This is a genomic window from Escherichia sp. E3659 (assembly GCF_005781135.1).
In the GTDB taxonomy this organism is placed as follows: Bacteria; Pseudomonadota; Gammaproteobacteria; order Enterobacterales; family Enterobacteriaceae; genus Escherichia.
The window spans coordinates 1-57,671 of record NZ_VATQ01000019.1 but is presented as its reverse complement, the minus strand read 5'-3'; the positions used below and the strand labels follow the sequence as shown (position 1 = coordinate 57,671).

The following is a 57,671-nucleotide window of genomic DNA, read 5'->3' as shown; positions in this document are numbered from 1 at the left end:
TTTCCGATGCCCATAGAAATGATTGTCATGTCCGGCGTAAATTCCGCCGCTTTTTACACCGCTGACTCGTGCGCACATAGCAGCCCAGCGCTCCGGTTCGATAACGTGATAGAGCCATAATCCCTGCCGTTGCTCCGGGCCAAAAGGTTCGCAAATACGCATGTGACGCAGAGGGACGCCCGCCTGATACATTAGGTTATACAGTGGGTTGCAGAGACTTTGATGATTTGCATACCAGGTCCAGATATCAGCCACTTTCCAATCGTAGATGGGGTAAATGTACCAGCTATGACCGCCTGGTGCGGCCGTAGTCCAGGGTTTATCGTCGGCAAAACGCTGTTTATTCGAACTGGCGATAGCAACGAAACGGTTATAGGACTCATCCGCACGGATACCGATCATCATCGCCGCAGGACGTTTTTGCGAAAACCATTCGGCAAATTCACGCACGAAATGTTCAAAAGTCATGCCTGGCTGGTAAAACGGGAAATAAGCGGGATCGGTTATTGCATCTTCCGGGGGCTGGCGTACCCATTCAACATCAGGTTCCCAGCATTGCCATTCGGGTTGATACTGAGAAAGAGAGTTTTGCGTCGTAAGAGGCAGCGCTACCCAATAAAATTCTTCAATGACATCTGCATACTGCTCTCGTAGGGACTGAATATAGTGAATAGTTAAAGAAAACTGTGCTTCCCAGTCGATAAACAGAACGTATATTTTTTTGCCCATTTTTCTGGCCAGATTCGCGGTTAGATGAAGCATTAAGCCTGAATCTTTACCGCCAGAAAATGAGACACAAACGCGGGGGAGGGTGTTGAGTGTCCAGGTAATACGCTCTTGTGCAGCTTCCAGAATATTGAGCGGAAGAGGAATTTTATAAATAGACATCTAAAGATGCTCTCTGAACCTGACAGGTAGATAATGCGATAGTTTTTTAATTATAAAGTAAATAAATTCAAATAAGATATATTATTTTATGTATTTACATTGTGAATTTTTCATTGAAAAACATTTTGCCAACGGATAGATGTTTATTATAAATTGTCATTCAAACGATCAATGAATCGTGAGAACGCAAGGTTATTTAATGATGATTTATTATAGGACATATAAAGTGTGTTTGAAGGCAACGGGTGTTCAAGTTTTATTTGTTTTAGCTGAAGTATTTTATGATAACTGCGGTATAATTCGTAAGGCACAATACCAATTAAATCGGTAACTGCAATTGTATTAATAATGGTAAACAGAGAGGAACTACGAAACGATATTTTACGGTTTGCCATGAGTGCTTCTATTTCCATCTGGAAATCTTCTAATCCAGGGATTTTAGATATCAGAAAGGTAAATTCTTCATCAAGAATTTGTGCATGGGTGCTCCGTTCATTTATTCTCGGATGGGTAGTACTACAGATGAGTGTATTACGAATTGACTGAAAAGGGATGCAGCTCACAGAACGGCTGATAACTGGTGCCAATGTCACTACGAGATCCGCTTTGCGGTAAGCCAGTAAATCTTCGGCGCTTTCTACGGCCATCATAATGTCATGATGTTCAATGTCGATAACCGCATCCTGGCGCAGACTATTGATCAAAAGGCTGCTGTTTGTCGCAGAGATGAATTGTGGACCATAAATTATAAATTTTTTCTTTAATTCAGATTTATTGACGATATTGATTGTTTGTTCCAGGTTTCTAAGGTTTTTCTCAAGATGATGATGAAGATTTAACCCAGTAGTCGTTGGCGTAATACCTTTTCCGGCACGAGTAAACAAAGGATCATTAAATTGCGTACGTAAGCGCTGCAGGGACTGACTAACCGCAGAGGGCGTTATATATAGCGATTCTGCAGCCTTACTAATGCTGAGATGTTGGTAAATGCACTCGAAGATTACCAGTAAATTCAAGTCAAATTTTTTTAAGTCGTAAAGATTGGCCATGATGTACTCCATTCATATCATTGCACTCATCATGATATTCATTAAATCTATAATATGAATTAATATATTTGTATTTATTATGTTCTTTTACTTAATTCATGATTAAGTTTTTCTAAAATAGCATAGTCGATTTATTGTTTGTGATCAATTCTTGCGGTTTTCAGGATAACTGAAAAGCCGTATATATTCCAGTTATCCATGATTTAATATTATTTATTTCCCATGATGATATTTAAGGTCTTTTGATCCGGTAATCCGACCGCCTGTTGCAATGTATTTTCCGGGCTCATGTAGTAGATAGCAGGCGTGACGTTTGCGCCAAGTTCATCCATCAGTTTTTCATTGGCACTTAAGATTTTCATTTGCTCTGCACCAACGGTGGCCGGGATGTTTAGCTTTAGCTTCTTGTCTGATGCTTCATACTCTTGCCATGCTTTAGCCGGATCTTTAGCCGCGAGGATCGCCGCTGCGGTCGCTGGGCTTTCCGGTTTGATTACGCCAACCAGTAGTGTGCGAAGCTGAACTTTACCAGCCTCAACCCACGGGCGCGTCTGCTGCCAGAACTGTTTACAATACGGACAAAATGGATCGGCAAAGACATAAACCACAACAGGCGCATCTTTTTTGCCGTCGAGGATCCAGTGGGATTGCTCCATCCGTTGCCACATTTCTCGACCGACTGGCGCATAAATCTCTTTTTCAATAAGCGTGTTACTCAGGTTTTCACCTTTTTCGTTGTACATATAACCTGAGATGGCGTGCTTGCCGTCTGGTGTCAGGTAGATAGTAACTCCCATATCCTGATACTTTCCGAGATAACCTTTCATTCCCCCGGGGGCATCAAAAGATTTGAGGATAGTAATGCCCTGTTTTTCAATGGCTTTTACTGGGGCTGGAAGTTCCTCTGCGAAGGCGACTGCAGGAAGCAGAGCCAATAAAAGTATCTTTTTTAACATTAATTTGTCCTTTTCAGTCAGTGCAAAATTTGAGTAAAAGGCATAACCTATCACTGTCATAGGTAAGAGCTTAGAACAGGTGATTGCCCTTTGTTTATGAGGGTGTTGTAATCCATGTCGTTGTTGCATTTGTAAGGGCAACACCGCAGCCTGCTGAACAGGCGCTGAAGATACCAAAGGGTAGTTCAGATTACACGGTCACCTGGAAAGGGGGCCCATTTTACTTTTTATCGCCGCTGGCGGTGCAAAGTTCACAAAGTTGTCTTACGAAGGTTGTAAGGTAAAACTTATCGATTTGATAATGGAAACGCATTAGCCGAATCGGCAAAAATTGGTTACCTTACATCTCATCGAAAACACGGAGGAAGTATAGATGTCCTTGATTAACACCAAAATTAAACCTTTTAAAAACCAGGCATTCAAAAACGGCGAATTCATTGAAGTAACCGAGAAAGATACCGAAGGCCGCTGGAGCGTCTTCTTCTTCTACCCGGCTGACTTTACTTTCGTATGCCCGACCGAACTGGGCGACGTTGCAGACCATTACGAAGAACTGCAGAAACTGGGCGTAGATGTATACGCAGTATCTACCGATACTCACTTCACCCACAAAGCATGGCACAGCAGCTCTGAAACCATCGCGAAAATCAAATACGCAATGATCGGCGACCCGACTGGCGCCCTGACCCGTAACTTCGACAACATGCGTGAAGACGAAGGTCTGGCTGACCGCGCGACCTTCGTTGTTGACCCGCAGGGTATCATCCAGGCAATCGAAGTTACCGCTGAAGGCATTGGCCGTGACGCGTCTGACCTGCTGCGTAAAATCAAAGCTGCTCAGTATGTAGCTTCTCACCCAGGTGAAGTTTGCCCGGCTAAATGGAAAGAAGGTGAAGCAACTCTGGCTCCATCCCTGGACCTGGTTGGTAAAATCTAAATTTCCTTCGTCTTTCACGTCATAGCGGCGTTGGCGTCGCCCGCTCACCCCGGTCACTTACTTGTGTAAGCTCCCGGGGATTCACAGGCTAGCCGCCTTGCCCTGACGCGAAATACTTCGGAAATTCACCTAATTCTTCGGGTGCTGCGGCACCCGATTTTGTTCCCCGCACCATGATGCAAGCTGCATCCAGGTAGCCGCAGAGGCCGCTTGCATGATGATGTTTAAAGCCCAGGAGATAAACATGCTCGACACAAATATGAAAACTCAACTCAAGGCTTATCTTGAAAAATTGACCAAGCCTGTTGAGTTAATTGCCACGCTGGATGACAGCGCTAAATCGGCAGAAATCAAGGAACTGTTGGCTGAAATCGCAGAACTGTCAGACAAAGTCACCTTTAAAGAAGATAACAGCTTGCCGGTGCGTAAGCCGTCTTTCCTGATCACCAACCCAGGTTCCAACCAGGGGCCGCGTTTTGCAGGCTCCCCGCTGGGTCATGAGTTCACCTCGCTGGTACTGGCGTTGCTGTGGACCGGTGGTCATCCGTCGAAAGAAGCACAGTCTCTGCTGGAGCAGATTCGCCATATTGACGGTGATTTTGAATTCGAAACTTATTATTCGCTCTCTTGCCACAACTGCCCGGACGTGGTGCAGGCGCTGAATCTGATGAGCGTACTGAACCCGCGTATTAAGCACACAGCAATTGATGGCGGCACCTTCCAGAACGAGATCACCGATCGTAACGTGATGGGCGTTCCGGCAGTGTTCGTAAACGGGAAAGAGTTTGGTCAGGGCCGCATGACGTTGACTGAAATCGTCGCCAAAATTGATACTGGCGCGGAAAAACGTGCGGCAGAAGAGCTGAACAAGCGTGATGCTTATGATGTATTAATCGTCGGTTCCGGCCCGGCGGGTGCGGCGGCAGCAATTTACTCCGCACGTAAAGGTATTCGTACCGGTCTGATGGGCGAACGTTTTGGTGGTCAGATCCTCGATACCGTTGATATCGAAAACTACATTTCTGTACCGAAGACCGAAGGCCAGAAACTGGCAGGGGCACTGAAAGTTCACGTTGATGAATACGACGTTGATGTGATCGACAGCCAGAGCGCGAGCAAACTGATCCCGGCAGCGGTTGAAGGCGGCCTGCATCAGATTGAAACGGCTTCCGGCGCAGTACTGAAAGCTCGCAGCATTATCGTGGCGACCGGTGCAAAATGGCGCAACATGAACGTTCCGGGCGAAGATCAGTATCGCACCAAAGGCGTGACCTACTGCCCGCACTGCGACGGCCCACTGTTTAAAGGCAAACGCGTAGCGGTTATCGGCGGCGGTAACTCCGGTGTGGAAGCGGCAATCGACTTGGCAGGGATTGTTGAACACGTAACGCTGCTGGAATTTGCCCCAGAAATGAAAGCTGACCAGGTTCTGCAGGATAAACTGCGCAGCCTGAAAAACGTCGACATCATTCTGAATGCGCAAACCACGGAAGTGAAAGGCGACGGCAGCAAAGTCGTTGGTCTGGAATATCGTGATCGTGTCAGCGGCGATGTTCACAACATCGAACTGGCAGGTATTTTCGTCCAGATTGGTCTGCTGCCGAACACCAACTGGCTGGAAGGCGCAGTAGAACGTAATCGTATGGGTGAGATAATCATTGATGCGAAATGCGAAACCAATGTCAAAGGTGTGTTCGCTGCCGGTGACTGTACGACGGTTCCGTACAAGCAGATCATCATCGCTACTGGCGAAGGTGCTAAAGCCTCTCTGAGTGCTTTTGATTACCTGATTCGCACCAAAACTGCATAAGAAGAAGTAAGATTCACCTGCAATTGCTTAGCCGCCGGGGTCAAACCTGGCGGCTTTTTTTATAAAAAACGCCCTGCCGGGATTGCTCAGGGCAGGGCGTCATAAATGCGTTAATTTGTTAACGAACGACTAATACCGGCAGATTGGCGTGGCGGATCACGTTGGAAGCGTTGGAACCTAACAGATGGGTTGAAATCGATGGATTTCGCGAACCGATAACCACAACATCCGCATCCAGTTCTTTAGCTAACTCGTTCACTTCATCTCGCACGTTACCAAAACGGACATGTGGTTTGATACGGGATGGATCAATATTGAAATGGCCGACCATTGTCTGTAAGCGTTCTTCGGCTTCATGTTGCAAATGTTCTTCGAAACGACGCACATCAGCAGCAAAACGGTGCAGACTAAGGCTTGCGGCGCCCGGTAATACATGGAGTAAATGAATTACGCCATCATCCTGGGCGAGAAATTCAGCGTGACGAACGGCTTTGTCGCTCAATTCCATTTCAAATACGTCTACTGGCATAATGATTGTTTTGTACATAAGCATTCCCTCCTTGCTATTGCATGAACATATAACAGCATATTATTGATTATGATTCTATGATTTGCGAAGTTGATTTGATCTGGGATAGCAATTGATCTGGAAAATGGATTAAGTCAGCTACTACCAGCGCTGCTCAAGATATAGCACTGCCACAACAAGAATTGCTGCAATGAATATATAAAACGCAGTAATACCGAGAGCTTCGCTCATAGGGGGATCCGCTGGTGGAGAACTTGTTCAGATTAGAACGCAGCGGTGAAGAGCAAAATGATAAATCTGGTTGATATTTGAGCGGAAAGAGGATGCAGAAGCATCCTCCGGGCAAAGCGAATAGCGCTTGTGCAGATGGGATTAAAGCAGGTAGTCGCCAGCGGCTTCAGGCTGGTATTCGAGTTCCAGCACTTCAAGGTGGGTAGCAACGCCGCCCGGAAGTTCCCAGTGGATGGTATCGCCAACGCGCAGCCCCAGCAGTGCGGCACCAACCGGAGCCATAACGGAAAGTTGAGTATTGCTGTCGGTCATCTTTGCCGGATACACCAGTGTACGCACACGGACTTCGCCATCGCTAAGATTGCGGAATTTAACCCGGCTGTTCATCGTCACCACATCGTGTGGCATCTCTTCTGGCGAACACATTTGGGCGCGATCCAACTCTGCGTTTAACGCGTCGGCGATTGGCAAACCGGCATAGGCTGGTTGCTCCAGCAGAATATCGATGCGTTCGGCATCCAGGTCGTTAATGATGATTGTTGGTCTGGACATTTTTACTCCATGTCGTCGGTACTGCGAGTGTCGCAGATAAACATACCCAAAAGAAAACCCTCACCGTCAGGCGGCGAGGGTTTAGCTCATATGATGATACTGACTGTTGCTCACTCTTTGAAGTGATTTACATCACATTCAGGTAATTCCTTAATGCTGAGCGATTTGTATAAATCTTAATCGAAAAACAGCGTAAGGGATAAATTTTCGTGATGGATTAACTTCCGCTGCGCTGGATCTCAATAACCTGCTTTATCAATCACAAAGGTTTTGCCACAGTTGCCTGGGTGTGGTTGTGGCAAGAATGAGTTTGCAGAAAGCGGAGCGTTGATGGCGTCAGCTTTGATTGAAATCTGGATTTCAGTCAAATATGCCGGATTACCCTGGCAGGTTAACTTGACTGCTTTGACGTTCTCTTTCCCCCAGCTTTTGGCAAAGGCGGCGTCAAAGTCACTGCGGCTCACGGTTTTACCGTAGTTATCCGCAAGGAATTTTCCGGCTGTGCTTTCTTTGATCTCTTGATTCAGACGTACCATCGTACCGAAGTAAGCGTCCGGATCAAAACCAAAGCAGGCGCCGTGTTTGGCATATTCGTAGCGTTCCAGGCAGGAACGTCCGCCAGCTCCTGGCATGACTTCACTTAGTTTAGCGGCCGTTTCCAGTGATAATCCGGTTTCCGGCGATGAACACATCCGGCTGGCGCGAGCTTCCGGCAGGTTTGGGACTGGGCGAGTGGCGCAGCCGAAGCGCATCCAGCGACGTTCATCAACGCCACGCGCAGCAACTGATTTAGGCAATCCTGGCCACAGACCATGAACGGTCAGAAAATCGGCCTTGTTGTTCGTTTCGGTTTGCAGTCGACACTCATCGCGTTCGTTACGATTTCGATCGTGCTGACTCTGGCAAAACCCGGTTTGCCAGGAAAGAGCTAAAACGTAACGATCAAAATCGCCATACTGTTTTGCCTGTAATGCAGCGGCGTTGACAGAAGATAAGGGGAGCAGAGAAGCCGCCAGTAAAGCGGCGTTACGCCAGAATGTTTTCATAGTGGGTGTGGAACTCATACATGCACTGAATACTATCTATTAAATCATAAAAAAGCCCGCCAGGTTGGCTAACCTGGCGGGCGCGGTGATTTATTCAGCGTTTGGCGAACGTATTAGTTCCACATGGCGAGAATCGGCCAGCCTACCAGAAGCAGCATGGCAATATAAATCACCCCGAAGATAGCCCCAAGACGCCAGTAATCTTTTGATTTCACATAGCCGCAGCCGTAAATAATCACACCAGGGCCAGTAGCATATGGGGTCAGACAGCCCATGATACCGATAGACAGCACCAGCAGGATACACAGTTGTTCCATTGGTACGCCCGGAATACCTTTACCGACGGCCAGAATAACCGGCAGCATGGTTGCGGTGTGCGCAGACAGGCTGGCAAACAGGTAGTGTGCAAAGTAGAACACCAGAACCAGTACAATCACCGTTGCGTTTGGTGAGAATCCTTCCAGGTGCGTACTCATGGTACCGGCGAACCAGTCAATAAAACCAGAACGAGTCAGGCCGTTAGCCATCACAACCAGCGTTGCCAGGTTAACCAGCGTGTTCCATGCGCTGTTATAGCGGGTAATGTCTTTCCACGGCACAACGTGCAGCGCCAGCATCAGCGAAACTGCCAGCAGACCAACCGCAGTGGCGTTAATCATTTCGCTGCCAAATACCCATAAACCTAAGCTGAGTAATACAAGGCCAATCAGCGTCCACTCTCTGCGTGTCAGCGCCCCCATAGTTTTTAGTTCATCACCCGCCCAGGTTGCCACTTCTTCACTGTGTGTGATTTCCGGTTTGTACAGCACGTAGGAAAGCCACGGCGCAATGATAAGCAAGATAACCCCAACCGGCAGGAAGCAGAGGAACCACTGTAACCAGCTAATCTGGATACCGGCAATTTTGCTGACGAACTCCAGACCCAGCACGTTTGGTGCTGCACCAGTGACAAACATGGAAGAACTCAGACTGGTACTAATGACCATCATCCACATCAAATAGCCGCCAATACGACGCGCGGACGGATCGTTCGGGAATGATTTAAATAGCGGCGGCAGGTTTTTAATGACCGGGAAAACCGTACCCCCGGTACGCGCGGTGTTGGACGGTGTAAACGGTGCCAGCAGAATGTCGATAATGACAATCGCATAACCCAACGTCAGCGTGCGTTTGCCCATGAATTTCACCAGGAAAAGGGCAATGCGACGACCTAACCCGGAAACTTCATACCCTAATGCAAAAATAAATGCGCCAAATACCAGCCAGACTGTGGTACTGGAAAAACCAGCCAGCCCCCATTTCAGCGCCTGTTTTTGCGCATTAAACGCTGGGTCAGCTAATTCTTTGGCATCAAAGAGCAGGTAATTACTGCCAATAACGCAAATAGTAACCGCAATAAAACTGATCGCTGTTGCCGGGATTGGCTCGAGGATCATTCCGACAATCATTGCCACAAACACAGCGAAGTAATGCCATGCCTGCGGCGGCATACCGTCGGGGACAGGGATAAGAAACATGACACCCATCACCACCAGTGGGGCCAATAGTTTCCATATATTATCTTTTGCTAAAGACATACGGGCTCTCCGAAAATTAATATTTCCAAATTTATCAAGTGCTTAAATAATTAAATCTGTGCTAAAAACCAGGTAAGGATCAGCAGGTCGGCACTGCCGCCTGGACTGAGATTTCGTTCGATACACTCCCTGTCGAACTGCCGGAGATAATCGAGATCGGCGGGGGTTCGGATGCCCCCTTTTTGCAATAATGTTTGCGCCTCGCGCTGTAGCCAGCGCAGGCCCCCCTCTCCACCGCGCGATGCAACGTTGGTATCGCCGTTGGTAGCCATCAGTAGGAGCAAGGTATCGAGCAATGCCAGTTCAGGATCTAACCCCTGATCCAGCAGAGTGAGGTAATGCGGAAGTGCGTGGTTGATCACCAGTGGATAACCTGCTTCGGCTTCACCGCGCGCGCCGGTAAGGCCTAGTTGCTGGTACAACCGTTGACCTGCGGTCAGTTGTTGATTATTGGTACGCAGTTCGCGATCGGTCAGACCACGGCAGAAACTTGCCGCCGTAGAACAAACGGTTGCGGGCGTTACCGGCTGGTTGAGCTGAAGCAAACGGCCAATCGCCGCGCACAGTAGCCCTAAAGAAAAAATGCTGCCTTTATGCGTGTTTACGCCCGCAGTGGCACGGAACATATCGCCTTCACAGGCCATACCAATTGGGCGTAATCCGTGGAGTACTGCTTCGGGGGCCATTTCTGCACTACAGGCACCAAATTCGATAAAACGGGGTAACCAGGCCTGGATCGCCAGTGCGCTACGGTGGAAATCTTCCAGCGCCATATCTTTGTGCGCACCGCAGTTAATGCGATCCACGAGGCCTGGTTTCGGTGACAGATTGACTTCAGTCAGCATGGCGCGCCAGCCCAGCAGGGCGTACTCATCGATTAATGACGCCGCAAGCTTTGTGGTTTTAGTTGACGTTGCAGGCATCGACATCGTTCAGCAGCGCCTCCATGCGGTCGAGTAAATCGGTCAGTTGGTGGGTTTTTCCACGCGCGCAGACGGCTGCGCTTTGCTCGCACAATAGGCAGCGGCGAGGCGGCAGCGAATAATCGCGGCGGGAGAGAATTTCGCCTTCGGGCGTCAGGACATCGATATCCCATAAACGCCCGAGAGGATGGCTATGTTCAAGCTCAATGGTGGCGAGCTTGAGGTCGCGAGCTGGAGCGGCAATGCTCAACATGCCCTCCGGCCCGCTGGCGGAAACCAGTGCAGCCTGCTCCTGAATTTGCCAGCCCTGTTTTGCGGCTAAGGCACGCAAGGCTGTCACGCCATGATTAAAAATTCGGCGTGTGACCTCGCTGTCTTTAATCGGACCCGGCGCAACCACGGTAAAGGAGACCAGTGGAACAGGATGGCGCTTGAGCCAGGCGTGTTGCCGTGCTTGCCTTTCATCCCGGCTGACGAGCAGCTCGGGAATTGACACCGCATGGTGGCTGGCGAGTTCAGGAAGCAGGTGCATGGCTTATTCCTTCACCTGATGCACAACGTCAATCACCGAGCCATCACGGTAGCGCACGACGGCAACGACGCGGTCGGTGAATTCAATCGGCTGTGGTTCACCGGTCAGCAGACGCGCACGTTCGCGCAGCCACTCAATGGAAACCACTTTAATGCCTGCTTCCTGCAGACGTTCTGCCAGTTCCGGACGTGCCGGGTTAACAGCGATGCCGTGGTCGGTGACCAGAATATCGACGCTGGACCCTGGGGTAATGCAGGTCAGCACGTTATCCACCAGAGTCGGAATACGACCGCGCACCAGCGGCGCAACAATGATGGAAAGCGCAGAGGCAATTGCGGTATCGCAGTGACCGCCGGAAGCGCCACGCAGCACGCCATCAGAGCCGGTCAGCACGTTGACGTTGAACTGGGTATCAATTTCCAGCGCGCTCAGTACCACCACGTCGAGACGATCAACCGATGCGCCTTTAGAGCCCCAGTTAGCGTACTGGTTGGCACTGATTTCGATGTGATTGGGGTTACGGGCCAGCGATTGCGCAGCGTGGCTGTCAAAGCTCTGCACATCCAGCAGTTTGCGGATCAGACCTTTTTCGTGCAGATCAACCATCGTTGCGGTAATGCCACCGAGGGCGAAGTCGGCGCGAATATCGCGGCTACGCATTTTGTCTTCCAGGAAACGGGTTACCGCAAGCGAAGCGCCGCCGGTGCCGGTCTGCAGGGAGAAACCTTCTTTGAAGTAGCCAGAGTTGACAATCACATCCGCAGCGCTGCGGGCAATCAGCAGTTCGCGCGGGTTAGTGGTCATACGGGTTGCGCCAGCGCCGATTTTCGCGGCATCGCCGACACGATCAACTTTGACGATCAGATCAACCTGATCCTGTTCAATGCTCGCCGGGTTATGCGGATAAGGCAGCAGTTCTTCGGTGAGCATCACCACCTGTTTTGCGTTGTCGGCATCAACCATTGCATAACCGAGAGAACCGCAGCAGGCTTTGCCGGTGTAGCCGTTGGCATTACCGAATTCATCACAGGACGGGACGCCGAGGAAAGCGACGTCGATGTTCAGTTCGCCGCTCTGTACCAGATGCACGCGACCGCCGTGAGAGTGGATTTGCACCGGTTCCGCCAGCAGACCACGGGAGATTTCTTCTGCCAGTGGGCCGCGTAAACCGGAGGTATAAATGCGGGTGACCACGCCCTGACGAATATGTTCTACCAGCGGCGCATGGCAATCACTCAGGGAACTGGACGCCAGGGTCAGGTTTTTAAAGCCCATCTTCGCGATGACGTCCATCACCATATTGACGGTCAGGTCACCACCACGGAAAGCGTGATGGAAGGAAACAGTCATGCCGTCCTGTAAACCAGAGCGACGAATGGCTTCTTCCAGGTTGGCGCACAGTTTGCGATCGCGCGCTTTTTCAGCCTGATAGGTTTGTTTCGGCGAGTTCTGGAAAGCGGCAAGATCGCATTCAGCGTGACGATTCCAGGCTGCTACCCGTTCTTGTCGTTGAGATTGTTCAATTTTCTGCGTCATTTTGATTGCCTTATTCTTCGCGGATGCCGGAAAGTTCTGCACGGGAGAGCACCAGACGGGCGCGATCGATAACCGGACCGTCAACCATCTTGCCGTTCAGGGAAACGACGCCAAGGCCTTCGCGAGCGGCGGCTTCAGCGGCTTCTACGACGCGGCGTGCGTGATCCACTTCTTTCTGGGTTGGAGCGTAGAGGTTGTGCAGCAGATCAATCTGACGCGGGTTGATCAGCGATTTGCCGTCAAAGCCCAGCTGTTTGATGTGGGCGGCTTCTTGCAGGAATCCGGCTTCGTTGTTGGCGTCGGAATAGACGGTATCGAACGCCTGAATACCCGCAGAACGTGCGGCCTGCAAAATAGAGCAGCGAGCGAACAGCAGTTCAGTTCCTTCCGGGGAGCGTTCTGTACGCAGGTTGCGCACGTAGTCTTCTGCACCGAGGGCGATACCGATCAAACGCTCGGAAGCGTGAGCGATTTCCACCGCGCGGGTAATGCCCAGCGGAGATTCAATCGCCGCCAGCAGCCCCGTGCTGCCGGGTTCGCGACCGCAGGCTTTTTCAATACGCAGGATCTCTTTTTCGATATCCAGAACGTCCTGAGCGGTATCGGTTTTCGGCAGACGCACAACGTCTGCGCCACCGCGAACGACGGCTTCCAGGTCGTTAACGCCCCATTCAGAATCCAGCGCGTTAACACGTACGATGGTTTCAATATCGCGATACAGCGGATGTTGCAGCGCGTGGTAGACCATACGACGTGCGGTGTCTTTTTCACGCAGCGCCACGGAGTCTTCGAGGTCGAACATCAGAGCATCAGCTGGGTAGATGAAGGAGTTGCTGACCATCGCGGCATTGGCACCAGGCACAAACAGCATGCTGCGGCGGGTGCGAGTTTTACGTTGTTGCAGCGAAGCGGAAATCATTGGCAATCCTCCCATGGCAGCGCCGGGATACCGCTGGCGCGCGCCAGCAAGGCTTCCAGTCGTGCACGTAAAATGCAGTCCAGTGCGCCTTTGTCATCGACATTCAGCTGTACGCCGCGCACGTTATAGCGGGCGAGAACGTCCAGAATGGTGGTGCGAATCGCATCGCCAAACTGTTTCTCAACGCTGCTGTTGATTTGCAGGTCGATATCCTGCGTATCGAGTGGGGCGATGCGTATCATCACATCCCCAGACTCAAGGGTGCCTGCAACGGCGGGCTGGTTTATTTTCATTTTTCACCTGTTTCTTATGCGGGGGTCTTTTGACGAACTGCCGCGTCCTGGCGGGCGTGTTCAAGCAGATTCTGCAAGTAATGCAGAGTGGGTGCCGGGACCAGTGGCGCGATAGCCGTGAGATCGTTTTTCACCAGCAGTTGACGTACCCGGGAAGCGGATATCGGCAGTTCCTGGTAACGCAGTCGCTCAATTTCAACCAGTTCGATGGGCGGTGCGGAGATGGTCGGTGTTTCCAGCCAGTAGCGCATATCCTGGTTGTACTGGGCGGTCACGCGACAAATGGGTTCAGTACCAACAAAGCGGTGAGTAACGCCCAGCGCGGGCGCGAGGTACTGACGGAAAATTTTCAGGTCAATTTCGGTGTAACAATGGTTGATGACGCTCTGTTCTTTAATGAAGTAGCAGGGGAACGTGGCGCGGGAGATGATGTACTCGGAGCCGCGATGCACGGTCAGACGCGGAATATCGGCGGTGCCTTTTAACACCAGATCTAACCGGTCGTCATAGGGAAAGCGTGAAGAATCTTCTTTGACTAAAAATAGATGCAGCCAGTCGCACTGTGCCGCAGCTTGTTGAATCAGATAACGGTGGCCGTTAGTAAAGGGATTGGCGTTCATGACGATACAGCCAATCTTCTTCCCTTCATGACGGAATTTCTTCAGCGATTCGGCATAGCGTTTCAGACGTGTGGCGCTATTTTCCATCAACACCATCACGCCAGGTACGCTGGTTAACGTGTAGAAACCGCACTGACGGAACAGCGCCTCGTATTCGGTTTTGGTATAAATAAACAGATGCGTGCTGTGCCGTTCATAGGCGAGGTTTATCAGTTCGGTGGCTAATGTCAGCGCCAGTCCTTCACCGCGAACTGATTCACTAATAGCGACGCACTTAATGATATTTCCGGCAATTCCGCCGCAGGCAATAAGGCGGTCGTTACGGGTTACGGTAATAAATACCTCGACCGTGGTGTCAACACTCAAATCATTTTCATGCAGAAAGTGGGTAATTTCCGCCATCTTTTTATTTTCTGAACGTTTTACCCGGGTGAAAATATCATTGCCGAACATAATAAATAGTATCCTGAAGGTGCATGTTGTTATCGGGTTGCAACAAATGTTGTTCGATGTAGCAAATTGATAACCTTTTATTTTCAGTTGAGAGAAAGGGCTGTGAGTGAGGTATTTCTGTTTCTCCTTTCGCCATACATCCTAAGGAGTATTGCATCGTGAAATTTTGATTTATTTCACATAGAGTTAGTGGTTTTTTATTTATTTAATGGTTTTAAGTTTTTTAATTAATGTAATTACGAATTGACCCATAGGTTTAATTGATTTAATTGATTTAATGAATGAAATTTGTCACGATCATATTTGATATTTATAAATCGAGATTCAACATTTTAATTACATCCGCCAAAAAACAGGGCTTACCCCGCAAGGAAAACAATGTTGCAGCTTAATGAGAATAAACAGTTTGCTTTTTTCCAACGACTGGCGTTCCCGCTGCGTATTTTTTTGCTGATTTTGGTGTTCTCGATATTTGTCATCGCTGCGCTGGCGCAATATTTTACCGCCAGCTTTGAGGACTATTTAACGCTTCATGTTCGTGATATGGCAATGAATCAAGCGAAAATTATTGCCTCCAATGACAGTATCATCACCGCAGTGAAAACGCGTGACTACAAACGACTGGCTACTATTGCCAACAAATTGCAAAGAGATACCGACTTCGATTATGTGGTGATTGGTGACCGGGATTCGATCCGCCTTTACCATCCTAATCCGGAAAAGATTGGCTACCCCATGCAGTTTACCAAGCCGGGAGCGCTGGAAAGAGGGGAGAGTTACTTCATCACCGGCAAAGGGTCGATAGGTATGGCAATGCGCGCCAAAACGCCGATCTTTGATGACGATGGCAAAGTCATCGGCGTGGTGTCGGTGGGGTATCTGGTGAGTAAAATCGATAGCTGGCGGGCTGAGTTTTTATTACCGATGGTGGGTGTGTTTGTCGTGCTGTTAGGCATTCTGATGCTGCTGTCGTGGTTCTTAGCTGCGCATATCCGCCGCCAGATGATGGGCATGGAACCAAAGCAGATTGCGCGCGTGGTCCGCCAGCAAGAGGCGCTTTTTAGTTCGGTTTATGAAGGGCTGATTGCAGTGGACCCGTATGGGCATATTACTGCCATCAACCGCAATGCAAGAAAAATGTTGGGGCTGAGTTCCCCCGGACGGCAGTGGCTGGGCAGACCTATTGCAGAGGTTGTTAGACCGGCTGATTTTTTTACCGAACAAATTGATGAAAAACGTCAGGATGTGGTGGCGAATTTTAATGGTCTGAGCGTTATTGCTAACCGCGAAGCTATTCGTTCTGGTGATGATTTGCTAGGTGCAATTATTAGTTTTCGTAGTAAAGACGAAATATCTACCCTTAATGCGCAACTGACGCAAATTAAACAATATGTTGAAAGTCTGCGCACACTACGTCATGAACATCTCAATTGGATGTCTACGCTCAATGGTCTGTTGCAGATGAAAGAGTATGATCGTGTGCTGGCGATGGTTCAGGGGGAGTCCCAGGCTCAGCAGCAACTTATTGATAGTCTGCGTGAAGCATTTGCCGATCGCCAGGTGGCGGGGCTTCTTTTTGGTAAAGTGCAGCGCGCCCGGGAGCTGGGGCTAAAAATGACGATTGTTCCAGGCAGCCAACTTTCACAACTGCCGCAAGGGCTGGACAGCACTGAATTTGCGGCGATAGTGGGCAACTTACTCGATAATGCCTTCGAAGCCAGTCTGCATAGTGATAAAGGGAATAAGACAGTCGAATTATACCTGAGCGATGAAGGCGACGACGTGGTAATCGAAGTGGCCGATCAGGGCTGCGGCATTCCAGAGTCTCTTCGCGACAAAATATTTGAGCAGGGCGTCAGTACGCGTGCTGATGAACCCGGTGAGCATGGCATTGGGTTGTATCTTATTGCCAGCTATGTAACGCGCTGCGGTGGAGTTATCACTCTCGAAGAGAATGATCCCTGCGGTACTTTATTTTCAATCTATATTCCGAAAGTGAAACCTGATGACAGCTCCATTAACCCTATTGATCGTTGAGGACGAAACACCGTTGGCAGAAATGCATGCGGAATATATTCGTCACATTCCCGGCTTCAGTCAGATATTGCTGGCGGGAAACCTGGCGCAGGCCCGAATGATGATTGAGCGTTTTAAGCCGGGGCTTATCTTGCTGGATAACTATCTTCCTGATGGTAGGGGCATTAATTTGTTGCATGAGTTGGTGCAGACGCATTACCCCGGCGATGTGGTGTTTACCACTGCCGCCAGCGATATGGAAACGGTATCTGAGGCTGTGCGCTGCGGTGTGTTTGATTATTTAATCAAACCAATCGCTTATGAGCGTCTGGGGCAGACATTAACTCGTTATCGCCAGCGTAGACACATGCTGGAAAGTATTGATAGCGCCAGTCAGAAGCAAATTGATGAGATGTTCAACGCTTACGCTCGCGGTGAACCAAAGGATGAGCTGCCAACTGGCATTGACGCGTTGACGTTAAACGCAGTGAGAAAACTGTTCAAGGAGCCAGGTGTGCAACATACGGCTGAGACAGTAGCGCAGGCTTTGACCATAAGCCGCACCACCGCGAGACGTTATCTTGAATATTGCGCCAGCCGACATCTGATCATCGCCGAGATTGTTCACGGCAAAGTCGGCCGGCCGCAGCGCATTTACCACAGCGGATGAAGAGGGTGCCGGAGGATGCGCTCCTCCGGCCTGGGAAATTACTTACCAGCAACCGCGGCGGTCGTACCGGGCACCATCAACTCTGTAGCCACAATGACAATCACTAGCCCAACAAGCACCGGCACCGAGGTGCGTTTAACCACTTCAAAAGGTGATATTTTAGCCATCCCCGCAACGGCAACCACCACGCCAGAGACTGGCGAAAGCGTGCGCCCCAGGTTTGACGCCTGCAGCATCGGGATTGTCAGGTACGCCGGGTTAATGCCGGAAGAGTGTGCCAGTTTCGGGATCATCTCAACAAAGGCATAGAAAGGCGCATTGCCGGAACCAGTGGTGACTGCTGCCAGCATTGTCAGGATAACCAGCACCAGCATCAGGATAATGCTCGCCGAACCGAACGAGGTGGCGATTGAGATCAGGCTCTGGATAAAGCCGATGGTGCTAAGGCCCTGAGCGAAAACCCCTGCGGCAACTAATAACATTACTACGTTAGCGAAGGCATCAGCCATGCCGCGGTAAGCCACCTCGAGGCCCGAAAAGACTTTTTGCGTATTAAAGCCGCGAAGAAATTCCAGAACAGAGGCAATCAGCATACAGATCACCAGAATGGTGATGATGTGCAATTGCGGACCCCATTTGCCGTCAAAAAATAGCACGCCAATGATCGGTGTAAACGGCAGAATGGCGTAAAACGCGGGCGCGGTGGTTGTGATTTCGCTGACATCTAACATTTCATGAGAGATGTGCTCTTTTTTGTCCAGATAACGCTGCCAGAAAAAGTGGGCAATCGCCATGCCGATAATCGCGGCAATTGAGATAGGAAGTGTTGTTTTGAAGGCGAAGTCAATCAGCGGCATTTCAGAAGCCTGTGCAGCCAGCACCACATCACCAGATGTTGGTGCGAGAATAATTGCTGCTGGTGAGGCACAAATGGCAGCTGCCGCGCCGCGACTGATACCAACGTTCACCATCACCGGGAACAACGTTGCCATCAGTAAAACGCCAAGACCGGTTGCGGAAGAGACTGCCAGTGACATCAGACAGGCGACAAAGTAGGCGGCAATCATCAGCAGGTAAGGGGAGTTAATGTACTGCAGCGGTTTTGATGCCAGTTTGACAACCATATCGTTCGCGCCAATGTGGGTCATATAAGCGGCAAAGCCACACAGCATCATGATCATCATGCCGAGATCGCCGCCACGGCTCATCAGTAATATTTTAATGTATTCAACGATATCTGTGGCGCTGTAGCCAGTGGAAGTCTGGCTGGAGGGTAAAACTTTGTGTCCCATTATAGCGCTGATGATCAGCAGTAGCAGGCCGCCAACAAATAGCACCCCGGTGGCGGAATACCCTTTAATGATGTAGCGAGCTACACCCACAATAACGACAACCCCAATAAGGAGTTCAATAAATGTCTGCATATTCTTTCCTGTCTCCAGAATCTACAATAAATAATAAAAAAGTCCTAAAATAAGAAAAAAATATGCCGAATAAATTGACATCGGATGCTGATTGAAATCAAGAAAGCTGTCATTAAGACATTGATGTTGTTGTTTTTATACCTGGATAACAAAATTTATTTTAGGGGGAGTAATTACAACATAACTATGTTTATAAACTGATGAATAATTGATGCGATTTTGTTAATTGTTTTATGGTGTTTTGTCCGTCCAAAAAATAATCTTGTATGCGTATCATGTGGCAATGCAAACAATGATTTTATTGATGGTTTCATTGTATCTAATTGAAAAATAAATGAATGATAATTATTTATATGGGTGTGACTTTTATTTGCATGAGTTGTTCTTTATCTGAAAATATTTCTTAGTCTCCGGAATAATCCGATGGTTTTATTAGTAAATTTCATGAAATAAATTTTTCAGGCGCTCGGATTATTCTTTATGTTTGCCTTGTTAAGGTTGTATTTATTTTTCTTTGGCTATGCTGGTAATATATTTTTGATAAGTTTTCTGTGGTTGCTAATGGGCGCTAGTAAATGTGTTACCGTATTTTCCTTTACTTTTATTCAGTTAATCTGCATTGAAGAAGTTTCTGCTAGTGCAGAGCAATGGATTGCGACATTTAAAGATAATGTCGCAGAAACCTGGCAGCGGCCAGAACATTATGATCTGTATATTCCCGCCATTACCTGGCATGCACGTTTCGCTTATGACAAAGAAAAAACCGATCGCTATAACGAAAGACCGTGGGGGGGAGGTTTTGGTCAGTCACGTTGGGATGAGAAAGGCAACTGGCACGGTTTGTACGCGATGGCGTTTAAGGATTCGTGGAATAAATGGGAGCCCATTGCCGGATACGGTTGGGAAAGTACCTGGCGACCGCTTGCCGATGAAAACTTTCATGTTGGTCTGGGATTCACCGCAGGTGTGACGGCGCGTGATAACTGGAACTACATACCTGTTCCGCTGATACTGCCATTGGCTTCTGTGGGCTATGGCCCTGCGACTTTTCAGATGACCTATATCCCTGGCACTTACAACAACGGCAATGTTTACTTTGCCTGGATGCGGTTTCAGTTTTAGACAAGTCACGTTTTAATAAAAGCCTTAAAAATCAGTGTGTAATGAAATTAACATCAAAAATAACGCGACTTTTATCACTTTTTAGTAAAGTTGCACTGGACAAAGCGTACCACAATTGGTGTACTGGTAACCGACACAGCATTTGTGTCTATTTTTCATGTAAAGGTAATTTTGATGTCTAAGATTAAAGGTAACGTTAAGTGGTTTAATGAGTCCAAAGGATTCGGTTTCATTACTCCGGAAGACGGCAGCAAAGATGTGTTCGTACACTTCTCTGCAATCCAGACTAATGGTTTTAAAACTCTTGCTGAAGGTCAGCGCGTAGAGTTCGAAATCACTAACGGTGCCAAAGGCCCTTCTGCTGCAAACGTGATCGCTCTGTAAGATACGTCAGCAAGAATTCAAAACCCGCTTATTCAGCGGGTTTTTTTTGGTCTTCAGTGTGCGGTTGATGCTGAAAATAGCCAAAAAGCCAGTGCGGTCATGGCAAAGGAACCTAACAGGTTAACGAAGACGTTCAGTAGCGCCCAGCCAAAACGCCCCTCCTGCAATAAAAACACCACTTCTGCCGAAAATGTTGAGAAGGTCGTTAGCCCGCCACAAAAACCAGTGGTGATTAATACTTTCCACACCGGATCGATATTAGTCATGCGGCTAAACCAGGCAAACCCCATTCCTATGATAAATGCCCCAATCAGGTTTGCTGCCAGAGTTCCGAGTGGAATAGCCTGGTGCAGTGGGTTAAACCGCATACTTAACATCCATCTCGCCACGCTTCCCGTACCACCACCAATAAAAACTGCTAAAAGGAGTTGTAACACAGCTAAATCCTGCTATTTGATTTGTATGAGTGATAAGTTTAACGCCGAATATTCGTCGTTGGCGAATTTTACAACTCTGACAGGAGGTGGCAATGCTGGTTGCCGCAGGACAATTTGCTGTTACATCAATATGGGAAAAGAACGCTGAGATTTGCGCCTCGTTAATGGCGCAGGCGGCGGAAAACGACGTATCGCTGTTTGTCCTGCCGGAAGCGCTTCTGGCGCGCGACGATCTTGACCCGAATTTGTCAGTTAAATCGGCACAGTTGCTGGAAGGGGAATTCCTCGGACGTTTACTGCGGGAAAGTAAACGTAACATGATGACGACGATTCTGACGATTCATGTTCCCTCAACCCCTGGGCGCGCGTGGAATATGCTGGTGGCGCTGCAGGCGGGGAAAATTGTCGCCCATTATGCCAAATTGCATCTCTATGATGCGTTTGCCATTCAGGAATCGCGCCATGTGGATGCAGGTGATGAAATAGCCCCTTTACTGGAGGTTGAAGGCATGAAAGTGGGGCTGATGACCTGCTATGATTTACGCTTTCCAGAGTTGGCATTAGCCCTGGCATTACAGGGCGCGGAAATCCTGATCCTGCCAGCGGCCTGGGTTCGCGGGCCACTCAAAGAGCACCACTGGTCAACCTTGCTAGCCGCTCGTGCTCTGGATACCACCTGTTATATGGTGGCAGCGGGGGAGTGCGGGAACAAAAATATCGGGCAAAGCCGGATTATAGATCCCTTTGGCGTCACCATTGCGGCAGCGGCAGAAATGCCAGCGCTCATTATGGCGGAAGTGACGCCCGAACGTGTGCGTCAGGTGCGCGCGCAACTTCCCGTCTTAAACAACCGTCGCTTTGCGCCGCCGCAATTATTATGATGTTTTTTTACTCGGCGCTTGATTCACCTTGTTACAGATTGCTATTGTGTGCGCGCGTCGAATGACCGTTAATATTCTCTGGTTTTTAAGGCGCGTTCTGTTGCCAGTTTTATGTCAAGAAGGTATCTATGGGTGAGATTAGTATTACCAAACTGCTGGTAGTTGCGGCGCTGGTCGTTCTGCTGTTTGGGACTAAGAAGTTACGTACGCTGGGCGGAGACCTGGGAGCGGCCATTAAAGGGTTCAAGAAAGCGATGAATGATGATGACGCTGCGGCTAAAAAAGGCGCAGACGTTGATATTCAGGCTGAAAAGCTCTCTCATAAAGAGTGACGTGGCGAGCAGGACGCTCCCTCAATATCTTGTTCGATAAAAAAACCCGCTTCAGATAGCGGGTTTTTTATCAGACAGATGTAAGCAATTATTACGCGATTACTTAACTTCCATCCCTTTCGCCTGCAAGTCGGCGTGGTACGAAGAGCGGACAAACGGACCGCATGCAGCATGGGTAAAGCCCATCGCCAGCGCTTCGGCCTTCATTTCATCAAACTCATCCGGGCTAACGTAGCGTTGTACCGGCAGGTGATGGCGGCTTGGCTGCAGATATTGCCCCAGTGTCAACATGGTTACACCATGGCGGCGCAGATCGCGCATGACTTCAATAATCTCTTCATTGGTTTCACCCAGTCCCACCATCAAACCGGATTTGGTCGGGATCTCCGGATGCGCTTCTTTAAAGCGTTCCAATAGTTTTAGCGACCAGTTGTAATCTGCACCCGGGCGTACCTGACGGTAAATACGCGGTACGTTTTCCAGGTTGTGGTTGAACACGTCTGGCGGCGTGGCGGTCAGAATATCCAGCGCGCGATCCATACGACCACGGAAATCCGGCACCAGAGTTTCGATTTTGATTTCCGGGCTTTTTTCCCGGATGGCAGTAATGCAATCCGCAAAGTGCTGGGCTCCGCCATCGCGCAGGTCATCGCGGTCAACGGAGGTGATAACCACATAACGCAGCGCCATATCAGCAATGGTCTGCGCCAGTTTTACCGGCTCGTTGGCATCCGGGGCGACCGGGCGACCGTGGGCAACGTCACAGAACGGACAACGGCGCGTACAAATGGCGCCGAGGATCATAAACGTTGCTGTGCCGTGGTTGAAGCATTCTGCCAGGTTAGGGCAGGAGGCTTCCTCACAGACAGAATGCAGGCCATTTTTGCGCATTGCGGCTTTGATGCCCTGGATACGTGTAGAGTCCGCGGGAAGCTTGATTTTCATCCATTCCGGCTTGCGCAGCAGGGCTTCGCGCTCTGTTGCCACGTTTTTAACCGGGATAAGGGCCATCTTATCGGCATCGCGGTATTTAACACCGCGTTCCATCACAATGGGTTTACTCATAGCGTGCGTGTTCCAGTTGCGAATTACGAAGGAAAGCGTTTCAATTCAATGGATTGTTGTAATTATCAACTATTTTTGAATTAACGACTGGCAGTATATCATTGAAACGGCCCAGAAAGCAGCCAAAGCGGTCGCGAAAATGTAAAATTGTTGTTGGTTTGTGCCATTTTATCGTTCTACGCTGTGAACGCTATGTAACGATACTTTTTCAAAACACATTCGATAGCATCAGTTTCCCGCGAAGCACTGGAACACGCTGACTACAATGACCCAATATGATTTGGGTCATTAATGAGGGGGAATTAAGCAGGGATATATTCTACGTCAGGATTTTTGAGTAGCGCTAAAATATTTGCCAGTAAGCGTGGTGCAATATTATCGGTGGTCGCATCAGGTTTCCATTGCGATATTTTTGCCATTTCCATCCCGGCATAACCACAAGGGTTGATACGTAAAAATGGCGAAAGATCCATATTGACGTTTAATGCCAGACCGTGGAATGAACAGCCGCGGCGAATACGCAATCCGAGCGAACAAATTTTCTTTTCCCCAACGTAGACACCTGGAGCATCAGCCCGAGGGTGCGCTTCAATATCCAGCTCGGCCAGGGTATTCACTACCGTTTGTTCGAGCAAGGTCACCAGTTCACGCACGCCCAGCTTCCTACGTTTGAGGTTAAGCAACACATACATCACCTGTTGCCCCGGCCCGTGATAAGTTACCTGGCCGCCGCGATCGCTCTGGATCACCGGAATATCACCCGGCATTAAAATATGTTCCGCTTTGCCTGCTTGTCCCTGGGTAAATACAGGATGGTGTTCAACCAACCAGATTTCATCAAGGGTATTTTCATCACGGGTATCGGTGAATTCATGCATAGCCTGAGAAATAGGCTCGTAAGGCTGAAGGCCGAGCTGGCGGACAAGAATTTTATCCTGATACAAAACGGCATCTCCGTGGAGAATGAGTAAAAGTGGGGAAAATTATATCACAGCGAGGGGAGGGGAGTTACCCGACCAGAGGCCGGGTAACGGAGAAGCGAATTACAGAACCATACGGACGATATCGATTTTGCCCAGTTCTTCGTACAGAGTTTCAACCTGCTCGATATGAGTGGCGTTGATAGTGATAGATACCGAGTGGTAGTTGCCTTTGCTGCTTGGTTTTACCGTTGGGTTGTAGTCACCTGGCGCATGGCGCTGTACCACTTCAACCACCTGATCAACCAGCTCAGGTAACGCCTGCCCCATTACTTTGTAGGTAAAAGGAGTAGGGAATTCAAGCAGTTCGTTAAGTTTGGTTTTCATGTCAGCTCCGGCGTAACGTAATTAAATAGCAACTCCCGCCAGAGGGCGGGAGTTTTTTACTGATGCTTAGTATATGGGGGCGGAAATTACACTTTCAAGTGTTCAATTTTTAGCCAAACCAGTGATGGAACATTAATTTAATGTAATCAATGATTTTGCCGAAGAAGTTACCTTCCGGAATTTCCTGTAACACCACCAGCGGGCGTTGTTCGATAGTTTTGCCATCAAGCTGGAAGTTGATGGTGCCAACGACCTGGTTCTTTTGCAGCGGCGCATGCAGTTCACTGCTGTTCAGCACGTAGCTGGCTTTCAGGTCTTTCATGCGGCCACGCGGAATGGTCAGGTAAACGTCTTTATCAACCCCTAACGAAGCGCGGTCAGTATTACCAAACCATACCGGTTCAGAGGCGAACTCTTTGCCAACTTTCAGCGGGTTAACCGTTTCGAAGAAACGGAAGCCCCAGGTCAGCAGTTTTTTACTTTCGGTTTCACGGCCTTTGAACGTGCGTCCGCCCATGACTGCGGAGATCAGACGCATCTGACCTTCCGTTGCGGAGGCGACAAGGTTGTAGCCCGCCTTGTCAGTATGGCCAGTTTTGATACCGTCGACATTCAGGCTGTTATCCCATAGCAGGCCGTTACGGTTGAGCTGGCGAATACCGTTAAAGGTAAACTCTTTCTCTTTATAGATAGCGTATTCGTTAGGTACATCACGAATCAGGGCCTGACCGATCAGCGCCATATCACGCGCGGAGCTGTACTGACCGTCAGCGTCCAGACCGTGTACAGTCTGGAAGTGGGTATTTTTCAGGCCCAGGGCGTTAACGTAACTGTTCATCAGACCAACGAAAGCATCCTGGCTACCGGCGGCGAAGTCAGCCATGGCAACACAAGCATCGTTACCAGATTGCAGGTTGATACCACGGATAAGCTGAGAAACCGGTACCTGCATGCCAGGTTTGAGGAACATCAGCGAAGAACCTCTGAACACCGGGTTACCGGTGGCCCAGGCGTCATTGCCGATGGTCACTAAATCAGATTCTTTGAATTTACCTGCTTTCATTGCCTGGCCGATAACGTAGCTGGTCATCATTTTGGTCAGACTTGCAGGGTCGCGACGGACATCCGCATTTTGCTCGGCGAGCACTTTGCCGGAGTTATAGTCGATCAGGATGTAAGACTCCGCGTCGATCTGCGGTACACCCGGGATCATGGTTTTGATATTCAGGTCATCGGCATGTGCAGCAGAGATAAAGGCTGTGCAAAGAGCCGTGGTGAGCGCCAGGCGCTTCATGATACGAGCGGAAAAAATGGTATTCATGGTCTGAACTACGACATCCGTGATGGAATTTAAAATAAGTGCCCTACTATAGCAAATGCACTACCGCCAGGCATCTGACTTTCCGCGTGACTTTGTTAACGTCATTTACAGAAATTGACATTTCAGATGCCTGCTTTACGTTATTGCGCGGTGGTAATAAATGACTGTAATTGGGCTTCGGTTTGTAAACGTTGCTGTAAGGCACTGGCTTCAGCTTTGTTGGCAAATGGACCAAGCTGAATACGCCAGACCGCGCCGTTTTGGGTCACGCGACCGGGTACGCCGAACTTTTGTCCCAGTTGCTGTTGATACTGTTGCGCGCGTGCCTGATCGCTAACGGCCCCCACTTGCACCATAAAGTTACCGCTGGCGCTTTGCGAAGCGGCTTGCGGTGTCACCATTGCAGGTGTTGTTGCAGGTGCCGAGACAACGGGCTGTGGTGCAGGCGTCGGTTCGCTGCCTTCCAGTACGCCGGGCGCCAGGGTGGTCGGTGCGCCGAGGAAGCCGCTGCTGGTTACCGGCGCGCCGGTCGGATCTTCGCTTTTCAGCGTCGAGTTGCTGACCGGGAGAATATCACCCTGCGGGACAGACATAGAGTTTGTTCCGCTGCCGCCGTTTAAATCGGGCGGCGCAGGCAGGGCGTAAGTCTGTTTGGCAATGGTAGTGCAAGCCATGCCTGGGCCAGAAAATGAACCATCCTGGGCGACGATAATAGGATCGATACGAACTTTTGTATTGTTCGAGGTGTTAAGACGGTCAGCTGCCGCGCGTGAAAGTGAAATTACACGGTCGTTGCCGTAGGGACCGCGATCGTTAATCCGCACCACGATCATCCGCCCATTAGCCAGGTTGGTGATTCTGGCGTAGCTGGGGATGGGGAGCGTTGGATGCGCCGCCGTCAGCTGCGTTGGATCAAATGCTTCGCCAGATGCCGTCAGATTGCTGCCAGGTTCGGCATCATAAATGGCTGCAAGGCCCGCCTGGCTAAAGCGTGAAGGGGCCTGCACGATTTTGTAGCTTCTGCCGTCGCGCTGATAATCCTGATTTGCCGTCGCGTTCAGTGGTTCGAAACGTGGTTCCGCCCCGCTAATTTCAACTATAGGGCCGTTACATACCGCAGGCTGCGGCACACTTACCGTCTGTTGCTGACCATCATCGCTAGTACATGCCGCGAGCATTCCTGCCGCGATGCAGATCCCGAGCCACTGCTTACGCATTCGCACCTCTTACACGCTTTTCGACAACATTTTCCTGTGGGTGTGGATTGACATCACAATCCCAAACCCAGCCATCAGCACTATGAGCGCCGATCCTCCATAACTGACCAGCGGGAGTGGAACCCCTACAACCGGCAGAATACCGCTTACCATACCAATATTTACGAAGACATAAACGAATAATATCAGCATTAAGCCGCCAGCCATGACGCGACCAAAGGTAGTTTGTGCTCTGGCTGCAATCCACAGTCCGCGCATGATGAGCAGAATATAGAGAGCAAGCAAAATCAAAATACCCACTAATCCCAACTCTTCCGCCAGTACCGCGAAGATAAAATCGGTATGGCGTTCGGGCAGAAATTCAAGCTGTGACTGGGTACCGTGCAGCCAGCCTTTACCGCGTAATCCACCGGAGCCAATAGCAATTTTAGACTGAATAATGTGATAGCCCGCGCCAAGTGGGTCTGATTCCGGGTCGAGTAGCATCATTACGCGCTGGCGCTGGTAATCATGCATCAGGAAGAACCACAAGATTGGGATAAATGCTGCCACCAGTACCACTGCAACGCCAATCAGGCGCCAGCTAAGTCCGGAGAGAAACAGTACAAACAGACCGGAAAGCGCAACGAGGATTGACGTCCCCAGGTCAGGCTGCGCTGCCACCAGCAACGTGGGCATAAAAATCAGCACCAGCGCGATGGCGGTATTTTTTAACGACGGCGGGCAAACGTCACGGTTGATAAAGCGAGCCACCATGAGCGGCACAGCTATTTTGGCGATTTCCGAGGGCTGGAAACGAACGATACCGAGATCCAGCCAACGTTGAGCGCCTTTGGAGATGGCCCCAAAGGCATCTACCGCTACCAGCAAAATAATACAGATAATATAGAGATAGGGCGCCCAGCCTTCATAAACGCGCGGCGGAATTTGGGCCATCACCACCATAATGACCAGCCCCATCGCGATCTGGCCGATTTTACGCTCCATCATGCCGATGTCCTGGCCGCTGGCGCTCCAGATTACCAGGGCGCTGTAGACCAGTAATGCCAGTAAGATCAGTAGCATTGTGGGATCAAGATGGACTTTATCCCAGAATGTTTTTTTATTCGGATTATCCGTCATGATTAATGGTCCTCCGCAGCAGTAACCGCCGGGTTTTCTGCAGGCAGATCGGTGTTGTTGTCACCAAGCATAATATGGTCGAGGATCTGGCGCATCAGCGTACCGACCGCCGGGCCAGCCCCGCCGTTTTCCAGAATCATAGCGACAGCGACTTGCGGATTGTTATATGGCGCAAACGCGGTCATCAGTTTGTGGTCGCGCAGACGCTCGGCAATTTTGTGCGCATTATAAGTTTCGTTCGCCTTCAGGCCGAAGACCTGCGCAGTACCGGATTTAGCCGCAATTTTGTAAGGCGCGCTGGCAAAGTATTTATGTGCCGTACCGTTAGGACGGTTAGCAACACCAAACATGCCGTCTTTCGCCAGTTCCCAGTAACCAGAATGAATATCGCCTACCGGCGGTTCATGCGGCTGTACCCACGGCACTTGTTTGCCATTTTCGGCGGTGCTCATCAGCAAGTGCGGAACCTTCACAATACCGTCGTTAATCAGGATCATCAGTGCTTTGTTCATCTGGATAGGGGTCGCTGTCCAGTACCCCTGACCGATACCGACCGGAATGGTGTCACCCTGATACCACGGTTTTTTAAAGCGTTTCTGTTTCCATTCGCGGGTTGGCATATTACCGGAACGTTCTTCCGACAGGTCGATACCGGTGTAATGACCGTAGCCAAATTTACCCATCCATTCAGAAAGGCGGTCGATGCCCATATCGTAGGCAACCTGATAGAAGAAGGTATCTGCTGACTCTTCCAGCGATTTAGTGACATTCAGGCGACCGTGGCCCCATTTTTTCCAGTCACGATAACGCTTTTCAGACCCCGGCAACTGCCACCATCCAGGATCAAACAGGCTGGTATTACGGGTGATCACCCCTGCACTTAATGCCGAAACCGCCACATAAGGTTTAACCGTCGACGCTGGCGGATAAACCCCCTGCGTGGCACGGTTCACCAGTGGTGTGTTCGGGTCGTTCAGCAACGCGGAATAATCTTTGCTGGAGATACCGTCAACAAACAGGTTTGGGTCGTAACTTGGCGTAGAAACCAGCGCCAGCACGCCACCTGTACGCGGATCGGTGACTACAACAGCGGCACGACTGCCCGCCAGCAGTGTTTCAATATACTGCTGGAGCTTGAGATCAATTGTCAGGTAAATATCATGCCCGGCCTGCGGCGATACTTCTTTTAACTGGCGGATGACGCGACCGCGGTTGTTAACTTCAACTTCTTCATAACCCGTCTGGCCGTGCAGAACATCTTCGTAGTAACGTTCAATCCCCAGCTTGCCGATATCATGTGTTGCGGCATAGTTGGCCAGTTTGCCGTCATTATTTAGTCGCTCGACGTCTTTATCGTTAATTTTCGAGACATAACCGATAACGTGGGTCAACGCTGAACCATAGGGATAGTAACGACGTTTATAGCCTTTAACTTCCACACCTGGAAAACGGTACTGGTTAACGGCGAAACGCGCCACCTGAACTTCAGTCAGGTTGGTTTTCACCGGAATAGAGGTAAAACGGTGCGAACGTGCACGCTCCTTTCGAAACGCGGCGATATCGTCATCGGTCAGGTCAACCACGCTGCGCAGGGCGTCCAGAGTCTGCTGCACGTTATCGACTTTCTCCGGCATCATCTCTATCTGATAGATAGTTCGGTTGAGCGCCAGAGGGATACCGTTACGGTCGTAGATAATGCCGCGGCTGGGGGCGATAGGCACCAGCTTAATGCGGTTTTCATTAGAACGGGTCTGGTAATCGGTAAAGCGAACAATTTGTAGGTTATACAAGTTGGCGATGAGCACGCCGGTTAGCAGCAAAATCCCCAAAAAGGCGACCAGCGCCCGGCGCACAAACAGCGCGGACTCTGCCGAATAGTCGCGAAAAGAGTTCTGTAATTTCATCCGCTGCGTTTTCTACTTAAGGCTACCATATCACTCACGGTGATAAGGATGGTTGGTGGTAATGCTCCACGCCCGGTACAGACTCTCTGCGACCAGTACGCGAACCAGCGGATGGGGGAGGGTAAGCGCCGAAAGTGACCAGCTTTGTTCTGCCGCCGCTTTACAGGCAGGCGATAACCCTTCCGGCCCGCCAATCAGCAAGCTGACATCGCGGCCATCCAGCTTCCAGCGTTCCAGTTCAGCGGCTAACTGCGGCGTGTCCCAGGGCTTGCCTGGGATATCGAGGGTGACAATGCGGTTTTTACCGGCAGCCGCCAGCATTTGCTCACCCTCTTTGTCGAGTATGCGCTTGATATCCGCGTTCTTGCCGCGTTTTCCCGCCGGAATTTCAATCAGTTCAAAAGGCATATCTTTCGGAAAACGACGCAGGTACTCGGTAAAACCGGTTTGTACCCAGTCCGGCATTTTCGTTCCCACGGCGACAAGTTGCAGCTTCACGCATTAACTCCAGAGTTTTTCCAGCTCATACAGGCGACGGCTCTCTTCCTGCATAACATGGACAATCACATCACCCAGATCGACCACAATCCAGTCGGCGCCGTTTTCACCTTCAACGCCGAGGGGCAATAAACCCGCCGCGCGAGATTCCTGAACCACGTGGTCGGCAATGGACATAACATGACGGCTGGATGTTCCCGTACAGATGATCATACAGTCGGTGATACTGGATTTGCCCTGAACGTCTAAGGCGATGATGTCCTGACCTTTGAGGTCATCAATTTTGTCGATAACAAAATCCTGGAGTGCTTTACCCTGCAAGTTTTCCCCCTGGGTGAAATAAAAAAGATAAAAATGGTCTGTCAGTATACCTGAAGCAGAGGCGATTTCGGGACAAATGTCAGCAAATCGGCTCTTGAAAGTGGGCTATCATCCCACCCCGCGTCACAGATTGCATCGCCATTTTTGTAAAACAATTTCTACAAAGTCGTGTATGGCGGAAAAGTCAGGTTGCGGAGAATATCAGCCTGCCCGGGCCTGTCAATGTCCGTTGCGGCTTACCTGTAAAAAAACAGAAAAGTCATGCATCTTCGCACCAGATGGCGCGGCTATTGAGGACACGTAGAGTTGCGAACTCGTCATTGATATCAATGGCGCTCCAGCAGCCCTGGTCTACACGAAAATGCCACATTGCCTCGGGAGGCATGCCGATTAAGCGGGCAATCAACAGGCTCAACACACCCTGGTGGCTAACGATCAATATGTTTTTGTGTTGCTGATACTCACCAAGTCCGGCAATAAACCTTTCTATCCGCTGTGAAAATGCCTGAAAGCCTTCACCGCGAGTAGGGACGGTATGCTGCCAGTCATTGCACCAGGCACTATAGTTTTCGGCATCTTCTTGCATCAGCTCGCGATGATGCCGCATTTCCCAGTCACCAAAAAACATTTCGTTGAGTTCAGGGATGATTTGCACGAGGAGTTGACGGTCGTCAAGAACCAGGCGCGCGGTGTGCTGCGCCCGTTCCAGTTCACTGCATAAAACCCTATCGAAGGGAACATCACGTAGCAGTGTATGCAAGCTTTTCGCCTGCGCGATACCGCGCTCCGTAAGTGGTGTAGGCGCATGACCGCTGTATAACCCGTCGACATTCGCTTGCGTTTCACCGTGACGAATTAACCACAGTCGCATCATTCCCTCCGTGACGGCAGATATCAGCGATACAAGCCTTGTTGGTTAATGTAAGTCAGTACCGATTCTGGTAACAATTCCTCACAAGATTCGCCGTTTTGCAAACGCTCGCGGATGATTGTCGCCGAGATGTTGAACCACGGCGTTTCGGCGAGATAAATTTTACCAGCAGGCTGAAGATGCAGATCTTCCGGATTATGCGTCAAATGATCTTCCAGCCACTGCTGGTACTGCGGTTGTGCCATTTCCAGCGGATAACCTGGACGTCGACAGACTATCAAATGTGCATTGTCGAGAATCGTTTCGTATTCATACCAGGTCGGAAAGTTCAGCAGCGAGTCCTGACCGATAATAAACGCCAGCGGCACATCTGGGCCTTGCTCCTGCCGCCACTCTTTTAACGTCTGCGACGTGTAAGAGGGGGCATTACGCTTTAACTCGCGTTCATCAAGGGTAAACAGCGACTTGTCGGCAATCGCCAGTTCAAGCATGTGTTTTCGCTGCACGCTGTTCGCTTCAGGCTGGGGGCGATGCGGAGGAACGTTGTTAGGGATAATCGTTACTCGCGTCAGACCAATCAGATTCGCCAGCGTTTCCACGGGTTTTAGATGGCCATAATGCACCGGGTCGAAGGTGCCGCCAAACAGAGCTTGTAAAGATTTCATATCAACCGTCGATAAATACGTCTGCCAGTGGTTTATGACACAAAAGAAGAGATAATCCCTCCAGTTCTGCCCACACGGACTGACCGTAATCTTGTTTGAGAGTTAGTTCCGTTCGTGTCAGGAGTTGTACAGCCTGACGTAACTGTGGCTGACTCAGGCGATTTAGCGCTTCGCTAATCATGTTACGACGGTTCTGCCATACCCGATGCTTGTCAAACAGCGCACGCAGTGGAGTATGAGCAGACTGACGCTTCAGATTAACCAGCAGCAATAGCTCACGTTGCAAAGTACGCAACAATATCACCGGCTCACTGCCTTCCAGGCGCAACTGCTGAAGAATATGCAATGCACGCTTGCTTTTGCCACTCAACAAAGCGTCAACCCAATGAAAAGGGGTGAAATGAGCGGCATCATTCACCGCTTGCTCAACGCGCGGCAGTGTCAGTTTGCCGTCCGGCCAGAGTAGCGATAAACGCTCCAGTGCCTGTGCCAGTGCCAGCAGGTTTCCTTCATAACAGTAGCAGAGCACCTGATTCGCCGCGTCATCCAGTTCTAAATTGAGCTGTTTTGCTCGCGCGGCAACCCAGCGAGGAAGCTGGGCTTGTTCTGGGGTCTGGCAAGTAACCTGCACGCTACGGTTTGCAAGCGCGGTAAACCAGGCGGCATTTTCCTGCGCTTTGCTCAATTTATTACCGCGTACGATCAACAGCAAATCGTCATGCAGCAATCCGGTGAGCGTGAGGAGTTGTTCATTGATCGCCGCATTTGGTCCATTTTCAGGTAGCACTAACAACAAAGTTTGCCGACTGGCAAACAGGCTCATTGCCTGGCATAGCGAAAATATTGCGTTCCAGTCCGTGTTGGGATCAATGGAAAAAGTATGGTGTTCTTCAAACCCTTGTGCGGCGGCGACCTGACGAATGGCGTCCTGGCTTTCTTGCAACAACAGGGGATCGTTACCAAGTAAAAGATAGGCCGCGCGCAGCCCTTCAGTGAGCTGCGCGCGGAGCTGTTCCGGGTACAACCGAATCATCAGTTACCCAGCGTGGTGGAGACGCGTGCAGGCGTTGCTGTGGTATCCGTTGTTGCCGACGTTTCTTCGTCGGAACGGACGTCCGCAGCGCGAATGCTTGGCAGCTTACGAATAAGCTGTTCGGCGGCACGGTCGTACATCTCTTTAATGATCATGTCCTGCTCGTTATCTTTCGCTAACGCCATTTGCGGGTTATCGAAGAACGAACGGAAGACTTTGGCGCTAATCGGGTAGATATCTCGTCCAGGAATCAATACCGACGCGCTAACAGTCATCACCATCTGATATTCCGCAGTTTGACCATTACGGAAAACCGACGCGGTATCCTGTGAGATTGATACAGCGCCCAGGCGCAGGGATGGAACATCCTTACGCGTGGTTTCTTTATCGAGCAACTCGACACCGTTCAGACGTAACTGGTTACGCACCGCACGGCTTAACGGCCCGTTCGGATCGCCTGAGTCCAGGATCATGACCTTCATAGTGGAAGGAACCTGCGTGGTATCACGCAGATGCCAGCCACACCCGGCGGTGATTAACACCGCCAGAGATAACAACAATGTTGCCAGATATCGCACGCTTCCTCCCGCGCTTAGCCAACGACCAGATTGAGGAGTTTACCTGGTACGTAAATCACTTTACGCACGGTAACGCCATCAAGATATTTTGCTACCAGATGTTCCTGGCCAGCACGTTCACGAACCTGTTCTTCCGTTGCATCCACCGGAACGGTGATTTTGGCACGGACTTTACCGTTAACCTGAACAACGACCAGCGTGGAGTCTTCCACCATCGCTTTTTCGTCAGCCACCGGCCACGGCGCGTTGTCGATATCGCCTTCGCCTTTCAGCTCCTGCCACAGCGTGAAACAGATATGTGGGGTGAACGGGTTAAGCATACGAACTACCGCCAGCAGCGCTTCCTGCATCAGGGCGCGATCCTGCTCGCCATCGGTCGGTGCTTTCGCCAGTTTGTTCATCAGCTCCATAATCGCCGCAATTGCGGTGTTGAAGGTCTGACGACGGCCGATATCATCGGTCACTTTAGCGATCGTTTTATGCACATCGCGACGCAGCGCTTTCTGATCTTCAGTCAGTGCATCGACGTTCAGTGCCGCAACATCACCTTTCGCAGTATGCTCGTACACCAGTTTCCAGACACGTTTCAGGAAGCGGTTAGCCCCTTCCACGCCGGACTCCTGCCATTCAAGAGTCATATCCGCCGGAGAAGCGAACATCATAAACAGACGAACGGTGTCCGCGCCGTAACGTTCAACCATCACCTGCGGGTCGATACCGTTGTTCTTCGACTTGGACATTTTGCTCATGCCGGTATAAACCAGTTCATGGCCTGCCGCGTCTTTCGCTTTCACGATACGGCCTTTTTCGTCACGTTCAACGATAGCATCAACCGGGGAAACCCAGTTACGTTCGCCGTTTTCGCCAACATAGTAGAAGGCATCTGCCAGCACCATACCCTGACACAGCAACTGTTTCGCTGGTTCGTCAGAGTTCACCATGCCTGCATCACGCATCAGTTTGTGGAAGAAGCGGAAGTAGAGCAGGTGCATGATGGCGTGTTCGATACCACCAATGTAGATATCCACCGGCAGCCAGTAGTTAGCCGCTTCGGAATCCAGCATACCTTCTTTGTACTCCGGGCAAGTGTAGCGCGCATAGTACCAGGAGGACTCCATAAAGGTGTCGAAAGTGTCGGTTTCACGCAGCGCTGGCATACCGTTAACGGTGGTTTTCGCCCACTCCGGATCTGCTTTAATCGGGCTGGTAATGCCGTCCATCACCACATCTTCCGGCAGGATCACCGGCAGCTGGTCGTCCGGGGTCGGCATTACAGTGCCGTCTTCCAGCGTCACCATCGGAATCGGTGCGCCCCAGTAACGCTGACGGGAAACACCCCAGTCGCGCAGGCGGTAATTCACTTTACGCTCGCCAACGCCCATCGCAGTCAGTTTATCGGCGATGGCGTTGAAGGCCGCTTCATGGTCAAGACCGTTGAACTCGCCAGAGTTGAACAGCACGCCTTTTTCAGTCAGTGCCTGCTGAGAAAGATCGGGTTCAGAACCATCAGCCGCCAGGATAACCGGTTTGATGTTCAGGCCGTATTTAGAGGCAAACTCGTAGTCGCGCTGGTCGTGACCCGGAACCGCCATGACTGCGCCCGTGCCGTATTCCATCAATACGAAGTTTGCTGCCCAAACCGGAATTTCTTCGCCCGTTAATGGGTGAACCGCTTTAAAGCCAGTATCGACGCCTTTTTTCTCCATCGTCGCCATTTCAGCTTCGGCAACTTTGGTGTTACGGCATTCGTCAATAAAGGCCGCCAGTTCTGGATTATTTTCTGCCGCTTTCTGCGCCAGCGGATGACCTGCCGCTACCGCCAGGTAGGTACAACCCATAAAGGTGTCCGGGCGAGTAGTATAAACAGTCAGCGTGTTGTCATAGTCGTTAACGTTGAAGGTGATTTCTACGCCTTCGGAACGACCAATCCAGTTACGCTGCATGGTTTTAACGGTGTCTGGCCAGTGATCCAGTTTATCCAGATCGTTGAGCAGTTCGTCAGCGTAAGCGGTGATTTTGATAAACCACTGCGGGATCTCTTTACGTTCAACTTTGGTATCGCAGCGCCAGCAGCAGCCGTCGATAACCTGTTCGTTAGCCAGTACGGTCTGGTCGTTCGGGCACCAGTTGACCGCAGAAGTCTTCTTATATACCAGACCTTTTTTATACAGCTCGGTGAAGAATTTCTGTTCCCAACGGTAGTATTCCGGCGTACAGGTTGCCAGCTCGCGGCTCCAGTCATAACCAAAGCCCAGCATTTTGAGCTGGTTTTTCATGTACGCGATGTTGTCGTACGTCCACGGTGCTGGCGCGGTGTTGTTTTTTACCGCCGCGCCTTCCGCAGGCAGACCAAACGCGTCCCAGCCGATCGGCTGCAGAACGTTTTTGCCCAGCATGCGCTGGTAACGGGCGATCACGTCACCGATGGTGTAGTTACGTACGTGGCCCATGTGTAGTCGACCAGAAGGATAGGGAAGCATAGACAGGCAGTAATACTTCTCTTTGCTCTCGTCTTCGGTTACTTCAAATGTGCGCTTCTCATCCCAATGAAGCTGTACTTTGGATTCTATCTCTTCCGGGCGGTATTGCTCTTGCATGGCAGCCAGTGGTCCTGTTTTCATTACGGCTACAAAAGTAGCGTTAGAGGTGGTTTTTCAGATCCGCATAGCATAGCCCAAACGTCCGCGTCAAAACAGCCTTTCGCGCACTCGACGTTGAAATCGCACAGCGGTAATCCTTGCACGAATTTACACACTCTGTGGGCAGTCTTGCAAAGTTGAGCGTAAATAACGTCTATTATTATAGCCAGTTAACGACACGGGAGATGAAATGATGAACAAGGTTGCTCAATATTACCGTGAACTGGTGGCGTCATTAAGCGAGCGACTGCGTAATGGCGAACGCGATATCGATGCACTGGTAGAACAGGCGCGTGAGCGTGTAATAAAAACAGGGGAGTTAACGCGGACCGAGGTCGATGAACTGACTCGGGCCGTCAGACGTGACCTGGAAGAGTTCGCCATGAGTTATGAAGAGAGCCTGAAGGAAGAATCCGACAGCGTTTTTATGCGGGTGATTAAAGAAAGCCTCTGGCAGGAACTGGCGGACATCACCGATAAAACGCAGCTTGAATGGCGTGAAGTTTTCCAGGATCTCAATCATCACGGGGTTTATCACAGCGGAGAAGTGGTAGGGCTGGGGAATCTGGTCTGCGAGAAATGTCACTTCCATCTCCCGATCTACACGCCGGAAGTGCTGACGCTATGCCCGAAATGTGGTCATGACCAGTTCCAGAGACGCCCGTTTGAGCCGTAATAGTTTGATTTCGCACACTAATAAAGAGAATTTGGGCCGAATGAAATTCCCCGGCCCTTGTTTTTATCTCTACAGTAAATCTTCAATCTCACGGATTTCTTGACTGACATCCCTGGTACCGGATGACTGAACTTTACGATACAGGTCGAGAGCCTGTCGGAGATCAACAGGTCTTCCTTCTCCGTAGTGATACATAATGGCCAGGTTATACCAGGCAGTGGCATGATCGCATTCAGCGGCTTTCGTAAACCATTCAAAGGCCGCGTTATAATCTTTCTCAACGCCTTGCCCATGTTTATACATATAGCCGATGTTAACGTAAGCGCCGATGCTTCCCTGAGCGGCAGCCTTCAGATACCAGTACATCGCTTGCTTATAGTCCTGGTCTACCCCTTCGCCAGCGTTATAAGCCCACGCAATTTGAAACTGGGCGTGCCGATTACCCTGCTGTGCGCTTTTCAAATACCAGAATGCGGCGAGAGTCTTGTTTTGAGCAACGCCTTCTCCATCTTTATAAAGATCGGCCAGATTGTCTTGCGCGTCACTATGGCCTTGCAATGCAGCTTGTTTGTACCAGAAAAATGCCAGCGCATAGTCTTGTGCGACTCCGTTGCCATTTCTGTACATCCACCCAAGATTATTTTGCGCATAAGACATTCCGCTCTCCGCGGCTATCTGATACCAGGCAACCGCTTCTTTATCGTAGGGGTCTTCTCCACGATCCAGTATCCAGCCAAGGGCGTTGGAAGCGAAAGTATGTCCTTGTAGGGCAGCTTTTTTCAGCCAAAAGATGGCTTGCTCATTATTTTTATGACGGCTTTTATCCTCGGAGTATTTCCGCCCTAAGGAATATTGTGCTTCACAATGACCTTGCCCGGCGGCAAGCTTTAGCCAGTAAAAGGCCTTTTCGTCGTCCGGAGAGTCAATTGCGCTATCGCGATTGTAATAAAATCCAACAATATATTGAGCCTCACTATCGCCTTGTTCAGCACGTTCGATAATCTCATCTATTGATAAATTATCGCAGCAACTTGACGTAAAAATCATTATCATTTCCTTATGGTTGCAGATAAAGCATATTATATTTTTATATGTTCCATTTTTGCGTAAGCCTTATTTTATGCGTATTATGTTGCGTCAGAAAAGTATAAATAAATGAGCCTCGCAATGTAGTTTACATTCATTAAATGAATGTTTAAGGATAAATTATATGGACATGGAGTCGCAAAAAATATTGTTTGCACTTTCCACTCCGATGGAAATACGCAATGAATGCTGTTTACCTTCGCATTCATCCCCCAAAATGTATTTAGGTACATGCTTTTTTGACCTTTCTTCCTCCTGGGGAATTGATGACCGTGATGACCTGCTGCGCACAATTCACCGAATGATCGATAACGGTCATGCTGCACGATTGGCTGGGTTTTATCACCACTGGTTTCGTTATTCGCCATGTGAATGGCGTGACTATCTTGCTGAATTAAATGAGCAAGGTCAGGCTTACGCGCAATTTGTCGCCAGCACCGCCGAATGCTGTGGCGAAGGGGGGATCAAAGCCTGGGATTATGTCCGGATGGGTTTTTTAAGCCGAATGGGCGTACTTAATAACTGGTTGAGTGAAGAAGAAAGTCTATGGATCCAGTCGCGCATTCATCTACGGGCGCTACGTTATTATAGTAACTGGCGGCAATACTTTGCCGGTTATACCTTTGGTCGGCAATATTGGCAGTCTCCCGAGGATGATAATCTGCCTTTATTACATGAATTCTTAGCGCGTAAAGAATACGACGATTCCGGCAATGATATGTTTTATCAATTATTTGCCAGTGACGATGCATATTACGCGACCTTACCCTGGCAACCACTGGCTGACTACCCCGCATGCCCGGAAACGCTTAAGGATATGAGCGACCTATGAAAAATTGCTGGAAGATCCTCGACATAGAGGAAACGACTGATGTCGATATTATCCGTCGCGCTTATCTGGCGCTGTTACCGTCCTTTCATCCAGAAACCGATCCACAGGGCTTTAAACAACTGCGTCAGGCGTATGAAGACGCGCTACGGATTGCGCAGTCGCCAGCTAAATCTGTTTGGCAACCAGAAGAACATGAAGTTGCAGAACATGAAATTCTGCTCGCCTTTCGTGCGTTACTTGCCTCTGATAGCGAACGTTTTCTGCCCTCAGCCTGGCAGCGATTCATTCAGCAATTAAATTATTGCTCGATGGAAGAGATTGATGAATTACGCTGGTTATTGTGCGCGATAGCTATGAACACTGCCCATTTATCTTTCGATTGCGTGGTGTTATTAGCAGAAAGATTGCGGTGGTTGCAGGAGGAAAACACCGGGGAAATAGACGAAGAAGAACTGGAATCCTTTTTATATGCCATTGCGAAGGGGAATATTTTTAACTTCCAGACCATCCTGCATCTGTCCGTTGCCGTGCAAAATGACACCATTGATTTTTATCAAATGTTCGCTCGGATTTGGTCATCGCATCCAGAATGGCTGACACTGTATTTAGCGCAACATCGCGCAGTGATTATCCCCGATGATGCAAAACTGCACAGAAATTTACTGTGCTGGTATACCTCAAGCCGCCTGGGATTACCGGAACTCCTGGATTACGCTCGGTCGTGGCGGGAAGCTGAACCTGATAATGAAGATGCGCGTTATTATGAATACGCGCAACGCGTCTATTGTGGGGAAGGCGAAAACCTGCTGGCAGAACTTTGTGACTACTGGCGCGAGTCTCCCTCTACCCAGGCGGATGCTTTAATGTTGCAATGGTGCCGTCAGCATCGGGTCGATTATTACCCATTAGTGGTGATGATGATTGAAGCTCGTGAACTGGTTAACGATCAGGGAAAACCGCTACTTTATGTCCCCGGCGACAGCGCCCGTACGCGCTTTCAATTATACGAAATACTCAGCCATGAAAAACTCTCTGCGCTGGGGCGTTCTCTGGTCGAGATGGTTTTGCACAAAGGGCGTAAGCCGCGAATCTCACTCACGCGTGATACAGAGCATCCCTTATGGCCATTATATTTAGTTGCTAAACAATTAGTACTGGCGAACCAGCCTACAGAAGAATCATTAATGCCGATCGTCGCTCGTCTTGATGCAGAAGATCGTTGCCCACTGGAAGCATTAATTATTCGTCGATTATTAATTCAGTCGGCGAATTTTACCGAGAAGCAAACCGTCGAACCGGAGCCGCAACCGCAGCCAATGCCTGTTGATGATGGTGGGCCGGGCTGTCTGGGCATCATTAAAATTATTTTCTATATTTTTATTTTTGCTGGTTTGATAGGGAAAATACTCCATCTCTTCGGGTGACATTCGACGTTAATGTGCGGGAAGCCCGGCAAGCAATCTTTCCGCATTTTTGTAATGTTGTTTGGCGGCCAGTTTTAACCATTTTTGAGATTCATAATGGTTAACATTAATACCAGTGCCATTTCTGTAGATCAAACCCAAAGTATATTGAGCATGAGCATACCCTTGTTCAGCTGCTTCCTTATACCAGAGAATTGCTTTACGGGTATCGGGTTTGACTCCCAGACCTTTCAGGTAGATCCACCCTAGTTTGCTTTGTGCGCGCGGATTTTCCTGTTCTGCTGATTGCTCATACCAGTATCTCGCCTGTGTATAATCCAGAGGTTTACCGTCGCTACCATGAAGATAAAATTCGCCAAGGCGATATTGCGACGTTGAGTGACCATGAATCGCGGAAAGCTCCGTTGCTGCCGTGGTAAACGGTAGACTGCCTGGTGATCTTAAATAATCAAAGACATAATTCACCATAGCTTTATCGCGCAAAGTCGTTTTCTTAGGTTGGCTAATACAAGTGATAGCCGCAACTATAAATATTGCGAATATAAAATATATTTTTTTGTTCATTTATCAATACTTCGATTTTCTTTTTATTTTGAAAGCGTCAAGTTTATACTCATCCTTAATAAAAAAGTAGTCAGTTAATGTACTTAAAGGATTGTTAATAAATGGATAAGGAAGAACAACGCCTTCTATTTGCGCTTTCTACGCCAATGGAGATTCTTAATAAGGGATGCAAGCCTGCACATGACTCGCCAAAAATGTATACCGGAATAAAAGAATTTGATCTGTCATCATCCTGGGGAATAAATAATCGTGATGATTTAATTCAGACTATTTACCAAATGACCGATGATGGTCACGCAAATGATTTAGCCGGGTTATATCTGGCATGGCATCGCTCTTCACCTGAAGAGTGGAAAGCATTAATTGCTGGTAGCTCTGACAGAGGTCTGATTTATACCCAATTTGTTGCACAAACTGCTATGTCCTGCGGGGAAGGGGGAATCAAAGCCTGGGATTATGTTCGAATGGGGTTTCTGTCACGGGTCGGTGTGCTCAACAAGTGGCTGACGGAAGACGAGAGTTTATGGCTGCAATCGCGCGTCTATGAACGAGCACACCATTACTATCACAGTTGGATGCACTATTTTTCCGCCTATTCGTTAGGACGTCTCTACTGGCAATCCGCTCAGTGCGAAGACAACGCTTCGCTACGTGAGGCGCTGACCTTGTACAAATACGATAGCGCCGGGAGTCGGATGTTCGAAGAGCTGGCAGCGGGAAGCGATCGTTTCTATGCCACGCTTCCCTGGCAACCATTAACTGTCCAGCCTGAATGCCCGGTAACGCTTAAGGATGTGAGCGACCTATGAAAACATGTTGGCAAATTCTCGAAATCGGAAGCACAACACAAGTTGATATTATCCGTCAGGCTTATCTTGCTCGTTTACCGTTGTGTCATCCCGAAACCGATCCGCAGGGGTTTAAAGCGTTACGTCAGGCCTATGAAGAGGCGTTACGGCTGGCGGTCAATCCTGTCGAGGAAGTAGATGATAAAGATAAAGATGCCGCCGCTGAACATGAAATACTACGTGCATTCAGGACATTACTGGATTCAGAAAGTGATCGTTTTCAGCCCTCCGCCTGGCAGAAATTTATTCAGCAATTAAATACCTGGAACATGGAGGATGTCGAACAATTACGCTGGCCGCTGTGTGCAATCGCTATAGAAGCGCGATATCTTTCATTGAATTGTGCTTCTTTGCTGGCAGAGCGTTTGAACTGGCATTCATTTAGTGACAGCGAAGGAATGGATGAAGAAGAGCGGGAGGCTTTTTTTGAGGCTATTCAGGCTGGTGATTGTTTCGATTTCCTTAGCCTTCTGGAATATCCCGTCGCGTTACAGAACCAGACTGTTGAATATTACTTCGCGCTGGAACGTTGCTGTCGTTACCATCCTGACTATGTCACTGCATTTTTGGCGATGGCAGGTCCGTGGTTAATTCCTGATGATGCGAAGTTGCATCGCAAACTATTGCGCTGGTACAGCTCGGTGCAAACAGGTATGGCGGAACTCATTCCTGTAGCCAAACAGTGGCAAATGGAAGAACCAGAAAGCGAAGATGCCCGGTATTACCAGTGTGCACAACGCTTGTACTGCGGTGAGGGGGAAAGCCTGCTTGCCGATCTCTGCGTGTACTGGGAAAGTTACCCATCTACACAAGCTGATAATTTGTTATTGCAGTGGAGCAAACGTCATTGCCCGGATTACTTCGCGTTATTAGTGATGGTTATCGAAGCGCGAAGCATGATTGATGCACAAGGTAAGCCGTTGAAATATGTTCCTGGTGAGAGCGCCCGGACGCGGCTGTTATGGGCGGAAATTTTACATAGCGGAAAATTATCGCCGTTAGGTCAATCGTTTATCGAGTCGTTATTCTTCAAACGCAAAGCATGGGCGTGGTGGAAATCGAGAGTCGGTAGCGAGACAGGGCAAGATTCACCGTTACTGGAGCTGTATCGGGTAGCGGAACAGGTAGTACTGGAAGCGTTTCCGAAACAAGAGATGCTGGCCCGTCTTAATACAAGGCTGGAAGGCGGAGACGCTCATCCATTAGAGGCCATTATCACCCGGATGCTGTTAACGAAAGTGAAACTCGAACCGGTGGATGAAGATGTCGATGAGCCTATACCTGAAAATCATGAAGAGAAAAATGATGAGGATGAAAAACCACAGAGCATTACCAGCATTATTAAAATCAGCTTAACGGTGCTGGTGATAGGTTATGCTCTCGGCAAAATCGCGATGTTGCTCAGTTAGATGCGATGCTGACGCATCTTATCTTTCAATGTCGGATGCGATGCTGATGTATCTTATCCTTCAATGTCGGATGCGATGCTAATGCATCTTATCCGACCTACGAGTAGGCCGGATAAGGCGTTCACGCCGCATCCGGCAGCCGTATTTATGGGATCTCAATGGCTAAATAATCACTCGCCCGCCGCCTGACCTCATCGACGCGGGCCATATCGTTTGACTGCAACGCCTCATCAAAATCGGTGATCACCCGGCCAATCTCTTCTCGCTCGTCACCCAGTGCACGCGCCCACAACTCTTCCAGTTTGGCTTTAAAGGTACGGTTGATGAGCATATCGCGCGGATAAATTTTCAATGCGGATAACCGCGTCCGACTCTCTTCAATCTGCTGAGCGCTCAATGTTACCGGACTGTGATTAATGACTCTGGACTTAACGCTGCCGTCTTCCAGAAGCACGTCAACTTCAAGCAAGCCGTTGATATCATAACTAAAGCGAATATCAATTGACTGATAAGCCCCGGTTTTCTTCAACGGCACATCGAATGATTCCACCAGAATGTTATTTTTAACTTTGTGGTTTTCTCCCTGATAGACGTTAACCGTAATTGAATCCTGTTCCGGGTGCATGGTTGAGTAAGTTTCTACACGCGATACAGGCACAGTGGTGTTGCGTTCAATAATTGGCGAGAAAATGCCGGAAACGCCCTGGCGGTTAACTTCAACGCCCAACGAGTAGGGGCAAATATCGGTGAGGATCACTTCTTCAATGTCTTCGCTGCGTAAGCGGCAGGCGGCCTGGATCGCTGCGCCCAGCGCGACAATGGTGCTCGGGTCGTAACTTTGATACGGTAGTTTGCCAAACAGACGCACGGCGATTCGCTGCACCAGCGGCATTTGCGACGCACCGCCGACCAGTACCAGGCTGTCGATTTGACTCGGCTTCAGACGTGCATCGCGCAACGCCTGTTCAATCGGCACACGCAAGCGGTTGAGTAGCGGTAACCACAAATCTTCCAGTTCGTTCTCGTAAAATTCGCATTCACGTGTTTCTTCCTGGTACTGCCAGCGAATGTGCATTGGCGATTGATTGCTACATTTTGCCGCTTCCACACAGGCATACAAGGCTGCCAGTTCGCTCTCGTTAAGGGCTGTTTTGGCGACTTCCGCGCGTTTTAAAACCTCATCGACCAGCATATGAGTAAAATCTTCGCCACCGAGGAAGTTATCGCCAGCGGAGGCGTGAACTTCAATCACCGGCGTGGCGTACTCGAGCACCGTGACGTCGAACGTGCCGCCACCGAGATCAAAAACCAGCGAGCGGGTATTTTGCTGCGTATGCAGGCCATACGCCATCGCGGCTGCCGTTGGCTCATTAATCAGGCGCACTGCATTTAGCCCGGCTAACTCTGCTGCTAAACGGGTATGCTTGCGTTGTTCATCGCTGAAATAAGCCGGAACGGAGATCACCACATCTTTAATCGGACGTTGCAGAAATTCTTCAGCATCTTCTTTTAATGAACGCAATACCAAAGAGGACAATTCCGGTGCATTAAATGTGTCACCGCCTAAACGCCAGTTGGTATTACTGCCCATTGCACGTTTAAATAACGCTGCGGTTTTATCCGGATGCGAAGTACGCCGTGATACAGCCGGTTTTCCGACCAGAATATGGTTATTTTCATCCATGCTAATTATGGATGGTGTTAAATATTCACCGAATTTATTTGGAATTAATTGTGCGGCACCGTCTTTCCAGACAGCAATTAAACTATTGGTAGTACCGAGATCGATACCAATGGCGAGTTCTGCATTATCCATTGCATTTATATCTTGAAAGAAAAAGAGATAACCAGATTAAGACCACCCTGGTAAAACGTGGTGATCTTAATCAATAAGGAGTATTAAGCGTAAAATTTCAGACGTTCAGCCAGTAAATCAACAAAGCCCTGACGATCAACATCGACCATTACAGTGGCATTCGGTTTATTACCGGTCAGATAGTAATAATCAACAACCGTCATCCCCTGGGTATATTTCCCCTGTGTTTCAACGCCGACCCAGCGCTCCACGGTGGTAAACAACTCGGGTTTCAATAGCCAGGCAATGGTGCATGGGTCATGTAACGGCGCGCCGACAAAGCCCCATTTTTCGTCTTTATGAAATTCGAGGAAGAAATCCAGCAGTTCGGCAACAATGGTTGAAATTGGGTTACCAATCGCGCGGAAACGCTCGGTGTCTTCAACGTGGATTTGTGCTTTGTGAGTGACATCCAGACCGGCCATCACCACCGGAATTCCGGACTGAAAGACGATTTCTGCCGCTTCCGGGTCAACGTAAATATTAAATTCAGCCGCAGGCGTCCAGTTACCCAGCCCCATAGCGCCACCCATAATCACGATACGGGCAATTTTGCTATGCAGTTCCGGATGGCTATTGAGCAGCAAGGCAACGTTAGTTTGCGGTCCGGTAGAAACAATCGTGACAGGTTCCGCACTTTCACGCAGCGTTTTCGCCATCAGCTCTACCGCCGTACAGTTTTGCGGTGCGAACGTCGGTTCCGGTAATGCCGGGCCATCGAGACCGCTTTCGCCGTGTACGTTGTCCGCGATAATCAACTCACGCATTAACGGTTTCACCGCACCGCTTGCTACCGGAATATCGGTGCGATTAAGCAAGGTCAGCATACGCAGAACATTGCGTAATGTTTTATCGGGTGTCTGGTTTCCGGCGGAAGACGTAATTGCTTTGACATCAAGCTCTGGTGAGGCGAGGGCGAGAACTATTGCGATAGCGTCGTCATGACCTGGGTCGCAATCTAACAGAATTGGCAGTGCCATTGTTGCTCCTTGTTGTGTGTTTCTTTGCTACAAGGGTAACGCCGGAATGTAACAGATACGAGGACCGAAACGATAAAGCGTGAGATGGCGCGCACCTGGGTATGCGCGCCGGAAGGATTAATGCAGGATTTTCGCGAGGAAGTCTTTTGCGCGGTCCGATTTCGGATCATCGAAGAAAGCGTCTTTCGGCGAGTCTTCGACAATTTTTCCCTCGTCCATAAAGATCACCCGATTCGCCACTTTGCGGGCAAAGCCCATTTCGTGGGTCACCACCATCATGGTCATTCCTTCGTTCGCCAGTTCGACCATCACGTCCAGCACTTCGTTGATCATCTCCGGATCCAGCGCCGATGTCGGTTCGTCGAACAGCATGGCAATAGGATCCATACACAACGCGCGAGCGATTGCCACACGCTGCTGCTGACCGCCGGAAAGCTGCGCCGGAAATTTATTGGCATGCGCGGAAAGTCCCACGCGCTCCAGCAATTTCAATGCTTTTTCACGAGCCGGCGCTTTATCGCGTTTAAGCACTTTCACCTGCGCCAGGGTCAGGTTTTCGATAATCGACAGATGAGGGAACAGCTCGAAATGCTGGAATACCATCCCGACGCGGGAACGCAGCTTTGCCAGATCGGTTTTCTTGTCGTTAACCACGATGCCATCGACAGTGATTTCACCTTGCTGCACTGGTTCGAGGCCGTTGACGGTTTTAATCAGCGTTGATTTGCCGGAACCAGACGGGCCACAAACCACCACCACTTCGCCTTTTTTCACTTCGGTTGAGCAGTCGGTCAGCACCTGAAAGTGACCATACCATTTTGAAACATTTTTCAGGGTAATCATTATGCTGTCCTTCTTTTCAAGTAGCTGACCAACAACGACGCGCTAAGGCTAATAACGAAATAAACAAATCCGGCAAACAGGATCATCTCAACCTGCGTACCATCACGCTCACCGATGGTTGAGGCGGTACGGAAGAAATCGGCCAGAGATAACACATACACCAGTGAGGTATCCTGGAACAGTACGATGCCCTGAGTGAGCAGCAGCGGCACCATCGCGCGGAACGCCTGCGGCAGAATAATCAGTTTCATCGACTGCCAGTGAGTCATTCCCAACGCCAGCGCGGCGCTCGACTGACCACGAGAAATACTTTGAATACCGGCGCGGATAATCTCTGAATAGTAGGCCGCTTCAAACATCGAAAACGCCACCATCGCCGAAATTAAACGGATATCATTTTTTGGCGATAACCCCAGCACGTTTTGCAGAAAACCCGGCACAATCAGGTAAAACCACAGCAAAACCATAACTAAAGGAATCGAGCGGAATACGTTAACGTAGGCTTTGGCAAACCACGCAACAGGCGCAAAACTGGACAAGCGCATTACCGCCAGCATGGTGCCCCACAAAATACCAATCACGACTGCCGTGACGGTGATTTTCAGGGTGATCACCAGCCCGTCGAGCAGATATGGCAGGGAAGGGACAATGGAACTCCAGTCAAACTCGTACATTATTTGCCTCCCATGTTGCCGGGCAGGCGAACTTTACGTTCAACCAGCGTCATCACCAGCATGATAACCGCGTTAATCAACACATACGCCAGCGTGATGGCGGTAAACGACTCCCAGGCGTGGGCGGAGTAATCGAGTAATTTACCCGCCTGCGCCGCCATATCTACCAGACCGATAGTCGAGGCGATGGCGGAGTTTTTCACCAGGTTCATCATCTCGGAGGTCATCGGCGGGACGATAACGCGATACGCGTTAGGCAACAGCACGTAGCGGTAAGCCTGCGGCAGCGTCAGACCCATCGCCAGCGCGGCATTTTTTTGCCCACGCGGTAGCGACTGAATAGCGGCGCGTACCTGTTCGCAAACACGGGCGGCGGTAAACAGCCCCAGGCAGAGCATGGATGAAAGGAAAAACTGAATATTGGGATCCAGCTCGGCCTTAAACCACATGCCGATTTTCTCCGGCAGCAGCTCCGGGATCACCAGATACCAGGTAAAGAATTGCACAATCAACGGCACGTTGCGGAACAGTTCGACATACAACGTACCCAGACCGGAGAGAAAACGGTTTGGAACGGTACGTAAAATGCCGAAAAATGAACCGACGAGAAAAGCGATAATCCAGGCGCAGATCGACAAAGCGATCGTGACCTGAAAACCACTCCAGATCCAACCAAGATAGGTGGTGTTGCCGAACGGGGCTTGTTGTAAAAAAATACCCCAGTTCCAGTCTATAGACATAAATCTACTCCAGAAAAAAGAGGGTAGCAGCGTTAACTGCTACCCTCGAAGATTGTTACCCAGCGTATTGCGGTTTTCAGGCCCGATGGGGAACGACCATCAGGCGTATAGTCTGTCCGTGCTACGTAACAATCGAGAGGGCTGGAATTTCCGCCCCTGGTTCTTGTAATTAGTTCAGTGCTTTGTCATTCGGTTCTTTGAACAGTGCTTTCATTTCGTTTGACAGTTCGAAATTCATGTTCAGGTTTTTCGGCGGAATTGGGTTTTTGAACCATTTATCAAACCATTTTTCCGCTTCACCGGAGGTCTGCACCTGAGCGATGGTGTCATCCATCAGCTTTTTGAACTGCGGATCATCTTTACGCAACATACAACCGTAGGCTTCCTGAGACTGCGGCTTGCCGACGATTTCCCAGTTGTCTGGTTTCTTCGCTTTCGCACGTTCACCGGCCAGCAGGGCATCATCCATCATAAAGGCAACGGCACGACCGCTTTCCAGGGTGCGGAAAGAGTCACCGTGATCTTTGGCGCTGATGATGCGCATATTCATTTTTTGCTCTTCATTCAGTTTGTTGAGCAAAACTTCAGAGGTAGTGCCGGAAGTGACGACCACGGCTTTGTCTTTAAGGTCGGCAAAATCTTTGATATCGCCGCCCTTTTTGGTCAGCAGGCGCGTACCGACCACGAAAATAGTGTCAGAGAAAGCCGCCTGTTTTTGGCGTTCGACGTTATTGGTGGTGGAACCACATTCAAAATCGAAAGTGCCGTTTTGCAGCAGAGGAATACGGTTTTGTGAGGTGATCGGAATCAGTTTCACCTGCAAGTCCGGTTTGTTGAGTTTCTTTTTCACTGCTTCAACAATGGCGTTGGAGTAATCCTGCGAGTAACCCACCACTTTTTGCTGATTGTCGTAATAAGAGAAAGGCACTGAAGATTCACGGTGACCGACGACAATCACACCGTTTTTGGCGATTTTGTCCAGAGTACTGCCCGCTGCCGGGGCAGCGTCATCTGCCTGTGCCAGGCCTGCGGAAAGTGCCAGGGCCAGGATTGCTGTGGCAGGTTTACGTAATTGCATATCCAACTCCTTTATCTTCTGCGTTAAAAACGCATGGATACCCGTTGTGAGTGTTTGTGTTGTTATCATCTGCAACTTTATTGTGCAGTGTTGTGCTTGTTAGGTAACATTTAGTTTGGCTAAATGTAAAGATATTGCTGTTTTATTGTTTGTTTTTGCGAGATGCGCCGCACCATTCCGAAGCAAAATTCTTAAAATGCACTCTTTTAGTGCTACCGCTGGATTACTGTGGTGCAACCAGGTTGTACTGATGCTGATTCAGGGTTTGCCTTGTATAACAAAGCAATAGATGTGCCAAAGTTGGATAGGGGAATTTTATTATCCGGATAACGCACTGATGCCGCATCCGGCGAGCGTGCCGAAATACGGGATGTATTCCGGCACGATAAGAAGGGATTATTTACGTCGCTGACGCAGACTCATCAACACAGCGGCAAAACCAAACAGTGCCGTCAGCACCCACAGCGGCCAGTTGCCGGTACGTGCGTACGGTGTGAGTCCGGTGGTTGGTGTCACATTAGTGGTCAACACCTCGCGGGTGAACTGCGGGATCATCGCCTGAATCTCACCCTGCGGACCAATCACCGCCGTAATGCCGTTGTTGGTGCTGCGCAACAGTGGGCGCGCCAGCTCCAGCGCACGCATTCGCGCCATCTGGAAGTGCTGCCATGGACCAATAGACTTACCAAACCACGCATCGTTGGAGATAGTCAGCAGATAGTCGGTATCCGGGCGGAAGTTATCGCGCACTTGCTCGCCGAGAATGATCTCGTAGCAAATAGCCGCAGTAAGCTCAATACCATTTACCGACAGCGGCGGCTGGATATATGGCCCACGGCTGAACGACGACATCGGCAGATCAAAGAACGGTGCTAACGGACGCAGAATCGACTCCAGCGGGACAAACTCGCCAAACGGCACCAGATGGTTTTTGTTATAGCGATCGGCTGATTCGTAGCTGTACGGCGCACCTTTACCCAGTGTGATGATGGTGTTGTAGGTATCGTAGCGGTTCTGCTTATTGAGGCGCGCATCGACAATCCCGGTTACCAGCGAGCTACCTTTCTCACGCAGAACGCCATCCAGCTCTTTGAGGAACGGCTGCTGATTAATTTCCAGATCGGTTATGGCTGACTCCGGCCAGATAATCAACGATGATTTGCCCATCAGCGGTGCCGTTGCGTTGTAGTAAATCTTCAGCGTATTAAGAAGCTGACTTTCATCCCATTTCAGCGATTGCGGAATATCGCCCTGAACCATCGAAACCTGAATGGTTTTCTCCGGTTGCGGGGTAAACCACTGGATGTAACGCAGCGGGAAGGGAAGGGCAAACAGTACGACGGCCACCACCAGCGGACGCCAGTTGCGTTTGACTAACGCCAGTGCCAGCAGGCCGCTAACCATCATAAGCAGGAAGTTAATGGCTTCCACGCCCATTAGCGGTGCCAGCCCTTTTAACGGGCCATCAATCTGGCTATAGCCGAACTGTAACCACGGGAAGCCAGTCAGCACCCAACCGCGCAGAAACTCGGTCACTTGCCAGAGAGCAGGGGCGGCAATCGCCACGCGCAGCCAGGTGGTTTTCGGCCACAGACGCGACAACACGCCAGCAAACAGTCCGGTATACAGCGACAAATACGCCGCCAGCAACACCACCAGGAAGATGTTAACCGGGCCAGGCATTCCGCCAAAGGTCGCGATGCTGACATAGACCCAGTTAATACCGCTGCCAAAGAGGCCAAATCCCCAGCAAAAGCCAATAGCGGCAGACTGGAGTGGACGGCGGTTAAAGGTCAATGCCTGAAGCCCCATCAGCGAAATAATCGCCGCAGGCCAGACGTCGTAAGGAGAGAAGGCCAGCGTTCCGCAGGCACCGAATAATAACGCCAGCAGCAGGCGAATGCGCTGGCGTTCAATTAATGAGGCAAAAGCCATGTAGTTATCTATCCAGTTTCGGTTTTATTCATCCAGCTTCGGCTGGGGTGAGTCATCCGGGATTTTGACATGAACCTGAATAATACGCCGACTGTCGGCCATCGCCACTTTGAACTGGTAACCGTCGATGTCGATAGTTTCGCCACGCGCCGGAAGATGCCCAAATGCCTGCATCACCAGACCACCGATAGTGTCGACCTCTTCATCGCTAAAGTGGGTGCCGAACGCTTCGTTGAAATCTTCAATGGAAGCCAGTGCGCGCACGGTCCAGGTATGACGACTCAGCTGACGGAAGTCGATATCATCTTCTTCGTCATATTCGTCTTCAATCTCACCAACAATCAGTTCCAGGATGTCTTCAATGGTCACCAGACCGGAAACCCCACCGAATTCGTCAATGACGATCGCCATGTGGTAACGCTGAGAGCGAAACTCTTTCAGCATCCGGTCTACGCGCTTACTTTCAGGAACGACAACCGCCTGACGTAACACTTTGTCCATGCTGAAGGCTTCAGCATCGCTGCGCATAAACGGCAGCAAGTCTTTCGCCATCAGAATCCCTTCAATGTGATCTTTGTCTTCGCTAATCACCGGGAAACGTGAGTGGGCGGACTCGATGATGACATCAAGGCATTCGTCCAGCGTCTGGTTGCGTTTCAGGGTAATCATCTGGGAGCGGGGGATCATGATGTCGCGAACGCGTTGGTCTGCGATGTCCATCACCCCTTCGAGCATATCGCGCGTATCTTCGTCGATAAGGTCGTTCTGCCCGGAATCACGGATCAGCGCCAGCAGTTCGTCACGGTTTTTCGGTTCACCGTGGAAAAGTTGGCTGAGTAACAGGGAGAAAAATCCCTTCTTGTTGCTTATCGTGTCACTACTGTGTGAATTGTCGTCGCTCATGGCGTCGTATGGGTTCTCATGTTAGTTAATCAAAACGCCGTCGTTAATCACCAACGGCGGGGACATCTGCCAGTCAAATGCCTGGCAAATTATTCTTTCTCGGCAATGTACGGATCCTCATAGCCCAGAGCAAGCATAATCTCTGTTTCGAGGGCTTCCATTTCTTCTGCTTCGTCATCTTCGATGTGATCGTAACCTAACAAATGCAGACTGCCGTGCACCACCATATGCGCCCAGTGCGCCTCCAGTGGTTTGCCTTGCTCCTGTGCTTCCTTCTCAACCACCTGACGGCAGATAACCAGATCGCCCAGTAGCGACATCTCCATTCCCGGCGGCACTTCAAACGGGAAGGAGAGCACGTTGGTCGGCTTATCCTTACCGCGATAGGTCAGATTCAGACTGTGGCTTTCGGCGGTATCGACCACGCGAATCGTCACTTCCGATTCTTTCTGAAACTGCGGGATCACCGCATTCAGCCATGTTTGAAACTGGCTCTCTTCCGGTAACCCGGAATTATCTTCACATGCCAGCTGTAAATCGAGGATCACCTGACTCATTTTTGTTCCTGTTCTTCGCGCTTGCGTTCTGCTGCCAGCGCCGCTTTACGTTTTTGTTCGGCTTCTTCCCAGGCTTCATAAGCGTTAACGATACGCGCCACCACCGGGTGACGAACCACGTCTTCGCTGTGGAAGAAGTTAAAGCTGATCTCTTCGACATCGGCCAGCACTTCGATGGCATGACGCAAACCAGACTTGGTATTACGCGGCAGGTCGATCTGTGTGACGTCGCCGGTGATAACCGCTTTTGAGTTAAAACCGATACGGGTCAGGAACATCTTCATCTGTTCGATGGTGGTGTTCTGGCTTTCATCAAGAATGATAAACGCGTCGTTCAGCGTACGACCACGCATATAGGCCAGCGGCGCGACTTCAATAACGTTGCGCTCAATCAGTTTCTCGACTTTCTCAAAGCCCAGCATTTCAAACAGCGCGTCGTACAGTGGGCGCAGATACGGGTCTACTTTCTGGCTTAAATCACCAGGCAGGAAGCCCAGCTTCTCACCGGCTTCTACTGCCGGACGAGTCAGCAAAATACGGCGAATTTCCTGACGCTCCAGGGCATCAACTGCCGCAGCCACTGCCAGGTAGGTTTTACCCGTACCCGCCGGGCCAACGCCGAAGGTAATGTCATGGTCGAGAATATTGGCGATGTACTGCGCCTGGTTTGGCGTGCGCGGCTTAATTACGCCGCGTTTGGTTTTGATATTGACCGCTTTGCCGTACTCCGGCACGCTCTCCGCGCTTTGCTCCAGCACGCGCGCTTCTTTAATCGCAAGGTGGATCTGTTCTGGTTCGATATCCTGAATCTGACCGCGCATCGGGGCGGTATCGACATACAGGCTACGCAGAATGTCTGCCGCAGCGGTGACGCAAATCGGACGGCCGGTCAGTTTAAAGTGGTTATCGCGGCGATTGATTTCGATGCCGAGACGGCGTTCGAGTTGTTTGATGTTGTCATCAAACGGGCCGCACAGGCTCAACAGACGCGCGTTGTCTGCTGGCTCCAGGGTGATTTCGCGAGTGTCTATGTTCAAACTGTTCCTCTTATCTGTATGCCGCCGGAAGCTGAACATTCACCGGCCTATAACGAAATTATTCACGCCACAGGAAAAAGGCGCAAGCATTGCGATAAAGATGGGGATAAAGAGAGAAAAAACAAGGCCCACCGGAACGGCGGGCCAGTGATTATTGACGAAGTGCGTGTTGTTCATGCCGGATGCGGCGTAAACGCCTTGTCCGGCCTACAAATTCATGCGAATTCAATATATTGCTGGAATCATGTAGGCCTGATAAGCGTAGCGCATCAGGCAATTTGCGTTTGTCGTCAGTCCCAAAACTTACCAGACCGGCGGGCCTGAGAATTACGGCTGATAATAACCCACGCCAAGGTCGTTTTCTTTGCGGGTACGGGCAATCACCGATTCCGGAGTTTCTGCCACGCGCAGACCCATTTCATCTTCAGTACGCACCACTTTACCGCGCAGAGAGTTCGGGTAGACGTCGGTAATTTCTACATCGACGAATTTACCGATCATATCCGGCGTGCCCTCGAAGTTGACCACGCGGTTATTTTCAGTACGACCGGAAAGCTCCATGATGCTCTTACGCGATGTACCTTCTACCAGAATACGCTGGGTGGTGCCGAGCATCCGGCGGCTCCATGCCATCGCTTGCTGATTGATACGTTCTTGCAGAATATACAGACGCTGCTTCTTCTCTTCTTCCGGAACATCATCAACCATATCGGCGGCTGGCGTACCCGGACGTGCAGAGAAGATAAAGCTGTAGCTCATGTCGAAATTGACGTCGGCAATCAGCTTCATCGTTTTCTCGAAGTCTTCGGTGGTTTCGCCAGGGAAGCCAACGATGAAGTCAGAACTGATCTGAATATCCGGACGCGCCGCACGCAGTTTACGGATGATCGCTTTGTACTCCAGCGCCGTATGAGTACGGCCCATCAGGTTCAGAATGCGATCGGAACCGCTCTGTACCGGCAGGTGCAGGAAGCTCACCAGCTCCGGCGTGTCGCGATACACTTCGATGATATCGTCGGTGAATTCGATCGGATGGCTGGTGGTAAAGCGAATACGATCGATCCCGTCGATCGCAGCAACCAGACGCAGCAAATCGGCAAACGATCCTGTGGTGCCGTCGTAGTTTTCACCACGCCAGGCGTTCACGTTCTGACCGAGCAGGTTGACTTCACGCACGCCCTGAGCAGCAAGCTGGGCAATCTCAAACAGAATATCGTCGGACGGACGGCTTACCTCTTCACCACGGGTGTAAGGCACCACGCAGTAGGTGCAATATTTATTGCAGCCTTCCATGATGGAGACAAACGCGGTCGGCCCTTCGGCGCGCGGTTCCGGCAGACGGTCGAACTTCTCGATTTCCGGGAAGCTGATATCTACAACCGGGCTGCGGTCGCCGCGCACGGAGTTGATCATCTCCGGCAGACGGTGCAGCGTTTGCGGCCCAAAAATAATATCGACATAGTGGGCGCGCTGGCGAATGTGCTCGCCTTCTTGCGATGCCACGCAGCCGCCGACGCCGATAATCAGGTCTGGATTCTTCTCTTTTAACAGTTTCCAGCGACCCAACTGATGGAAGACTTTTTCCTGAGCCTTCTCGCGGATTGAGCAGGTGTTCAGCAGCAGCACATCCGCTTCTTCCGCCACGTCGGTCAGTTGATAGCCGTGGGTGGCATCCAGCAGATCGGCCATCTTCGATGAATCGTACTCGTTCATCTGACAGCCCCAGGTTTTAATATGGAGTTTTTTGGTCATCGACTTGCTCTTGCGAAATAGTAGCCAGGAATGCAGGGCGCATAGTGTAATGCTTTGCTGCCGTTGTGACCAGTATGAGCGTTATCAGCCCTTGGGGGTAAAAATCCTGTAAACTTAAAGCATATTGCTAACAGGATGATTGACCATGACAAATCAACCAACGGAAATTGCCATTGTCGGCGGAGGAATGGTCGGCGGCGCGCTGGCGCTGGGGCTGGCACAGCACGGATTTGCGGTAACGGTGATCGAGCACGCAGAACCTGCACCGTTTGTCGCTGACAGCCAACCGGACGTGCGTATTTCAGCGATCAGCGCCGCGTCGGTGTCTCTGCTTAAAGGTTTAGGCGTCTGGGATGCGGTACAGGCCATGCGTTGCCATCCTTATCGCAGACTGGAAACGTGGGAGTGGGAAACGGCGCATGTGGTGTTTGACGCAGCCGAATTAAAGCTGCCTCTGCTGGGCTATATGGTGGAAAACACTGTTCTGCAACAGGCGCTGTGGCAGGCGCTGGAAGCGCATCCGAACGTGACGTTACGTGTACCAACCTCGCTGATTTCGCTGCATCGCCATAATGATCTTCAGGAGCTGGAACTGAAGGGCGGTGAAACGATCCGCGCGAAGTTGGTGATTGGTGCCGACGGCGCAAATTCGCAGGTGCGGCAGATGGCGGGAATTAGCGTCCATGCCTGGCAGTATGCGCAGTCGTGTATGTTGATTAGCGTACAGTGTGAGAACGATCCCGGCGACAGCACCTGGCAGCAATTTACCCCGGACGGACCGCGTGCGTTTCTGCCATTGTTTGATAACTGGGCATCGCTGGTGTGGTATGACTCTCCGGCGCGCATTCGCCAATTGCAGAATATGAATATGGCGCAGTTACAGGCGGAAATCGCGAAGCATTTCCCGTCACGTCTTGGGTACGTGACACCGCTTGCCGCAGGCGCTTTTCCGCTGACGCGTCGCCATGCGTTGCAGTATGTGCAGCCGGGGCTGGCGCTGGTGGGCGATGCTGCGCATACCATCCATCCGCTGGCGGGGCAGGGAGTGAATCTTGGTTATCGTGATGTCGATGCCCTGATTGACGTTCTGGTCAACGCCCGCAGCTATGGCGAAGCGTGGGCCAGTTATCCTGTGCTCAAACGTTACCAGATGCGGCGCATGGCAGATAACTTCATTATGCAGAGCGGTATGGATCTGTTTTATGCCGGATTCAGCAATAATCTGCCTCCGCTGCGTTTTGTGCGTAATCTTGGTTTGATGGCTGCGGAGCGTGCTGGCGTGTTGAAACGTCAGGCGTTGAAATATGCGTTAGGGTTGTAGCCTTACAACATTGCCGGATGCATGCCAACCGTAGGTCGGATAAGACGCGCCAGCGTCGCATCCGACATTGAAGGATAAGACGTGTCAGCATCACATTCGGCATTGAATATACGCAGAAAAGCAAAAAGCTCGCCGAAGCGAGCTTTTTTAATGTGGCTGGGGTACGAGGATTCGAACCTCGGAATGCCGGAATCAGAATCCGGTGCCTTACCGCTTGGCGATACCCCAACTGGGTGCACTTACAAAGTAAGCGTCTTGAATAAATTGGCTGGGGTACGAGGATTCGAACCTCGGAATGCCGGAATCAGAATCCGGTGCCTTACCGCTTGGCGATACCCCAACAAATTTGTTTTTGAATTTGCCGAATCTATTCGACAGATTCAGAATTTGGTGGCTACGACGGGATTCGAACCTGTGACCCCATCATTATGAGTGATGTGCTCTAACCAACTGAGCTACGTAGCCAGATTATTTCTTCGATGGCTGGGGTACCTGGATT

Annotated in this window: 56 protein-coding genes and 3 tRNA genes (1 of these 59 running past the window's edge); 14 read left to right on the top strand and 45 right to left on the bottom strand. The window is 50.2% G+C overall.

The features are described from left to right. The 3 genes from FEK47_RS14685 to dsbG all read right to left on the bottom strand — a co-directional run. On the bottom strand, positions 1-888 hold the 5' portion of the coding sequence (locus tag FEK47_RS14685; RefSeq protein ID WP_135486521.1) for a phosphoadenosine phosphosulfate reductase. Its footprint begins 333 nt before the window's first position; the window shows 888 of its 1,221 coding nt (coding positions 1-888); it begins with the start codon at positions 886-888; its stop codon lies off the left edge, out of view. A gap of 146 nt (positions 889-1,034) precedes the next feature. Then, entirely contained in the window at positions 1,035-1,937 is a 903-nt protein-coding gene (locus FEK47_RS14680; RefSeq protein ID WP_135486520.1) for a LysR family transcriptional regulator, read from the bottom strand. 209 nt (positions 1,938-2,146) lie between these two features. Continuing rightward, complete coding sequence (gene dsbG, locus FEK47_RS14675; protein ID WP_135404665.1) at positions 2,147-2,893, bottom strand: thiol:disulfide interchange protein DsbG; 747 nt, start codon at positions 2,891-2,893, stop codon at positions 2,147-2,149. A gap of 373 nt (positions 2,894-3,266) precedes the next feature. Here dsbG and ahpC point away from each other — a divergent pair, with 373 nt between their 5' ends. Both ahpC and ahpF read left to right on the top strand, forming a co-directional pair. Then, the gene (ahpC, locus tag FEK47_RS14670) at positions 3,267-3,830 is read left to right on the top strand and encodes an alkyl hydroperoxide reductase subunit C (protein ID WP_130222584.1); all 564 of its coding nucleotides are present in this window, start codon (positions 3,267-3,269) and stop codon (positions 3,828-3,830) included. A 244-nt stretch (positions 3,831-4,074) separates the two neighbouring features. Beyond that, positions 4,075-5,640 (top strand): alkyl hydroperoxide reductase subunit F, encoded by a 1,566-nt coding sequence (ahpF, locus tag FEK47_RS14665; RefSeq protein ID WP_130219415.1) that lies wholly within the window; start codon positions 4,075-4,077, stop codon positions 5,638-5,640. A 118-nt stretch (positions 5,641-5,758) separates the two neighbouring features. Here ahpF and uspG read toward each other — a convergent pair whose 3' ends face one another. From uspG to citC, 10 genes are all read right to left on the bottom strand, one after another. Continuing rightward, positions 5,759-6,187 (bottom strand): universal stress protein UspG, encoded by a 429-nt coding sequence (uspG, locus tag FEK47_RS14660; RefSeq protein WP_130206453.1) that lies wholly within the window; start codon positions 6,185-6,187, stop codon positions 5,759-5,761. Between the two features lie 354 nt (positions 6,188-6,541). Next, on the bottom strand, positions 6,542-6,952 hold the full coding sequence (gene rnk / locus FEK47_RS14655; RefSeq protein ID WP_130206455.1) for a nucleoside diphosphate kinase regulator: 411 nt from the start codon (positions 6,950-6,952) through the stop codon (positions 6,542-6,544). A gap of 239 nt (positions 6,953-7,191) precedes the next feature. Continuing rightward, positions 7,192-7,998: a ribonuclease I gene (gene rna / locus FEK47_RS14650; protein WP_135486519.1), complete on the bottom strand. Its 807-nt coding sequence runs from the start codon at positions 7,996-7,998 to the stop codon at positions 7,192-7,194. 113 nt (positions 7,999-8,111) lie between these two features. Further along, a complete protein-coding gene (gene citT / locus FEK47_RS14645; protein ID WP_135486518.1) occupies positions 8,112-9,575 on the bottom strand; it encodes a citrate/succinate antiporter CitT in 1,464 nt (487 codons plus the stop codon). 50 nt (positions 9,576-9,625) lie between these two features. Beyond that, positions 9,626-10,504, bottom strand: coding sequence for a triphosphoribosyl-dephospho-CoA synthase CitG (citG, locus tag FEK47_RS14640; RefSeq protein ID WP_138183229.1), 879 nt, complete (start codon positions 10,502-10,504; stop codon positions 9,626-9,628). Further along, complete coding sequence (gene citX, locus FEK47_RS14635; protein ID WP_135486517.1) at positions 10,479-11,030, bottom strand: citrate lyase holo-[acyl-carrier protein] synthase; 552 nt, start codon at positions 11,028-11,030, stop codon at positions 10,479-10,481. The genes citG and citX overlap by 26 nt, the downstream gene beginning before the upstream one ends. A gap of 3 nt (positions 11,031-11,033) precedes the next feature. Then, complete coding sequence (citF, locus tag FEK47_RS14630) at positions 11,034-12,566, bottom strand: citrate lyase subunit alpha (protein WP_130219423.1); 1,533 nt, start codon at positions 12,564-12,566, stop codon at positions 11,034-11,036. Positions 12,567-12,576: 10 nt separating this feature from the next. Then, a complete protein-coding gene (citE, locus tag FEK47_RS14625; protein ID WP_000622357.1) occupies positions 12,577-13,485 on the bottom strand; it encodes a citrate (pro-3S)-lyase subunit beta in 909 nt (302 codons plus the stop codon). Then, positions 13,482-13,778, bottom strand: coding sequence for a citrate lyase acyl carrier protein (gene citD / locus FEK47_RS14620; protein ID WP_000700703.1), 297 nt, complete (start codon positions 13,776-13,778; stop codon positions 13,482-13,484). Before citD ends, citE begins: the two co-directional genes overlap by 4 nt. Positions 13,779-13,792: 14 nt before the next feature. Next, a complete protein-coding gene (gene citC, locus FEK47_RS14615; protein WP_130206465.1) occupies positions 13,793-14,851 on the bottom strand; it encodes a [citrate (pro-3S)-lyase] ligase in 1,059 nt (352 codons plus the stop codon). 378 nt (positions 14,852-15,229) lie between these two features. On the opposite strand from citC, the gene dpiB reads away from it, so the two are divergent. Then, positions 15,230-16,888 (top strand): sensor histidine kinase DpiB, encoded by a 1,659-nt coding sequence (dpiB, locus tag FEK47_RS14610; protein WP_130219425.1) that lies wholly within the window; start codon positions 15,230-15,232, stop codon positions 16,886-16,888. Further along, positions 16,857-17,537: a two-component response regulator DpiA gene (dpiA, locus tag FEK47_RS14605; RefSeq protein ID WP_130206469.1), complete on the top strand. Its 681-nt coding sequence runs from the start codon at positions 16,857-16,859 to the stop codon at positions 17,535-17,537. Before dpiB ends, dpiA begins: the two co-directional genes overlap by 32 nt. 38 nt (positions 17,538-17,575) lie before the next feature. Here the strand turns inward: dpiA and dcuC are convergent, their stop codons facing one another. Beyond that, positions 17,576-18,961, bottom strand: a complete 1,386-nt coding sequence (gene dcuC / locus FEK47_RS14600; protein ID WP_130206471.1) for an anaerobic C4-dicarboxylate transporter DcuC — start codon at positions 18,959-18,961, stop codon at positions 17,576-17,578. 561 nt (positions 18,962-19,522) lie between these two features. On the opposite strand from dcuC, the gene pagP reads away from it, so the two are divergent. Next, complete coding sequence (pagP, locus tag FEK47_RS14595) at positions 19,523-20,083, top strand: lipid IV(A) palmitoyltransferase PagP (RefSeq protein ID WP_135486516.1); 561 nt, start codon at positions 19,523-19,525, stop codon at positions 20,081-20,083. A gap of 174 nt (positions 20,084-20,257) precedes the next feature. Next, a complete protein-coding gene (gene cspE / locus FEK47_RS14590; protein WP_000034825.1) occupies positions 20,258-20,467 on the top strand; it encodes a transcription antiterminator/RNA stability regulator CspE in 210 nt (69 codons plus the stop codon). A 53-nt stretch (positions 20,468-20,520) separates the two neighbouring features. On the opposite strand, the gene crcB is transcribed toward cspE, so the two are convergent. Beyond that, positions 20,521-20,904, bottom strand: coding sequence for a fluoride efflux transporter CrcB (crcB, locus tag FEK47_RS14585; protein WP_130206475.1), 384 nt, complete (start codon positions 20,902-20,904; stop codon positions 20,521-20,523). A 92-nt stretch (positions 20,905-20,996) separates the two neighbouring features. Here crcB and FEK47_RS14580 point away from each other — a divergent pair, with 92 nt between their 5' ends. Both FEK47_RS14580 and tatE read left to right on the top strand, forming a co-directional pair. Then, a complete protein-coding gene (locus FEK47_RS14580) occupies positions 20,997-21,785 on the top strand; it encodes a deaminated glutathione amidase (RefSeq protein ID WP_130258607.1) in 789 nt (262 codons plus the stop codon). Positions 21,786-21,913: 128 nt separating this feature from the next. Continuing rightward, entirely contained in the window at positions 21,914-22,117 is a 204-nt protein-coding gene (gene tatE / locus FEK47_RS14575; RefSeq protein ID WP_064528973.1) for a twin-arginine translocase subunit TatE, read from the top strand. Between the two features lie 99 nt (positions 22,118-22,216). Here tatE and lipA read toward each other — a convergent pair whose 3' ends face one another. The 14 genes from lipA to leuS all read right to left on the bottom strand — a co-directional run bounded on the left by lipA (position 22,217) and on the right by leuS (position 36,616). Further along, on the bottom strand, positions 22,217-23,182 hold the full coding sequence (gene lipA, locus FEK47_RS14570) for a lipoyl synthase (RefSeq protein ID WP_000042625.1): 966 nt from the start codon (positions 23,180-23,182) through the stop codon (positions 22,217-22,219). Between the two features lie 302 nt (positions 23,183-23,484). Continuing rightward, complete coding sequence (gene lipB / locus FEK47_RS14565) at positions 23,485-24,126, bottom strand: lipoyl(octanoyl) transferase LipB (RefSeq protein WP_130206479.1); 642 nt, start codon at positions 24,124-24,126, stop codon at positions 23,485-23,487. Positions 24,127-24,225: 99 nt separating this feature from the next. Next, positions 24,226-24,489, bottom strand: a complete 264-nt coding sequence (gene ybeD / locus FEK47_RS14560) for a DUF493 family protein YbeD (RefSeq protein WP_130206481.1) — start codon at positions 24,487-24,489, stop codon at positions 24,226-24,228. Positions 24,490-24,598: 109 nt separating this feature from the next. Beyond that, a complete protein-coding gene (gene dacA / locus FEK47_RS14555) occupies positions 24,599-25,810 on the bottom strand; it encodes a D-alanyl-D-alanine carboxypeptidase DacA (protein ID WP_064528971.1) in 1,212 nt (403 codons plus the stop codon). A gap of 140 nt (positions 25,811-25,950) precedes the next feature. Continuing rightward, positions 25,951-27,027 carry an endolytic peptidoglycan transglycosylase RlpA gene (gene rlpA / locus FEK47_RS14550; protein ID WP_138183228.1) on the bottom strand — a complete coding sequence of 359 codons (1,077 nt, stop codon included), beginning with the start codon at positions 27,025-27,027 and terminating at the stop codon, positions 25,951-25,953. A 9-nt stretch (positions 27,028-27,036) separates the two neighbouring features. Next, positions 27,037-28,149 carry a peptidoglycan glycosyltransferase MrdB gene (mrdB, locus tag FEK47_RS14545; protein ID WP_000131717.1) on the bottom strand — a complete coding sequence of 371 codons (1,113 nt, stop codon included), beginning with the start codon at positions 28,147-28,149 and terminating at the stop codon, positions 27,037-27,039. 2 nt (positions 28,150-28,151) lie between these two features. After that, entirely contained in the window at positions 28,152-30,053 is a 1,902-nt protein-coding gene (gene mrdA, locus FEK47_RS14540; protein ID WP_130219433.1) for a peptidoglycan DD-transpeptidase MrdA, read from the bottom strand. Between the two features lie 30 nt (positions 30,054-30,083). Beyond that, positions 30,084-30,551: a 23S rRNA (pseudouridine(1915)-N(3))-methyltransferase RlmH gene (rlmH, locus tag FEK47_RS14535; RefSeq protein WP_000776104.1), complete on the bottom strand. Its 468-nt coding sequence runs from the start codon at positions 30,549-30,551 to the stop codon at positions 30,084-30,086. 3 nt (positions 30,552-30,554) lie between these two features. Further along, positions 30,555-30,872: a ribosome silencing factor gene (gene rsfS, locus FEK47_RS14530; RefSeq protein ID WP_001161662.1), complete on the bottom strand. Its 318-nt coding sequence runs from the start codon at positions 30,870-30,872 to the stop codon at positions 30,555-30,557. A 259-nt stretch (positions 30,873-31,131) separates the two neighbouring features. Next, entirely contained in the window at positions 31,132-31,743 is a 612-nt protein-coding gene (locus FEK47_RS14525) for an adenosylcobalamin/alpha-ribazole phosphatase (RefSeq protein ID WP_135486554.1), read from the bottom strand. A gap of 23 nt (positions 31,744-31,766) precedes the next feature. After that, positions 31,767-32,408 (bottom strand): nicotinate-nucleotide adenylyltransferase, encoded by a 642-nt coding sequence (gene nadD / locus FEK47_RS14520; RefSeq protein ID WP_064528967.1) that lies wholly within the window; start codon positions 32,406-32,408, stop codon positions 31,767-31,769. Position 32,409: 1 nt separating this feature from the next. Continuing rightward, positions 32,410-33,441 (bottom strand): DNA polymerase III subunit delta, encoded by a 1,032-nt coding sequence (gene holA / locus FEK47_RS14515; RefSeq protein ID WP_130222596.1) that lies wholly within the window; start codon positions 33,439-33,441, stop codon positions 32,410-32,412. Continuing rightward, the gene (gene lptE, locus FEK47_RS14510) at positions 33,441-34,019 is read right to left on the bottom strand and encodes an LPS assembly lipoprotein LptE (RefSeq protein WP_130206491.1); all 579 of its coding nucleotides are present in this window, start codon (positions 34,017-34,019) and stop codon (positions 33,441-33,443) included. The genes holA and lptE overlap by 1 nt, the downstream gene beginning before the upstream one ends. Before the next feature lie 14 nt (positions 34,020-34,033). Then, on the bottom strand, positions 34,034-36,616 hold the full coding sequence (leuS, locus tag FEK47_RS14505; RefSeq protein ID WP_001157890.1) for a leucine--tRNA ligase: 2,583 nt from the start codon (positions 36,614-36,616) through the stop codon (positions 34,034-34,036). Between the two features lie 235 nt (positions 36,617-36,851). On the opposite strand from leuS, the gene FEK47_RS14500 reads away from it, so the two are divergent. Beyond that, entirely contained in the window at positions 36,852-37,334 is a 483-nt protein-coding gene (locus FEK47_RS14500) for a zinc ribbon-containing protein (protein ID WP_001044880.1), read from the top strand. Positions 37,335-37,403: 69 nt separating this feature from the next. Here FEK47_RS14500 and ybeQ read toward each other — a convergent pair whose 3' ends face one another. Next, the gene (ybeQ, locus tag FEK47_RS14495) at positions 37,404-38,381 is read right to left on the bottom strand and encodes a Sel1 family TPR-like repeat protein YbeQ (protein WP_135486514.1); all 978 of its coding nucleotides are present in this window, start codon (positions 38,379-38,381) and stop codon (positions 37,404-37,406) included. A 163-nt stretch (positions 38,382-38,544) separates the two neighbouring features. Between ybeQ and FEK47_RS14490 the strand changes: the two genes are divergently transcribed. Beyond that, entirely contained in the window at positions 38,545-39,252 is a 708-nt protein-coding gene (locus FEK47_RS14490) for a DUF1266 domain-containing protein (protein ID WP_130258611.1), read from the top strand. Then, the gene (locus FEK47_RS14485; protein ID WP_135486513.1) at positions 39,249-40,676 is read left to right on the top strand and encodes a J domain-containing protein; all 1,428 of its coding nucleotides are present in this window, start codon (positions 39,249-39,251) and stop codon (positions 40,674-40,676) included. Before FEK47_RS14490 ends, FEK47_RS14485 begins: the two co-directional genes overlap by 4 nt. Positions 40,677-40,685: 9 nt before the next feature. Here FEK47_RS14485 and FEK47_RS14480 read toward each other — a convergent pair whose 3' ends face one another. Then, positions 40,686-41,240, bottom strand: a complete 555-nt coding sequence (locus tag FEK47_RS14480; RefSeq protein WP_130219445.1) for a tetratricopeptide repeat protein — start codon at positions 41,238-41,240, stop codon at positions 40,686-40,688. Between the two features lie 101 nt (positions 41,241-41,341). Between FEK47_RS14480 and FEK47_RS14475 the strand changes: the two genes are divergently transcribed. After that, the gene (locus FEK47_RS14475) at positions 41,342-42,049 is read left to right on the top strand and encodes a DUF1266 domain-containing protein (RefSeq protein WP_138183227.1); all 708 of its coding nucleotides are present in this window, start codon (positions 41,342-41,344) and stop codon (positions 42,047-42,049) included. After that, positions 42,046-43,497 (top strand): co-chaperone DjlC, encoded by a 1,452-nt coding sequence (gene djlC / locus FEK47_RS14470; RefSeq protein WP_135486512.1) that lies wholly within the window; start codon positions 42,046-42,048, stop codon positions 43,495-43,497. Before FEK47_RS14475 ends, djlC begins: the two co-directional genes overlap by 4 nt. 145 nt (positions 43,498-43,642) lie before the next feature. Here djlC and hscC read toward each other — a convergent pair whose 3' ends face one another. The 11 genes from hscC to miaB form a co-directional block, all read right to left on the bottom strand. Beyond that, positions 43,643-45,313 (bottom strand): molecular chaperone HscC, encoded by a 1,671-nt coding sequence (gene hscC, locus FEK47_RS14465; protein WP_135486511.1) that lies wholly within the window; start codon positions 45,311-45,313, stop codon positions 43,643-43,645. An 83-nt stretch (positions 45,314-45,396) separates the two neighbouring features. Next, the gene (gene rihA / locus FEK47_RS14460; protein ID WP_135486510.1) at positions 45,397-46,332 is read right to left on the bottom strand and encodes a pyrimidine-specific ribonucleoside hydrolase RihA; all 936 of its coding nucleotides are present in this window, start codon (positions 46,330-46,332) and stop codon (positions 45,397-45,399) included. A gap of 117 nt (positions 46,333-46,449) precedes the next feature. Further along, complete coding sequence (gene gltL, locus FEK47_RS14455; RefSeq protein WP_000631384.1) at positions 46,450-47,175, bottom strand: glutamate/aspartate ABC transporter ATP-binding protein GltL; 726 nt, start codon at positions 47,173-47,175, stop codon at positions 46,450-46,452. Then, positions 47,175-47,849 carry a glutamate/aspartate ABC transporter permease GltK gene (gene gltK, locus FEK47_RS14450; protein ID WP_000272824.1) on the bottom strand — a complete coding sequence of 225 codons (675 nt, stop codon included), beginning with the start codon at positions 47,847-47,849 and terminating at the stop codon, positions 47,175-47,177. The genes gltL and gltK overlap by 1 nt, the downstream gene beginning before the upstream one ends. Then, complete coding sequence (gene gltJ, locus FEK47_RS14445; RefSeq protein WP_000020944.1) at positions 47,849-48,589, bottom strand: glutamate/aspartate ABC transporter permease GltJ; 741 nt, start codon at positions 48,587-48,589, stop codon at positions 47,849-47,851. Before gltJ ends, gltK begins: the two co-directional genes overlap by 1 nt. 169 nt (positions 48,590-48,758) lie before the next feature. After that, a complete protein-coding gene (gene gltI, locus FEK47_RS14440; RefSeq protein WP_130222612.1) occupies positions 48,759-49,667 on the bottom strand; it encodes a glutamate/aspartate ABC transporter substrate-binding protein GltI in 909 nt (302 codons plus the stop codon). A 396-nt stretch (positions 49,668-50,063) separates the two neighbouring features. Beyond that, a complete protein-coding gene (gene lnt, locus FEK47_RS14435; RefSeq protein WP_135486509.1) occupies positions 50,064-51,602 on the bottom strand; it encodes an apolipoprotein N-acyltransferase in 1,539 nt (512 codons plus the stop codon). A 24-nt stretch (positions 51,603-51,626) separates the two neighbouring features. Then, the gene (corC, locus tag FEK47_RS14430) at positions 51,627-52,505 is read right to left on the bottom strand and encodes a CNNM family magnesium/cobalt transport protein CorC (protein ID WP_001278605.1); all 879 of its coding nucleotides are present in this window, start codon (positions 52,503-52,505) and stop codon (positions 51,627-51,629) included. An 89-nt stretch (positions 52,506-52,594) separates the two neighbouring features. After that, positions 52,595-53,062, bottom strand: a complete 468-nt coding sequence (gene ybeY / locus FEK47_RS14425) for an rRNA maturation RNase YbeY (protein ID WP_000084473.1) — start codon at positions 53,060-53,062, stop codon at positions 52,595-52,597. Next, positions 53,059-54,099, bottom strand: a complete 1,041-nt coding sequence (locus FEK47_RS14420; RefSeq protein ID WP_001018040.1) for a PhoH family protein — start codon at positions 54,097-54,099, stop codon at positions 53,059-53,061. Before FEK47_RS14420 ends, ybeY begins: the two co-directional genes overlap by 4 nt. 327 nt (positions 54,100-54,426) lie before the next feature. Beyond that, positions 54,427-55,851, bottom strand: coding sequence for a tRNA (N6-isopentenyl adenosine(37)-C2)-methylthiotransferase MiaB (gene miaB / locus FEK47_RS14415; RefSeq protein ID WP_000162740.1), 1,425 nt, complete (start codon positions 55,849-55,851; stop codon positions 54,427-54,429). Positions 55,852-55,996: 145 nt separating this feature from the next. Between miaB and ubiF the strand changes: the two genes are divergently transcribed. Beyond that, the gene (gene ubiF, locus FEK47_RS14410) at positions 55,997-57,172 is read left to right on the top strand and encodes a 3-demethoxyubiquinol 3-hydroxylase (protein ID WP_135486508.1); all 1,176 of its coding nucleotides are present in this window, start codon (positions 55,997-55,999) and stop codon (positions 57,170-57,172) included. 153 nt (positions 57,173-57,325) lie between these two features. Here the strand turns inward: ubiF and FEK47_RS14405 are convergent. The 3 genes from FEK47_RS14405 to FEK47_RS14395 all read right to left on the bottom strand — a co-directional run bounded on the left by FEK47_RS14405 (position 57,326) and on the right by FEK47_RS14395 (position 57,637). Then, positions 57,326-57,400: transfer RNA gene (locus tag FEK47_RS14405), tRNA-Gln, on the bottom strand. Between the two features lie 37 nt (positions 57,401-57,437). After that, positions 57,438-57,512, bottom strand: a tRNA-Gln gene (locus FEK47_RS14400). A gap of 48 nt (positions 57,513-57,560) precedes the next feature. Beyond that, positions 57,561-57,637: transfer RNA gene (locus tag FEK47_RS14395), tRNA-Met, on the bottom strand. Positions 57,638-57,671: the final 34 nt, after the last annotated feature.

Bases quoted from the DNA above. Each gene is read 5' to 3' on its own strand.
- FEK47_RS14680 (WP_135486520.1), bottom strand. From the start codon at position 1,937: ATGGCCAATCTTTACGACTTAAAAAAATTTGACTTGAATTTACTGGTA.
- dsbG (WP_135404665.1), bottom strand. From the start codon at position 2,893: ATGTTAAAAAAGATACTTTTATTGGCTCTGCTTCCTGCAGTCGCCTTC.
- ahpC (WP_130222584.1), top strand. From the start codon at position 3,267: ATGTCCTTGATTAACACCAAAATTAAACCTTTTAAAAACCAGGCATTC.
- ahpF (WP_130219415.1), top strand. From the start codon at position 4,075: ATGCTCGACACAAATATGAAAACTCAACTCAAGGCTTATCTTGAAAAA.
- uspG (WP_130206453.1), bottom strand. From the start codon at position 6,187: ATGTACAAAACAATCATTATGCCAGTAGACGTATTTGAAATGGAATTG.
- rnk (WP_130206455.1), bottom strand. From the start codon at position 6,952: ATGTCCAGACCAACAATCATCATTAACGACCTGGATGCCGAACGCATC.
- rna (WP_135486519.1), bottom strand. From the start codon at position 7,998: ATGAAAACATTCTGGCGTAACGCCGCTTTACTGGCGGCTTCTCTGCTC.
- citT (WP_135486518.1), bottom strand. From the start codon at position 9,575: ATGTCTTTAGCAAAAGATAATATATGGAAACTATTGGCCCCACTGGTG.
- citG (WP_138183229.1), bottom strand. From the start codon at position 10,504: ATGTCGATGCCTGCAACGTCAACTAAAACCACAAAGCTTGCGGCGTCA.
- citX (WP_135486517.1), bottom strand. From the start codon at position 11,030: ATGCACCTGCTTCCTGAACTCGCCAGCCACCATGCGGTGTCAATTCCC.
- citF (WP_130219423.1), bottom strand. From the start codon at position 12,566: ATGACGCAGAAAATTGAACAATCTCAACGACAAGAACGGGTAGCAGCC.
- citE (WP_000622357.1), bottom strand. From the start codon at position 13,485: ATGATTTCCGCTTCGCTGCAACAACGTAAAACTCGCACCCGCCGCAGC.
- citD (WP_000700703.1), bottom strand. From the start codon at position 13,778: ATGAAAATAAACCAGCCCGCCGTTGCAGGCACCCTTGAGTCTGGGGAT.
- citC (WP_130206465.1), bottom strand. From the start codon at position 14,851: ATGTTCGGCAATGATATTTTCACCCGGGTAAAACGTTCAGAAAATAAA.
- dpiB (WP_130219425.1), top strand. From the start codon at position 15,230: ATGTTGCAGCTTAATGAGAATAAACAGTTTGCTTTTTTCCAACGACTG.
- dpiA (WP_130206469.1), top strand. From the start codon at position 16,857: ATGACAGCTCCATTAACCCTATTGATCGTTGAGGACGAAACACCGTTG.
- dcuC (WP_130206471.1), bottom strand. From the start codon at position 18,961: ATGCAGACATTTATTGAACTCCTTATTGGGGTTGTCGTTATTGTGGGT.
- pagP (WP_135486516.1), top strand. From the start codon at position 19,523: ATGGGCGCTAGTAAATGTGTTACCGTATTTTCCTTTACTTTTATTCAG.
- cspE (WP_000034825.1), top strand. From the start codon at position 20,258: ATGTCTAAGATTAAAGGTAACGTTAAGTGGTTTAATGAGTCCAAAGGA.
- FEK47_RS14580 (WP_130258607.1), top strand. From the start codon at position 20,997: ATGCTGGTTGCCGCAGGACAATTTGCTGTTACATCAATATGGGAAAAG.
- tatE (WP_064528973.1), top strand. From the start codon at position 21,914: ATGGGTGAGATTAGTATTACCAAACTGCTGGTAGTTGCGGCGCTGGTC.
- lipA (WP_000042625.1), bottom strand. From the start codon at position 23,182: ATGAGTAAACCCATTGTGATGGAACGCGGTGTTAAATACCGCGATGCC.
- ybeD (WP_130206481.1), bottom strand. From the start codon at position 24,489: ATGAAAACCAAACTTAACGAACTGCTTGAATTCCCTACTCCTTTTACC.
- dacA (WP_064528971.1), bottom strand. From the start codon at position 25,810: ATGAATACCATTTTTTCCGCTCGTATCATGAAGCGCCTGGCGCTCACC.
- rlpA (WP_138183228.1), bottom strand. From the start codon at position 27,027: ATGCGTAAGCAGTGGCTCGGGATCTGCATCGCGGCAGGAATGCTCGCG.
- mrdB (WP_000131717.1), bottom strand. From the start codon at position 28,149: ATGACGGATAATCCGAATAAAAAAACATTCTGGGATAAAGTCCATCTT.
- mrdA (WP_130219433.1), bottom strand. From the start codon at position 30,053: ATGAAATTACAGAACTCTTTTCGCGACTATTCGGCAGAGTCCGCGCTG.
- FEK47_RS14525 (WP_135486554.1), bottom strand. From the start codon at position 31,743: ATGCGACTGTGGTTAATTCGTCACGGTGAAACGCAAGCGAATGTCGAC.
- nadD (WP_064528967.1), bottom strand. From the start codon at position 32,408: ATGAAATCTTTACAAGCTCTGTTTGGCGGCACCTTCGACCCGGTGCAT.
- holA (WP_130222596.1), bottom strand. From the start codon at position 33,441: ATGATTCGGTTGTACCCGGAACAGCTCCGCGCGCAGCTCACTGAAGGG.
- leuS (WP_001157890.1), bottom strand. From the start codon at position 36,616: ATGCAAGAGCAATACCGCCCGGAAGAGATAGAATCCAAAGTACAGCTT.
- FEK47_RS14500 (WP_001044880.1), top strand. From the start codon at position 36,852: ATGAACAAGGTTGCTCAATATTACCGTGAACTGGTGGCGTCATTAAGC.
- ybeQ (WP_135486514.1), bottom strand. From the start codon at position 38,381: ATGATTTTTACGTCAAGTTGCTGCGATAATTTATCAATAGATGAGATT.
- FEK47_RS14490 (WP_130258611.1), top strand. From the start codon at position 38,545: ATGGACATGGAGTCGCAAAAAATATTGTTTGCACTTTCCACTCCGATG.
- FEK47_RS14485 (WP_135486513.1), top strand. From the start codon at position 39,249: ATGAAAAATTGCTGGAAGATCCTCGACATAGAGGAAACGACTGATGTC.
- FEK47_RS14480 (WP_130219445.1), bottom strand. From the start codon at position 41,240: ATGAACAAAAAAATATATTTTATATTCGCAATATTTATAGTTGCGGCT.
- FEK47_RS14475 (WP_138183227.1), top strand. From the start codon at position 41,342: ATGGATAAGGAAGAACAACGCCTTCTATTTGCGCTTTCTACGCCAATG.
- djlC (WP_135486512.1), top strand. From the start codon at position 42,046: ATGAAAACATGTTGGCAAATTCTCGAAATCGGAAGCACAACACAAGTT.
- hscC (WP_135486511.1), bottom strand. From the start codon at position 45,313: ATGGATAATGCAGAACTCGCCATTGGTATCGATCTCGGTACTACCAAT.
- rihA (WP_135486510.1), bottom strand. From the start codon at position 46,332: ATGGCACTGCCAATTCTGTTAGATTGCGACCCAGGTCATGACGACGCT.
- gltL (WP_000631384.1), bottom strand. From the start codon at position 47,175: ATGATTACCCTGAAAAATGTTTCAAAATGGTATGGTCACTTTCAGGTG.
- gltK (WP_000272824.1), bottom strand. From the start codon at position 47,849: ATGTACGAGTTTGACTGGAGTTCCATTGTCCCTTCCCTGCCATATCTG.
- gltJ (WP_000020944.1), bottom strand. From the start codon at position 48,589: ATGTCTATAGACTGGAACTGGGGTATTTTTTTACAACAAGCCCCGTTC.
- gltI (WP_130222612.1), bottom strand. From the start codon at position 49,667: ATGCAATTACGTAAACCTGCCACAGCAATCCTGGCCCTGGCACTTTCC.
- lnt (WP_135486509.1), bottom strand. From the start codon at position 51,602: ATGGCTTTTGCCTCATTAATTGAACGCCAGCGCATTCGCCTGCTGCTG.
- corC (WP_001278605.1), bottom strand. From the start codon at position 52,505: ATGAGCGACGACAATTCACACAGTAGTGACACGATAAGCAACAAGAAG.
- ybeY (WP_000084473.1), bottom strand. From the start codon at position 53,062: ATGAGTCAGGTGATCCTCGATTTACAGCTGGCATGTGAAGATAATTCC.
- miaB (WP_000162740.1), bottom strand. From the start codon at position 55,851: ATGACCAAAAAACTCCATATTAAAACCTGGGGCTGTCAGATGAACGAG.
- ubiF (WP_135486508.1), top strand. From the start codon at position 55,997: ATGACAAATCAACCAACGGAAATTGCCATTGTCGGCGGAGGAATGGTC.